This is a genomic window from Halomonas hibernica (assembly GCF_013183775.1).
Taxonomy (GTDB): Bacteria; Pseudomonadota; Gammaproteobacteria; order Pseudomonadales; family Halomonadaceae; genus Vreelandella; species Vreelandella citrativorans.
Genome location: NZ_VIFN01000004.1, coordinates 173015 through 230685 on the forward strand (window position 1 = coordinate 173015; position 57671 = coordinate 230685).

The 57671-nt window shown below is 54.5% G+C and carries 51 protein-coding genes and 1 pseudogene (2 of these 52 running past the window's edge); 32 read left to right on the forward strand and 20 right to left on the reverse strand.

Annotated elements, in window-relative coordinates:
• The 6 genes from FKN99_RS08475 to exaC all read left to right on the forward strand — a co-directional run.
• Positions 1-61: the 3' end of a TAXI family TRAP transporter solute-binding subunit gene (locus FKN99_RS08475; RefSeq protein WP_172117451.1), read on the forward strand. It extends 920 nt beyond the left edge of the window; the window shows 61 of its 981 coding nt (coding positions 921-981); its start codon lies beyond the left edge, outside the window; it ends in the stop codon at positions 59-61.
• 132 nt (positions 62-193) lie between these two features.
• Positions 194-2797, forward strand: coding sequence for a TRAP transporter permease (locus tag FKN99_RS08480; protein ID WP_172117452.1), 2604 nt, complete (start codon positions 194-196; stop codon positions 2795-2797).
• Between the two features lie 10 nt (positions 2798-2807).
• Positions 2808-3236, forward strand: a complete 429-nt coding sequence (locus tag FKN99_RS08485) for a universal stress protein (RefSeq protein ID WP_087111921.1) — start codon at positions 2808-2810, stop codon at positions 3234-3236.
• A gap of 248 nt (positions 3237-3484) precedes the next feature.
• The gene (locus FKN99_RS08490) at positions 3485-3997 is read left to right on the forward strand and encodes a molybdopterin-dependent oxidoreductase (RefSeq protein ID WP_172117453.1); all 513 of its coding nucleotides are present in this window, start codon (positions 3485-3487) and stop codon (positions 3995-3997) included.
• The gene (locus tag FKN99_RS08495; protein ID WP_172117454.1) at positions 3987-6236 is read left to right on the forward strand and encodes an ATP-binding protein; all 2250 of its coding nucleotides are present in this window, start codon (positions 3987-3989) and stop codon (positions 6234-6236) included. The genes FKN99_RS08490 and FKN99_RS08495 overlap by 11 nt, the downstream gene beginning before the upstream one ends.
• A 94-nt stretch (positions 6237-6330) precedes the next feature.
• Positions 6331-7851, forward strand: a complete 1521-nt coding sequence (gene exaC / locus FKN99_RS08500) for an acetaldehyde dehydrogenase ExaC (protein WP_172117455.1) — start codon at positions 6331-6333, stop codon at positions 7849-7851.
• A gap of 206 nt (positions 7852-8057) precedes the next feature.
• Here the strand turns inward: exaC and betT are convergent, their stop codons facing one another.
• Positions 8058-10106 (reverse strand): choline BCCT transporter BetT, encoded by a 2049-nt coding sequence (gene betT / locus FKN99_RS08505; protein ID WP_172117456.1) that lies wholly within the window; start codon positions 10104-10106, stop codon positions 8058-8060.
• A 204-nt stretch (positions 10107-10310) separates the two neighbouring features.
• Positions 10311-10724, reverse strand: coding sequence for a hypothetical protein (locus tag FKN99_RS08510; RefSeq protein WP_172117457.1), 414 nt, complete (start codon positions 10722-10724; stop codon positions 10311-10313).
• A gap of 245 nt (positions 10725-10969) precedes the next feature.
• Here FKN99_RS08510 and FKN99_RS08515 point away from each other — a divergent pair, with 245 nt between their 5' ends.
• From FKN99_RS08515 to FKN99_RS08530, 4 genes are read left to right on the forward strand one after another with little or no spacing between them, the layout of a single operon-like run.
• Entirely contained in the window at positions 10970-11986 is a 1017-nt protein-coding gene (locus tag FKN99_RS08515; protein ID WP_172117458.1) for a Bug family tripartite tricarboxylate transporter substrate binding protein, read from the forward strand.
• Between the two features lie 51 nt (positions 11987-12037).
• Entirely contained in the window at positions 12038-12490 is a 453-nt protein-coding gene (locus tag FKN99_RS08520; RefSeq protein ID WP_172117459.1) for a tripartite tricarboxylate transporter TctB family protein, read from the forward strand.
• Positions 12491-12499: 9 nt separating this feature from the next.
• Entirely contained in the window at positions 12500-14008 is a 1509-nt protein-coding gene (locus FKN99_RS08525; RefSeq protein WP_172117460.1) for a tripartite tricarboxylate transporter permease, read from the forward strand.
• Between the two features lie 4 nt (positions 14009-14012).
• Positions 14013-15023, forward strand: a complete 1011-nt coding sequence (locus FKN99_RS08530; RefSeq protein ID WP_172117461.1) for an AbrB family transcriptional regulator — start codon at positions 14013-14015, stop codon at positions 15021-15023.
• Here the strand turns inward: FKN99_RS08530 and FKN99_RS08535 are convergent.
• Genes FKN99_RS08535 through FKN99_RS08560 form a run of 6 tightly spaced genes read right to left on the reverse strand, consistent with a single transcriptional unit; the run spans position 14992 to position 23506 of the window.
• Positions 14992-16395, reverse strand: a complete 1404-nt coding sequence (locus tag FKN99_RS08535) for a sensor histidine kinase (protein WP_172117462.1) — start codon at positions 16393-16395, stop codon at positions 14992-14994. The two genes, FKN99_RS08530 and FKN99_RS08535, sit on opposite strands and share 32 nt — an antisense overlap.
• A 1-nt stretch (position 16396) precedes the next feature.
• Complete coding sequence (locus FKN99_RS08540) at positions 16397-17080, reverse strand: response regulator transcription factor (protein WP_172117463.1); 684 nt, start codon at positions 17078-17080, stop codon at positions 16397-16399.
• 15 nt (positions 17081-17095) lie between these two features.
• Positions 17096-17800 carry a response regulator gene (locus FKN99_RS08545; protein ID WP_172117464.1) on the reverse strand — a complete coding sequence of 235 codons (705 nt, stop codon included), beginning with the start codon at positions 17798-17800 and terminating at the stop codon, positions 17096-17098.
• Between the two features lie 17 nt (positions 17801-17817).
• A complete protein-coding gene (locus FKN99_RS08550; RefSeq protein ID WP_172117465.1) occupies positions 17818-19236 on the reverse strand; it encodes an ATP-binding protein in 1419 nt (472 codons plus the stop codon).
• Positions 19236-22331, reverse strand: coding sequence for an efflux RND transporter permease subunit (locus FKN99_RS08555; RefSeq protein WP_172117466.1), 3096 nt, complete (start codon positions 22329-22331; stop codon positions 19236-19238). Before FKN99_RS08555 ends, FKN99_RS08550 begins: the two co-directional genes overlap by 1 nt.
• Entirely contained in the window at positions 22331-23506 is a 1176-nt protein-coding gene (locus FKN99_RS08560) for an efflux RND transporter periplasmic adaptor subunit (protein WP_172117569.1), read from the reverse strand. The genes FKN99_RS08555 and FKN99_RS08560 overlap by 1 nt, the downstream gene beginning before the upstream one ends.
• A 241-nt stretch (positions 23507-23747) precedes the next feature.
• Between FKN99_RS08560 and FKN99_RS08565 the strand changes: the two genes are divergently transcribed.
• Positions 23748-24344 (forward strand): TetR/AcrR family transcriptional regulator, encoded by a 597-nt coding sequence (locus tag FKN99_RS08565; RefSeq protein WP_172117467.1) that lies wholly within the window; start codon positions 23748-23750, stop codon positions 24342-24344.
• A 259-nt stretch (positions 24345-24603) separates the two neighbouring features.
• Positions 24604-26790 (forward strand): OsmC domain/YcaO domain-containing protein, encoded by a 2187-nt coding sequence (locus tag FKN99_RS08570; RefSeq protein ID WP_172117468.1) that lies wholly within the window; start codon positions 24604-24606, stop codon positions 26788-26790.
• Between the two features lie 194 nt (positions 26791-26984).
• Here FKN99_RS08570 and FKN99_RS08575 read toward each other — a convergent pair whose 3' ends face one another.
• The 3 genes from FKN99_RS08575 to FKN99_RS08585 all read right to left on the reverse strand — a co-directional run bounded on the left by FKN99_RS08575 (position 26985) and on the right by FKN99_RS08585 (position 29813).
• Positions 26985-27911: a lysine exporter LysO family protein gene (locus FKN99_RS08575; protein WP_172117469.1), complete on the reverse strand. Its 927-nt coding sequence runs from the start codon at positions 27909-27911 to the stop codon at positions 26985-26987.
• A 15-nt stretch (positions 27912-27926) separates the two neighbouring features.
• Positions 27927-28622: a hypothetical protein gene (locus FKN99_RS08580; RefSeq protein WP_172117470.1), complete on the reverse strand. Its 696-nt coding sequence runs from the start codon at positions 28620-28622 to the stop codon at positions 27927-27929.
• 255 nt (positions 28623-28877) lie between these two features.
• Complete coding sequence (locus FKN99_RS08585; protein ID WP_172117471.1) at positions 28878-29813, reverse strand: 2-hydroxyacid dehydrogenase; 936 nt, start codon at positions 29811-29813, stop codon at positions 28878-28880.
• A 435-nt stretch (positions 29814-30248) separates the two neighbouring features.
• Between FKN99_RS08585 and doeA the strand changes: the two genes are divergently transcribed.
• The 8 genes from doeA (at position 30249) to FKN99_RS08625 (ending at position 38105) form a co-directional block, all read left to right on the forward strand.
• On the forward strand, positions 30249-31448 hold the full coding sequence (gene doeA, locus FKN99_RS08590; protein WP_172117472.1) for an ectoine hydrolase DoeA: 1200 nt from the start codon (positions 30249-30251) through the stop codon (positions 31446-31448).
• A gap of 48 nt (positions 31449-31496) precedes the next feature.
• Positions 31497-32513, forward strand: a complete 1017-nt coding sequence (doeB, locus tag FKN99_RS08595) for a N(2)-acetyl-L-2,4-diaminobutanoate deacetylase DoeB (protein ID WP_172117473.1) — start codon at positions 31497-31499, stop codon at positions 32511-32513.
• A gap of 8 nt (positions 32514-32521) precedes the next feature.
• Positions 32522-32998: an Lrp/AsnC family transcriptional regulator gene (locus tag FKN99_RS08600; protein ID WP_172117474.1), complete on the forward strand. Its 477-nt coding sequence runs from the start codon at positions 32522-32524 to the stop codon at positions 32996-32998.
• A gap of 220 nt (positions 32999-33218) precedes the next feature.
• Positions 33219-34715, forward strand: coding sequence for an NAD-dependent succinate-semialdehyde dehydrogenase (locus FKN99_RS08605; protein ID WP_172117475.1), 1497 nt, complete (start codon positions 33219-33221; stop codon positions 34713-34715).
• Positions 34716-34950: 235 nt separating this feature from the next.
• Positions 34951-36384 carry an aspartate aminotransferase family protein gene (locus FKN99_RS08610; protein WP_172117476.1) on the forward strand — a complete coding sequence of 478 codons (1434 nt, stop codon included), beginning with the start codon at positions 34951-34953 and terminating at the stop codon, positions 36382-36384.
• A 118-nt stretch (positions 36385-36502) separates the two neighbouring features.
• Positions 36503-37195 (forward strand): haloacid dehalogenase type II, encoded by a 693-nt coding sequence (locus tag FKN99_RS08615; RefSeq protein WP_172117477.1) that lies wholly within the window; start codon positions 36503-36505, stop codon positions 37193-37195.
• A gap of 46 nt (positions 37196-37241) precedes the next feature.
• Positions 37242-37589, forward strand: coding sequence for a putative quinol monooxygenase (locus FKN99_RS08620; RefSeq protein ID WP_087111984.1), 348 nt, complete (start codon positions 37242-37244; stop codon positions 37587-37589).
• A gap of 48 nt (positions 37590-37637) precedes the next feature.
• The gene (locus FKN99_RS08625) at positions 37638-38105 is read left to right on the forward strand and encodes an S-ribosylhomocysteine lyase (RefSeq protein ID WP_087111986.1); all 468 of its coding nucleotides are present in this window, start codon (positions 37638-37640) and stop codon (positions 38103-38105) included.
• 99 nt (positions 38106-38204) lie between these two features.
• On the opposite strand, the gene FKN99_RS08630 is transcribed toward FKN99_RS08625, so the two are convergent.
• Positions 38205-38342, reverse strand: coding sequence for a hypothetical protein (locus FKN99_RS08630; RefSeq protein ID WP_172117478.1), 138 nt, complete (start codon positions 38340-38342; stop codon positions 38205-38207).
• A 476-nt stretch (positions 38343-38818) separates the two neighbouring features.
• Between FKN99_RS08630 and FKN99_RS08635 the strand changes: the two genes are divergently transcribed.
• Together FKN99_RS08635 and FKN99_RS08640 are read left to right on the forward strand one after the other, a co-directional pair.
• A complete protein-coding gene (locus tag FKN99_RS08635) occupies positions 38819-39850 on the forward strand; it encodes a CNNM domain-containing protein (RefSeq protein ID WP_172117479.1) in 1032 nt (343 codons plus the stop codon).
• A 165-nt stretch (positions 39851-40015) separates the two neighbouring features.
• Positions 40016-40666 (forward strand): peroxiredoxin, encoded by a 651-nt coding sequence (locus tag FKN99_RS08640; protein WP_087111990.1) that lies wholly within the window; start codon positions 40016-40018, stop codon positions 40664-40666.
• Between the two features lie 371 nt (positions 40667-41037).
• Here the strand turns inward: FKN99_RS08640 and FKN99_RS08645 are convergent, their stop codons facing one another.
• A complete protein-coding gene (locus FKN99_RS08645; RefSeq protein ID WP_172117480.1) occupies positions 41038-42051 on the reverse strand; it encodes an isocitrate dehydrogenase in 1014 nt (337 codons plus the stop codon).
• A 522-nt stretch (positions 42052-42573) separates the two neighbouring features.
• Here FKN99_RS08645 and FKN99_RS08650 point away from each other — a divergent pair.
• The 3 genes from FKN99_RS08650 to cfa all read left to right on the forward strand — a co-directional run bounded on the left by FKN99_RS08650 (position 42574) and on the right by cfa (position 46272).
• Positions 42574-44064: a SulP family inorganic anion transporter gene (locus FKN99_RS08650; RefSeq protein WP_172117481.1), complete on the forward strand. Its 1491-nt coding sequence runs from the start codon at positions 42574-42576 to the stop codon at positions 44062-44064.
• A 22-nt stretch (positions 44065-44086) separates the two neighbouring features.
• On the forward strand, positions 44087-44944 hold the full coding sequence (locus FKN99_RS08655) for a universal stress protein (protein WP_172117482.1): 858 nt from the start codon (positions 44087-44089) through the stop codon (positions 44942-44944).
• Between the two features lie 167 nt (positions 44945-45111).
• A complete protein-coding gene (gene cfa, locus FKN99_RS08660; protein WP_172117483.1) occupies positions 45112-46272 on the forward strand; it encodes a cyclopropane fatty acyl phospholipid synthase in 1161 nt (386 codons plus the stop codon).
• On the opposite strand, the gene FKN99_RS08665 is transcribed toward cfa, so the two are convergent.
• The 4 genes from FKN99_RS08665 to FKN99_RS08680 all read right to left on the reverse strand — a co-directional run bounded on the left by FKN99_RS08665 (position 46269) and on the right by FKN99_RS08680 (position 49862).
• The gene (locus FKN99_RS08665) at positions 46269-47237 is read right to left on the reverse strand and encodes an arsenic resistance protein (RefSeq protein WP_172117484.1); all 969 of its coding nucleotides are present in this window, start codon (positions 47235-47237) and stop codon (positions 46269-46271) included. The two genes, cfa and FKN99_RS08665, sit on opposite strands and share 4 nt — an antisense overlap.
• Before the next feature lie 31 nt (positions 47238-47268).
• Positions 47269-47658, reverse strand: coding sequence for a fluoride efflux transporter CrcB (gene crcB / locus FKN99_RS08670; protein WP_172117485.1), 390 nt, complete (start codon positions 47656-47658; stop codon positions 47269-47271).
• Positions 47655-48041: a fluoride efflux transporter CrcB gene (gene crcB, locus FKN99_RS08675; protein WP_172117486.1), complete on the reverse strand. Its 387-nt coding sequence runs from the start codon at positions 48039-48041 to the stop codon at positions 47655-47657. Before crcB (FKN99_RS08675) ends, crcB (FKN99_RS08670) begins: the two co-directional genes overlap by 4 nt.
• 126 nt (positions 48042-48167) lie before the next feature.
• Complete coding sequence (locus FKN99_RS08680; protein WP_172117487.1) at positions 48168-49862, reverse strand: 2-isopropylmalate synthase; 1695 nt, start codon at positions 49860-49862, stop codon at positions 48168-48170.
• A 233-nt stretch (positions 49863-50095) separates the two neighbouring features.
• Here FKN99_RS08680 and FKN99_RS08685 point away from each other — a divergent pair, with 233 nt between their 5' ends.
• On the forward strand, positions 50096-50578 hold the full coding sequence (locus tag FKN99_RS08685) for an Lrp/AsnC family transcriptional regulator (RefSeq protein ID WP_172117488.1): 483 nt from the start codon (positions 50096-50098) through the stop codon (positions 50576-50578).
• A gap of 71 nt (positions 50579-50649) precedes the next feature.
• Positions 50650-51003 (forward strand): RidA family protein, encoded by a 354-nt coding sequence (locus FKN99_RS08690; protein ID WP_172117489.1) that lies wholly within the window; start codon positions 50650-50652, stop codon positions 51001-51003.
• A 26-nt stretch (positions 51004-51029) separates the two neighbouring features.
• Here FKN99_RS08690 and FKN99_RS08695 read toward each other — a convergent pair whose 3' ends face one another.
• From FKN99_RS08695 to FKN99_RS08705, 3 genes and pseudogenes are all read right to left on the reverse strand, one after another.
• The gene (locus FKN99_RS08695; RefSeq protein ID WP_172117490.1) at positions 51030-51881 is read right to left on the reverse strand and encodes a MurR/RpiR family transcriptional regulator; all 852 of its coding nucleotides are present in this window, start codon (positions 51879-51881) and stop codon (positions 51030-51032) included.
• A 41-nt stretch (positions 51882-51922) separates the two neighbouring features.
• Positions 51923-52105 (reverse strand): annotated as a pseudogene (locus FKN99_RS08700) (EAL domain-containing protein); the annotation flags it as partial.
• Positions 52106-52281: 176 nt separating this feature from the next.
• The gene (locus tag FKN99_RS08705; RefSeq protein ID WP_172117491.1) at positions 52282-53637 is read right to left on the reverse strand and encodes an aldehyde dehydrogenase family protein; all 1356 of its coding nucleotides are present in this window, start codon (positions 53635-53637) and stop codon (positions 52282-52284) included.
• 205 nt (positions 53638-53842) lie between these two features.
• On the opposite strand from FKN99_RS08705, the gene FKN99_RS08710 reads away from it, so the two are divergent.
• The 5 genes in view from FKN99_RS08710 to truD are tightly spaced (at most 52 nt apart) and all read left to right on the forward strand, a layout consistent with a single transcriptional unit that may run on beyond the window.
• Entirely contained in the window at positions 53843-55006 is a 1164-nt protein-coding gene (locus tag FKN99_RS08710) for a GNAT family N-acetyltransferase (protein WP_172117492.1), read from the forward strand.
• 52 nt (positions 55007-55058) lie between these two features.
• Entirely contained in the window at positions 55059-55412 is a 354-nt protein-coding gene (gene ftsB / locus FKN99_RS08715) for a cell division protein FtsB (RefSeq protein WP_172117493.1), read from the forward strand.
• 34 nt (positions 55413-55446) lie between these two features.
• Positions 55447-56154, forward strand: coding sequence for a 2-C-methyl-D-erythritol 4-phosphate cytidylyltransferase (gene ispD / locus FKN99_RS08720; protein WP_172117494.1), 708 nt, complete (start codon positions 55447-55449; stop codon positions 56152-56154).
• On the forward strand, positions 56154-56642 hold the full coding sequence (gene ispF, locus FKN99_RS08725) for a 2-C-methyl-D-erythritol 2,4-cyclodiphosphate synthase (RefSeq protein WP_172117495.1): 489 nt from the start codon (positions 56154-56156) through the stop codon (positions 56640-56642). Before ispD ends, ispF begins: the two co-directional genes overlap by 1 nt.
• On the forward strand, positions 56635-57671 hold the 5' portion of the coding sequence (gene truD / locus FKN99_RS08730) for a tRNA pseudouridine(13) synthase TruD (protein WP_172117496.1). Its footprint extends 4 nt past the window's final position; 1037 of the gene's 1041 nt are visible here — the first part of the coding sequence; it begins with the start codon at positions 56635-56637; its stop codon lies off the right edge, out of view. The genes ispF and truD overlap by 8 nt, the downstream gene beginning before the upstream one ends.

Sequence of the window (57671 nt, forward strand, 5' to 3'; positions counted from 1 at the left end):
AACTGCACCGCTGCACGATGGCGCTGCACGTTACTACCGCGAGCGTGGCTGGATCGAATAAGACCCTAGTGTGACGCTATTAGCCAGGATCAATAGTGATTGCTTTTGAAGTTTAAGCGCGGGCACCTCGGGTGTCCGCGCTTCTTGTTGAAAGCGCTGATTGTCAGCGCTGACCATTAGGCAGGGCAAGCGTATGCGTGATGACAAACAACCCTCTAACGCCACTGAGAGCGACCTGGAGGATATGGTCGCCGCCAGTGACACAGGGGCAAGGAAGCCTCACGGCGTACCCGGTAAGTTGCTGGTAAGTATTGCAGCAGCGTGGTCGCTGTTCCAGCTATGGATTGCATCTCCACTCCCTTATATGGTCGGCTTCGGTGTTTTTAGTGCCACTGAAGCACGCTCTATTCACTTGGCGTTTGCGCTGTTTTTGGCCTATATGGCCTATCCCGCGTTAAAGCGCTCACCGCGCGACCGTATTCCGCTACAAGACTGGATGTTTGCAGCGGTGGCGGCCTTTTGCGGTGGGTATCTGTTTCTTTTCTATTCAGAGTTGGCGCAGCGCCCCGGGCGTCCTATCACGCAGGACATCGTGGTGGGCATCGTCGGCATTATCATGCTGCTGGAAGCTACTCGGCGTGCGCTTGGCCCACCCCTGATGGTGGTTGCCGCGATATTTATTGGCTACTCCCTGTTTGGCCCGTACATGCCGGGCATTCTTGCTCACCGTGGCGTCAGCCTGGGAGGGTTGATCAACCACCAGTGGCTGGGTACCCAAGGCGTCTTTGGTATCGCGCTAGGTGTATCTACCAGCTTTGTCTTTCTGTTTGTGTTGTTTGGTGCGTTGCTCGATAAGGCCGGTGCCGGTAACTATTTTATAAAAGTCGCATTCTCGATGTTAGGCCATCTGAAAGGCGGCCCTGCAAAAGCGGCCGTTGTGGCATCAGGCATGACCGGGCTAATTTCCGGCTCCTCGATTGCCAATACGGTAACAACGGGCACCTTTACTATCCCGATGATGAAACGGGTGGGATTTAGCGCCGAAAAAGCCGGTGCCATTGAAGTCTCCTCATCGGTGAATGGGCAAATCATGCCGCCGGTAATGGGCGCGGCTGCGTTTTTGATGGTTGAGTATGTCGGCATCCCGTACGTGGACGTGATTAAACATGCCTTCTTGCCGGCGATTATTTCCTATATTGCATTGATTTATATCGTTCACCTGGAAGCCCTTAAAGCCAATATGCAAGGGCTGCCCTCCAACAACCCAGCCCGTCCATTACTCAACAAGATCATTGGTTTTTTAACCGGCCTGCTGCTGTTAATGGGGCTGTCGGTGGTGGTCTATTACGGCCTTGGATGGCTCAAGCCCGTGCTGGGTGAGGCAACGCCGTGGGTCATTTCAATCGGCCTGGCGATTATTTATGTCGGACTTTTGAAAATCGGGTCTCACTATCCTGAATTGGAAATGGATGACCCTAACGCCAAGGTTATTAAACTGCCGCAGACACGACCCACCGTAATGGTCGGTTTGCACTATATCTTGCCGGTTGTTGTGCTGGTTTGGTGTTTGATGGTCGAGCGGCTCTCGCCAGGGCTTTCCGCTTTTTGGGCCACGGTGTTCATGATCTTTATCATGGTGACGCAGCGTCCCATTATTGCCGTCTTCCGTGGGCGCAGCAAAATGGCCGCCGATATCAAAGAGGGTTTTTTAGACCTGTGGGACGGCCTGGTAACCGGCGCGCGTAACATGATCGGTATCGGTATCGCGACGGCCACAGCGGGTATCGTGGTGGGTGCGGTGTCGCAAACCGGTGTGGGCCTGGTGCTTGCAGATGTGGTTGAAATCCTGTCAGGCGGTAACCTGATGATGATTTTGTTTTTAACCGCCTTGCTGAGCTTGATTCTAGGCATGGGCTTGCCCACGACCGCTAACTATATTGTGGTTTCGGCCTTGATGGCGCCGGTGATTGTGATGCTGGGTCAGCAAAATGGCCTGATTGTGCCACTGATCGCTGTTCACCTGTTCGTGTTCTATTTCGGCATTATGGCGGACGTTACGCCGCCCGTGGGACTGGCCTCTTTTGCGGCTGCTGCTGTGTCCGGAGGGGACCCGATTCGGACAGGCTTCCAGGCGTTCTACTACAGCCTGCGTACGGCAGCGCTTCCGTTTCTGTTTATCTTTAATACGGACCTGCTGCTCATTGATGTTACCCCGATGCAGGGCGTGGTGGTGTTTATTGTGGCCACCGTGGCGATGCTGATTTTCGCCGCGGGCACGCAAGGTTACATGCTGACGCGCAATCGCTGGTATGAATCGCTGCTGCTGCTGTTGGTCGCTTTCACGCTCTTCCGCCCAGGCTTCTGGATGGACAAGATACATGACCCGTATGCGTCAGTGCCGCCTGCCCAGTTTGCTGATGCCCTTGAGCGTGTCGAGGATGGCAGTAACCTGCGGGTACAAATCGCTGGTGAAGATGCTTTTGGCTCGCCAATGACGACCTACGTACTGGTCCCGGTGCCCCGCGGTGATACGGGCCAGGAGCGCCTGGAAAACCTCGGTATGGAGCTGTATGTAGACGGTGATCAAACGCTAGTCGATTTCGTCGCCTTCGGCAGCCAGGCCGCCGACCTGGGGTTTGACTTCGACCAGGAGATTATCGAAGTACTGGCCCCTGTAGACCGCTGGACGAAAGAGTGGATGTGGCTACCGGCGTTGGCAATATTTGGTTTTGTTGTGCTCATGCAGCGTCGCCGGCGTAGTAAAAAGTCTGATCATGATGGCGCGGCAGTGGCCTAGGGAGGTTGTCATGTACCAAAAAATATTACTGCCCGTGGACTTGAATGAAGAGGGTTCCTGGAAGAAAGCGTTGCCCACGGCGGTAACGCTTTGCCAGACCTTCGGTGCGTCGTTGCACATTGTCACTGTGCTGCCAGAACTCAAAATGCCGATGGTAGGGGCTTACTTCCCCAAGAATTTTTCTGCAAAAGCGCATGAAGCCATGAAAGAGGCGCAGCATACGTTTATTCAGGACAATATTCCGCAGGATGTTAAAACCCAAAGCATTATTGTCGATGGCTCCCCCTGGGAGGCCATCATTAAGGTGGGTAAAAAGCTGGACGTGGACCTGATCGTGATGGCTTCTCATACTCGGCATAAGTTTGTCGACTATGTACTGGGCCCGAATGCTGAGCATGTTGTTCATCACTCAAAGGTGTCCGTCATGATCGTTCGCTAGGCGCTTTTTAAAAGGTATCAGGCACTATGAAAACTCCAGCTCATATGAGCTGGAGTTTTTTTATAACCCCACGGTAATGTTTAGTAAAATAGTAGTCTTTAAGTAGCTGTGTAGGTGTATCTAATTGTAATTAATATAGAAAGTCGCTTTTTTTCCTGACCTGGGTAAGCCGATCGCGATACTCTACGGGTGTTTGTATCGAAGGTTGAATAGAAAACTATAGAGCAAAGTTATATGAGGATGTCATCGTGAGAACATTATTACTGGGGTGGGTTCTGCTGGTGCTAGGGTCTCCCTTGGCTGGATTTGCCGATGTGTCCACCCCCTTGGAAGCACCAGATGGTAACGTTTTGCTGGAAGTAAGAGGCAATATTGTAAATGTGAATACCGAAGCGGGTGCCGACTTTGATATTGACATGTTAGAGGGGCTGCCACAGCACGCGTTTGAAACGAGTACGCCCTGGACAAGTGGCGTCAGTCAATATTCAGGCCCGTTGTTACGTGATGTGCTTGAGCACGTAGGTGCCAAGGGTGATGCGATAGAGGTATCGGCCCTTAACGGCTATGTGGCTGACATACCGATCAAGGATTTTTATGATTACGACGTCATTCTGGCACTTAAACGAAATAACCAGCACATCCCTATTCGCGAGTTTGGGCCTCTTTGGGTGCTTTATCCGTTTGATCAGGACGAGACGCTGCTAAGTGAAAAAGTGCGCTTTAGAGCTGTTTGGCAGGTTAGGCGTATAGATGTTCTTTAACCGAGCCAAAGTGCGCTCGCCCCGCCTGCTGCGTTATCCTCGCCGCCTTAAACTGGTGGCCATTATTACCGTGCTGCTGTTTGCATCGGCGCTGGTAGTCGCTGCTCTGGCCTCTTGGCGGCAGGACAACCTCACACAAAGTTTGCGCGAAGATACCTCATGGGTAGCCTATAAACTCGATCGTGATGCAGTACAGCTGCTTAACCACTTGCTTTCAGCATCCCGTGCAGAGATGCCCCCGGTGGTACAAAACGAGCTGAATATGCGTTTTGAACTTTTGTATAGCCGTCTTATGTTGCTTCAAGAAGGGGAAGTCAACTCACTGATTACTGACATTGAAGGGGCGAGGCAGTTGCTAACGCAAATAGGCCAGCAGATGGAACCGCTGGACCTCTTGTTTGCACCTCATGAGGTGCTGGATCAACTGCCCATTGTGTTAATTGAAGCAGAGCTTGAAGCACTCACCCAGCTAACCGAGCGGTTTGTCATCACCATCAATGGTTACCTGGCGGAGTCTGCCACTGAAGAGCGCCGTGTGTTAAGCGCGCTCTATAAATTATTAATGACGCTGCTGGTCGGTATGAGCCTGGCTGTGTTGTTGGTCATTGCGTTCCTGATCCGAGAAATGCGTGAAAGTGCGACAGCCCGGCGTCGACAGGAGCAACTAAGCCAACAATTGGAAGTGACCGCCGAGCAGGCGCAGGCTGCTAATCATGCCAAGTCCGACTTCCTGGCCATGGTCAGTCATGAGATTCGTACCCCGCTTAATGGCGTGATCGGCATGAGCGAGCTGCTCAGTGAGCCAGCAAGCTCGGCCCAGGTAGAAGATTACGCGCGCACGATTCATGAGAGCGCCAACCAGCTGTTGGCCATGATCAACGAGATTCTCGATTTCTCCAAAATCGAAGCAGGCCATTTAACACTTGAAGCGTCACCTACTGAATTAAGGCCCTTGGTTGATAGCGTGGTAGCGCTATTTGAACCGCGTTCGAGGGCCAAAGGGGTGGCGTTAAGCATGCATATCGACCCGCTGGTGCCGCGTTGGGTGATGGCTGATGCGGGTCGTCTGAGGCAGATTTTGCTTAACCTTGTGGCGAACGCGACCAAGTTTACCGATCACGGAGCGATCACTGTTCGGGTCTCTTCAACGGTGGAGCACCTGCTACTGGAAGTTAGCGACACCGGGTGCGGGATTAGTGAAGAGCAGCAAACGGCGTTATTTGAACCTTTTCAGCAAGCGGGGGCATCGGTCGCTCGCCGCTACGGCGGGACGGGTCTTGGGCTTGCTATCTGTAAGCGCTTAAGTGAAGCCATGAACGGGCAGTTGGGTGTGCAGAGTAGGCTGGGGCAGGGAAGTACATTTTGGTGCAAGCTGCCGCTGATTAAAGCGATGCCCGTCGAGGCAGTGCTTCCTAATGAGCAGACGAGAAACTTTGCGGGTACATCACTGCTGTTAGTGGAGGATAACGCCATTAATCGCAAAGTCGCGACCGGGCTTTTGTCACGCTTGGGGTGCGAGGTCGTGTGTGCCGAGAATGGGCAGGATGCGCTAGACATGGCGGCGTCCTTGCCGGTGCACTTAATCTTTATGGATATACAGCTGCCCGATATGGATGGCTTGATGGTGACGCGGCACCTGCGCGAGCAAGGAGGCTGGTTGGCAGACGTGCCCATTATTGCCATGACCGCGGGAGGCAATGACCGCCAGCGCTGCCTGGCTGCCGGAATGAACGACTACATTACCAAGCCGCTTTCGCTTCTGGCGCTTGGTGACGTGCTTGCTCTGCATTTATCACCGTCGCTAGCCCGTAAGACAACGCTGCCGACACAGGTGCAGGGCGATACGTTTGAGCACAATGTACTGAATGCTGACACGCTTACCATGCTTCAGGAGAGTCTGGGCGATGAGCACTTGATAAACCTGGTTGCTTTGTATCATCAGCAGATCAGCGACTACGTGTCCCAACTGAGCGCATACCTTGCCACGCCGGAAGCGTCTTTTAGCGAACAGGCTCGGCAGCAGATAGCCAGGTTGGCACATCAGCTTCGTGGGGAGTCGCTGAGTATGGGCGCAGAGGCGCTGGCGGAGAAGGCCAAAAGCCTTGAAGTGTTAGCTCGTGAGGAGGGAAATACAAAAAGCCAGCTTGATGAATCACTTGGTGTAGTGCGCCACACCGCTGCACGAACCCACAGCGCACTCAAACGTTGGCGGCAGAAGCAATCTTCTACCAAGGGATAAGGGCTAATTCCGGCATCAAGCTATATCGTCATTGGCAATAATAAACAATACTGTTAGGGCACGTTTAATAATCATAATCCTCAGGAGCCTTCTCATGATTTATGCCAATCCGGGTGATAATGGGTCCGTCGTCTCGTTTGAAAAACGCTATGGTAATTACATCGGTGGTGAGTTTGTTCCGCCCGTTAATGGGCAGTATTTCGATAACATTAGCCCTGTGAATGGTCAGGTCTTCTGCGAAATTCCGCGCTCTACTGCTGACGATATCGATAAAGCCCTGGATGCCGCCCATAAGGCTGCACCTGCTTGGGGGAAAACCTCTGCCGCTGAGCGTAGCAATACCCTGCTAAAAATTGCTGATCGCATTGAACAGAACATTGAAAAGCTGGCCGTGGCAGAAACCTGGGATAACGGCAAGGCCGTGCGTGAAACCCTGAATGCTGATATTCCTTTGGCGGTTGATCACTTCCGTTACTTTGCGGGCTGCATTCGGGCGCAGGAAGGCTCTGCTGCCGATATTGACGCCAACACCGTGTCTTATCATTTTCATGAGCCGCTGGGCGTGGTGGGGCAGATCATCCCCTGGAACTTCCCGATTTTAATGGCTGTTTGGAAGTTGGCCCCCGCGCTTGCCGCCGGTAATTGCGTAGTACTTAAACCCGCCGAACAAACGCCCGCGTCTGTGCTGGTGCTGATGGGGTTGATTGGTGACTTGCTGCCGCCGGGTGTGGTTAACATCGTCAATGGCTTCGGTGCAGAAGCCGGCCAGGCACTGGCCAGTAGCAAACGTATCGCCAAAATCGCCTTTACCGGTTCCACGCCGGTAGGGTCACATATTCTTAAGTGCGCCGCTGAAAACATTATTCCTTCCACCGTGGAGCTGGGCGGTAAATCACCCAATATCTATTTTGCCGATATCATGAACGCCGAGCCGACGTTTATCGATAAAGCGGTAGAGGGCCTGGTGCTGGCCTTCTTTAACCAGGGCGAAGTGTGCACCTGCCCCTCACGTGCACTGATTCAAGAGAGCATGTACGAAGAATTTATGGTCAAGGTGCTTGAGCGCACCAAGACTATTAAGCGCGGCAACCCCTTGGATACCGACGTGCAAGTAGGCGCTCAAGCCTCTCAAGAGCAGTACGACAAGATCATGTCGTACATGGATATCGCCCGTGAGGAAGGCGCTGAATTTCTGACCGGTGGAGATAAAGAAAGCTTCGACCCCAGCTACGACAAGGGTTACTACATCCAGCCGACGCTACTGAAAGGCGACAACAAGATGCGCGTCTTCCAGGAGGAGATCTTTGGCCCGGTGGTGGCGGTCACCACCTTTAAGGATGAAGAAGAAGCGCTGGCGATCGCCAACGACACCGAGTTTGGCTTGGGGGCAGGTGTATGGAGCCGGGATATTAACGTCGCCTTTCGCATGGGGCGGGGCATTCAGGCTGGTCGCGTATGGACCAACTGCTATCACCAATATCCCGCCCATGCGGCATTTGGTGGCTACAAGAAGTCCGGCGTTGGCCGTGAAACCCACAAGGTGGCGCTTGAGCACTATCAGCAAACCAAGAACCTGCTGGTCAGTTACGACATCAATCCGCTCGGTTTTTTCTAATCCGCGCCCGCTCCCCCGCTCGGCATGGTGCCGAGCGGTATTATCTGCCCCTCTGATGCTCTAATTAACAACCCGCTTGCGACGACTCATGGGTTACACCCTCTCTGCCGTTGATTCTCAGCCTTGAGGCGCGAGGTTCGAACGATTAGGCACAAAAATCCCGGCACATAGGCCGGGATTCGTCTTTTGGGTAAATGCGATCACGGTTACAGCTGAGCATTCTCCGGCGGTTCGCCGATGCTGCCAGGCATGGGTTGTACGGTGCCACGTTCCTGGCCTGCCAGGGTTAAAAAGTGCAGGTGGCGCTCGTACTCGCCTACCAGGTCGCCAATCGCTTGGCCACGGGTATAACCGTTCAGGTCTTTATCCAGCCCGCCTTCAGCCAGATAGACATCCAGACGCACATAGAAGTCATCGTCGGCTTCAATAAAGCTCGGTGTGCGCATCCGGTGTGGACACACCTGATAGACAAAGCTGGTGGCATCACCAAAATCCACCTGCAGCGTTAGCCTGGGGAGCGGCTCACCTTCCAACTGCTCTTCACTCACATTGGCGGGCTGGCCACGGCTTTCAAGCTCTTGGGCAAACTGGGTCATGGCTGGGCGAATCGAGTGCTTGATGGTTGCAGCAGCGCCAGCTCGGTTGGACGTGTCCAGGGCGCGATCCAAGCGCTCCTTCCAATCGCCGCCTGGGGCGCTGCCGGTAATGGCGCGGCGTGCATCGGCCTTGTTGCCTTCAAGTTTTAGCGCCTTGTACATCCCCACCATGACCGCAAAAATTACCACCGAGAAGGGGAGCGCGGTAATCACTACTGCGCTTTGCAGAGCGTTAAGCCCACCAGCCATCAGTAGAGCAATGGTGATCAAGCCAATCACGGCCGACCAGAAAATGCGCAGCTTGATGGGCGCATCGTGGTTAACGTCACTTAAGATAGACGTAAAGTTAGCCAGCACCAGCGCGCCGGAGTCAGCGGAGGTAATAAAGAACACAACGCCCAGGATTGTGACAACCGCTGCCGTGATGGCTGCGTAAGGATAGTACTCAAGTAGGGTGTAAATCGTGGTTTGCGGTGTATTAAGCGCCTGCTCGCCGAGTGCTGCCACGCCCTGGTTGGCGACCAGCTCAATACCGCTATTACCCAATACCGACATCCATACCATAATGAAGGCAAGCGGTATAAACAGCGCACCGGCGACAAACTGGCGAATGGTGCGACCACGAGAAATACGTGCCAAGAAAAGACCCACAAACGGTGTCCAGGCGATCCACCAACCCCAGAAGAAAATCGTCCAGCCCATCTTCCACTCCTGGGCGCCATCATCGGTAAAGGCGTGCGTGTCAAAGCTTGCCGCCACAAAGCCCGAAAGATAGTCACCGGCGTTGTTAACTACCTTATCGAGTAGTGTCAGCGTGTCGCCTGAAAACAGTATGAACAGCATCAGGCAGAGTGCCAGCAGCATATTGAACTCGGATAAGCGGCGGATACCCTTTTCGACCCCGGTAACTACGGAAATGGTTGCCAGTATGACCACCAGTACAATCAAAAGAATTTGTACCGTAATCGTTTCCGGTACATCGAACATGTAGGCCAGCCCGTAGTTAAGCTGAATGACCCCAATGCCGAGGCTGGTGGCAATACCAAATACGGTAGAAACCACCGCCGTGATATCCACCGCGTTACCGATAGGCCCATAAATACGCTTGCCCAGAAGCGGGTAGAGCGCGCTGCGAATGGCTAGCGGCAAACGGTGGCGATAGCTGAAGTAGGCCAGCGCCATACCCATCAACACGTACAGCCCCCAGCCGGAGAGCCCCCAGTGCAGATAGGTTTGAACGACGGCGTTACGCATCGCGGCCTGGCTTTCGGGTGTCAGGTCGGGCGGTGCCAGGTAGTGAGAAATCGGTTCAGCCACGCTGAAAAACAGCAAATCAATGCCGATACCTGCAGCGAACAACATCGCCGACCAGGAAAGCAATGAAAACTCAGGCCGCGAATGATCGGGGCCCAAGCGAATGCTGCCAAACCGCGACATACCAATCACCACGACAAAGACCAGATAGGCCACAATCGCCAGCATGTAGTACCAGCCAAAAGTGGCACTTACCCAGGCAAGCGCTGCATTAAAAAATTCACCAGCCTGTTCCGTGAACAGCAGAGTGAGCACAAGAAATATCAATATACCGGCCATACTGCCGTGGAAAACCACAGGATTGAGACGGTCGCGAGAGGGGAGGGCGAAGTTGTCTTTTGCCATGCAGGTGTACTCCTGTGGTCGAGACTAAAGGTGGCTAAAATTTATTTTGAATGAACGTTCAATATAAAATACGCTGTTTAAGCGCTTACTACAAATCAGTTTTATAGGGATAGGGAATGGTCGGTGAGGTTTTGGCAAGGCGCGCATACAAAAACGCCCGGCAAAAGCCGGGCGTCTTGAGAAGACTTAACAGTAAAAAAGCGCTTACTCGCTAGCGGTTTCCGCAGCGTCTTCATGCTGATCGCGCGGGCCGTGTCTACCGTGGCCTCTACCATCCCTGTGGTGCTCGTCACGCATTTCTTTCATGGCGTTCTTTAAAGACTCGCGCTCCTCTTCGGAAAGAATATCCGCAACTTTATCCTGGTGCTCTTTACGCAACGCCTGCATGGCTTGGAAGTGCTCTGCGTTTAGCTCGTTGAGGGCCGTTTGCTGTTCCTCGTTCAAACCGGCGCGGTCGTACACTTCATGGCGGCGCTCTTCCATGCGCTGCGAGAAGGTTTCGCGGTCAGCGCCTGAATGACGACCTTCATGCTGGTCTGCCTGTGCAACCACAGCAAGTGGGGTTAGCGCGATAGCCAGCAGAGCCGGGGCAAACACTTGGCGTAATGACATTTTCATAACGTACCTCTTGGTAAGTTGACAATGTCAGTATCGAGCGGGGGAGTGCAAACCGTATGCACGGAGTGTGCAATAACGGTGATGATGCGGCGGGGGGATATCTGACGTATAGCAGTTATATGGTTAGACTTTAGTTGGCTTTTTGCGTCATGCAAGGTTGGTGAAAGGTTTGTGGGATAGCTTTGTCCTCCGCAGGCAGTAGCCTGTTTGAAGACTTTATAATTCTATAAAAAAGAGAACTCGCTATGCCCAAGAAAATCTGTGCTCCGTTTAGCTTCAATATGAAATCACTACTCGCTGGTGCCACGGTTGTTGCCGCGTCACTCGCGTTAATCATGCCTACCGCTGCGGCAGATGATTATCCTGAGCGCCCGGTCAATATGGTCGTCGGCTTTGGTACCGGCGGTAGTGCTGACCGTTTGGCGCGTATTATGTCAGGCTATATCGCTGAAGAGATTGGCGTGCCAGTGCAAGTGACTAACCGTCCAGGCGCAGGAACTCAGGTCGCATCCAACTACGTGCTGAACATGCCGGACGATGGATACACCACCTATGCCTCAACCTTTGCTCCTTACCTGGCCAACTCGATTCTGACCGGTGGTGCCAACTTTAGTGTTGATGATTTTTCGTATATCAACTTTCAGTGGTTCGACCTGGATCTGATCGCCGCCAATAAAGATAGCGGATACGAAGATCTTCCTTCGTTGCTGGAAGCGATTCGCGAAGAGCGCGGCCAGGTGCGTGGCGCGGTGGTTCAAGGCTCAGCCGGTCACCTGATGATCCGTCTGCTGCTGGAAGAAGCAGGTATTCCTCAAGAAAACCTTAACCTCGTGACGTACAACAGCGGTGGTGAAGCCCGCTCAGCGGTGGCTGGTGGTCAGGTGGATTTCGTTTCTATCAGTGCACAGGGTAGTGAGGGAATTCGTGAGTTCTTGACGCCGCTTGCCATCGTGAGTGACGAGCGCATCGACCAGTGGGATGCCCCCACGATCAACGAAGCGCTGGCACCGATGGACGTAGAAGTTCCGGTACTGCAGGGCTCGATGCGTGGTTTTGCGGTCACTAGCGAAGTTGAGCGTCAGCATCCTGAGCGCTTTGAAGCATTCGCTTCAGCTATCCAGAGCGCGCTGGCCCGTAAGGATGTTCAAGAACACCTTGAGCGTAATGAAATGGGCGGTGTCTGGATTGGACCTGAGCGTGCCAACGAGCTGATGCGCGAAAACTACGCTGTATTTGAAAAATACGCCCACCTGCTTAACTGATCTTCCTGTCATGGCTGGTCAACTTTCATGTGGCCAGCCTGGAGTTGAACCATGTCTGCACAGAAACGTGACTATGGGGACTTTTTAGTTCTCATCGGTCTGGCTTCCTTTACGTTGTGGTATTTGCTGGATGCGATCAGCGTCTCGGCACAACCCCAGAATTTGCTCCTGATACTGCCGCTTTCAGTCATTGTCCTGTCGATTATTGCCATTGAGCTGGTGCTACGCCTAAAGCAAGGGACGCTATTCAGCATCGCTGCCGACGAGGAACCGTTACATCAAACGCTGCCCGTCGTAGTTCTGTTTGGTGCCTATGTGTTATCGCTTGAAACGCTCGGTTTTGATGTGGCGACCGTGCTGTTCATCGCGCTCTTTTTGATCCTCAAAGGTGAGCGTAACTGGTTAGCGGTGGTGGGCTTTAGCGCAGCGTTCGGGTTCGCCGTGGCGTTCTTCTTCTCCCAGATGCTGCCCTATCCCATGACGCTGCTACTGCTACCCAGTTAAGGAGGCAATATGATTGATTTTGGCGCAGTACAGCAGGGTCTTGACCTGCTCTTTTCTAATTTTGGCCCCTGGCTCGTGGTAATACCCGGTATTGTGTTGGGGCTAATCTTTGGCGCAACGCCGGGGCTGCAGATTTCCATGGCCATGGCGATCTTCCTGCCCATGACCATGTACATGGATTTCATTCAGGCCATGCTGTTCTTAACCGCTATTTTTACCGGCGGTTCGTTCGGCGCGGGTATTCCTGCCATTTTAATGAATATCCCGGGCACTTCATCGGCCATTGCCACCGCCTTTGATGGCTACCCGATGTCGCGCAAGGGGCAGCATAACCAGGCGCTGGGCGTGGCGTTGGCCGCCTCCGTGGTGGGCGCGCTGATGGGTTATCTCGTGCTGTTTTTCATGATTCAGCCGCTCTCCTATCTGGTGCTGAGGCTCGGCCCTTCCGAAATGTTTGTGGTCATCCTGTGGGGCATGACGCTGATTGCCAGCCTGAAGGGCGAGCAGGTACTTAAAGGCTTGGTGGCGGGCTTTGTCGGCCTCTTGGTGGGAACCATTGGGTTTAGTGAAATTGGTCTGGCGCGTGGCACCATGGGGCAAACGTATCTGCTTGATGGTATTCCGGTTATTCCTGCCATGATGGGCATGTTTGCGGCCTCAGAGCTTTTCAAGCTTGCCAACAAAGGCTTCATCGTTGAATCCGCCGATTCGCGTAAGGTGAAAATCAGCGAGATATTTGAAGGCTGTAAGATGGCAATGCGCTATCCGGTTGTGATGATTCGTGGTGGTTTGATAGGTGTGTTAGTAGGGGCCGTGCCTGGCGTTGGCTCCTCGGTTTCCAACTTGCTTTCCTATATTGAAACCAAGCGCCGTGATAAAGATCCTGGTTCGTTTGGCAAGGGTAACCCGAAGGGCGTGGTGGCATCAGAAGCTGCTAACAGCAGCTCTGAAGGCGGCTCAATGGCTACTCTGCTGGCGCTTGGCATTCCCGGCGGTGGTGCAACGGCGGTAATGTTGGCTGCGTTTGCCATGCATAACATCACCGGCGGGCCGCAGTTTATTCGTCAGCAAACCGATGTGGTCTACGCGATTATTTTTGCCAACTTCGCCCAGGTATTTCTTCTGGTGGTCGTGGGTCTGCTGTTTATCCCGCTGTTGGCCAACATCGTCAAAGTACCCATGCGCTACCTGATTCCCTCGGTACTGGTACTCGCGGTTATGGGATCATTTGGCTTGACCGGCAATATGACCGGCCCCGTCACTGTGCTGGTATTTGCAGTGATTGGTTGGATCTTTCGCCATTATGGCTACTCGGTGCCTGCCGCCGTTATCGGTATGCTGCTGGGCTCGCTGGCGGAGAAATCACTGCTCCATTCGTATCAAATCAGCGGCGGGGATATCACCTATGTCTTCGAGCGCCCGGTGACCTTGGGGATTCTAGGACTTCTATTGATTTCACTGTTTAGCCAGCCGTTAATGGCGCGCTTTAGTGCCTGGCGTGCGGCCAAACAGGCGTAACATAATGGCAAAAAAAACGCTGAAAACGTTAGTCTTGGGTTGCTTGGGTGGCGTTATTGCCACCCTTTTTTCATTGCCCCTGGCCTGGATGCTGGGCGCACTTTTTATGGTAATGGCGGTATCGCTTGGCGGTGTTAAAACCGGCGTTGATAAGCGCTTGCACCGTGTGGCTATTGCCCTGCTGGGACTCTTTATCGGGAGCCGCATTCAGGCCAGTGAACTGGTCAGTCTGGTGCAGTGGTACCCAAGTGTATTGGCAATGCTGGTCTATATGGGGCTTATGCTGGTGGGCGGGTACTTTATCTTTACCCGCGCCAACGTAGGGCCCATGGATGCGATGTTCTGCGCCTACCCAGGGAGCATGAATTCAGCCCTAGTGCTTGCTGAGCGCGCCAATGGCGATGTGCGCTGGATCGCTATCGCGCACTCGCTGCGTCTGGTCACCGTGGTATCCGGGGCGGCACTATTGGCAAGCTTCTTTGTGGATGATGTCACGCTGCAAAGCTCGCCCGTATCGCTCTCGCTGATGGATGCGCTGCCGCTGTTATTGGTCCCGCTTTGCTGGTGGCTTGCCCGCTTGCTGCGCATTCCCATTCCGGAGTTTTTAGGCCCGATGGCCGCAGGCGCCATCATCGCGAACCTGGGGATGGATTACTCGCTGCCCACCTGGACGGTGTTCACGGCCTTTTTGGTGCTCGGCTCTTCGGTCGGCGCGCGTTTCTCAGGAACCCACTGGTCTCAGGTAGTCAGCGTGGGGCGGTTTGGGATGGTGTATGCACTGTTTGCCCTGATTGTTGCAGCACTCATGGCTTGGCTGGTCGCCAGCATGACCCAGCTTTCCTTTGTGGCGGTGTTGCTGGCGCTGATTCCCGGCGGCGTCGGGGAGATGGCCGTCATCGCCATGGTGATGGATATCGACCCGGTGTATGTAGTGTCGCACCATGTCTTGCGCCTGTTACTGCTGATCTTTATGACCCCGCTGGTCATTCGTATTGCAAAGCAGGCGGCTGCATAGCGGGAAACGCCACTGTCACGGCGAAACCGCCTTGTGGTCGGTTATTAAAAGAGAGGAGAGCGGCGTGGGCGGTGGCGATCTGCTCCACAATAGCCAAGCCTAAACCGCTACCGGGCGCGTGCGGATTGTGGCGGGAAAAGCGCTCGGTCAGCTTGCCAAGTTGCGCCTCTTCCACGCCGACTCCCTGGTCGCTCACCGTCAATATTACCTGTTGCTGCTGCGTTGTTAGGGCGATATCGATTGGACCCTGATAGGCTTCAGCGCCTCCCGCGTGCAGGCTGGCATTCTCAATCAGGTTAATCACCAGCCAGAGCAGCATGATCGGATCGCCCAGCACTTTGGAAATGGTATGAGGCTGATCGAACGACAGCTCCTGGCCTTTCTGATAGATGCTGGTTGCTGTTTGCGCGCAGCCATCCTGGCATATTGCCACCAGATCGACGGCTTCAAGATGGGCCTCATCCATCAGCTCGCTGCGGGTCTTGGCATATTTCAAAAGCTGTTGGACCGTATGGCTGGCATGTTCCGAGATACGCTGTATTTCAATAAGGTTGGCTCGAACGGCCGATTCCTGGGTCGTTTTTAGCGAGATTTCGGTTAGCGCACGTATTTCAGAAATGGGCGTTCGCAACTGATGGGACACATCGGCATTTAATTGCTGTGTACTCTCAATGCTGCGACGGATACGTAGCATCAGCTGGTTAATGCTGAGAATCAGTGGGCGAATCTCTTTTGGAGCGTCGTCTTCAAGCGGCTGAAGGTCATGAGGAGAGCGGCGGCGAAGCGCTTGGCTTACGGTATTAAGCGGGGCTAATCCACGATAGATCGCCAGTAGAGCGATGGTGATAGCAAGAATTCCGGCAACAATCGTCAACCCGGTGAGTGTCACCATAAAGTCATTGGTAAGCGTGTAGCGCGCCTCTTTGGACTCCGCAACGATCACTTCAATATTGATGTTCTCGCGGCCCCGGCTAAAAGGAAACGTCAGGGCGACGGCGCGTAGCTCGTTGCCCGCGTACGTCACGTCGTAAAAAACCGGCTCAGAGAGGTCAGTAGGCGGGTCGCCCAAGCCTTGAAAGCCAGCAATCATATCGCCGTCTACTTCCTGCATCCGATAGAATATTTTGCCTTCACCACGACTACCTAGGGTGCTAATACTAAAATAGTGCATATTAATGCGTAGCGCGCCGTCTACCGTGTAGATGCGTCTTTCCAAGCGCTCGGCGGCATTGAGTAGCATATCGTCGAAGGTTTCGTTAATCTGGCGTGTCAGCAATAGATAGCTTGAAAGAAGCGCCAGAAATGCCAGGGCAGTAAACGGTAAACCAATCCACAGCAGCAGGCGGCTTTTTATCGATTTGATAGCAAGCATATCAAGCGTCGGATTCCTGGTTGGGGGCTTCTTTGGGGGCCAGGTAATAGCCTAAACCGCGGACCGTTTTCAAGCCGAAGTCGTAGCCAATTTTCTTGCGGATGCGTGAAATATAAGTCTCCACCGCTGCATAACTGACCGGCTCGCCCATAGTGGAAAGCCGATCAATAATCTGGTCCTTACTGACGAGTCGATTTTGATTAATCATCAGATATTCCATTACTTCCAGCTCTCGACGGTGCAGCGTTACAGGCTGGCCATCAATTCTTAGCTCCATTGCGTCGGGTAAAAATGCCAGACGGCCACAGCTAAGTGTTTCACCACCAAAATGCTTGGCACGCCGGACCAGTGCCCGGGCTACTACTTCATCAAGTGAGAAGGGCTTGCAAAGGTAGTCATCTGCGCCCTCTTCAAGCCCTAAAATGCGTTGGTCCAGCGTGTCTCTGGCGGAAATAATCAGCACGGGGATAGTGTTCTGCTGATGGCGCAGTTTGCGTAGAAGGCTAATGCCATCCAATTCAGGCAGGCCCAAATCCAATACCATCAGATCGAAACCACCCTGCACGAGCATTGGGAGTGCGTGTGCGCCGTCGTTAGCGACGGTGATGTTGAATCCTGCCTCGCTAAGTGCTGTGGCCATCGAGCGCGCTAAATTGTCGTTATCTTCTACTATAAGCGCCTTCATGTTTAATCCTGCGGGTTAGCCCTCGGGCTGATATTTATACCCTACCCCATACACCGAACGAATGATCTCCTGCTCGGGGAGGGCTTCGGTGATTTTTTTGCGCAGCTTTTTAATATGGCTGTCGACGGTGCGTTCAGAAACAATCCGGTTGTCTCGGTACATATGGTCCATTAGCTGCTCACGGCTAAAGATTCGTCCAGGTGACTGCATCATTACCCGCAGCAGCTGAAATTCAACCGCGGTGAGGCCCAGGTCATGGCCGTTGGCTAGCGCCTGCCAGCCATCGTCATTGAGGGTCACCGGGGTTGAAACCGCTGCCTCAGGGGTGTGGGCCTGTTCGGCAAGTGCTTGGCTGCGGCGTAGTACCGCTTTCACGCGGGCGACTACTTCGCGGGGGCTAAAAGGTTTGCAGATATAGTCATCGGCGCCCAACTCCAACCCTAGCAGTCGGTCTACTTCCTCCACCTTGGCGGTCACCATAATAATTGCGATAGCAGGCCACGCCTGACGTATTTCCCGGCAGAGCGTCAAACCATCCTTGCCGGGCAGCATGACATCCAAAAGCACCAACGTGGTGGGGTGCTGCTGCAACCAGGGGATCACATCGTCGCCATGACCCAGCGTTGCAACATTAAAACCGTGAGAGCTTAAATAATCATCCATGAGGCGGGCAATTTTTGGCTCGTCCTCAACAATCAATAGCGGGGCGTCTTGGAACATGGCGGACTCGCTTGTCATTAATGGGAAGTCAGTAACGGAAAACGTAAGGTCCAGCAAAGCCCGCTTAGCGGCGCATTGGATGCCTCAAGCGTTGCACCGTGCGCAATCACCAAGGCGCTTGCAATGGATAGCCCAAGGCCACTACCGCCGCTTGCCCGATTGCGTGACCCTTCAACACGGTAAAGGCGCTCGGTAAGCCGGGAAAGCTCACTTTCCGGAACGCCCGGTGCGCTATCCTGCCAAACAATCACCGCGTGGGCACGCTCAATGTTGAGCGTTACTTGAAGTTTGCCCGGTGCATCGGTGTAGGCGCAGCTGTTATCCAACAGATTATTCCACAGCTGATGCAGTCGCTGGGCATCACCTCGAATCATTACATCGGGGGCAATGTGCGTCGTCAGTGTAAGGCCGCTGCCATTGAGCCAGCGGTCCGCATCTTCAAGGCGGCTGGCCAGGCTGTCGCTAAGGTTCATGGGGGCCAGATGAATATCAAGCGCGCCAGCATCGCTTTGCGAAAGCAGGCGTAAATCGGCGACCAGGTGCTCAAGCTGGGCAACTTCCTGCGCCAGCGAGCTGAGGTTTTCCTGATTCAGCGGGCGAATGCCGTCCTGCATGGCTTCAATTTCACCACGCAGCACGGCCAAGGGCGTACGCAGTTCGTGGGCGGTGTCGGAGACCCAGCGTGCACGGGCGTCACGGTTGGCTTCTAACGTGGCGGCCAGTACGTTGAAGTCTCGCGCCAAACGGGCAAGCTCATCCCGACCACGTTCAGGTAGGCGAGTATGGTAGTTGCCTTCGGTAAGCCGCCGCGTGGCGATAGCCAGTGCCCGAGTACGTCGACTTAACCACCACGAGAGCCCGGCGGCCAGCAGCAGCGATGCTAGCCCAATCGAGATAACAATAATGACCAGATTGCGCTGTTGCAGCTCTAAAAAGCGATTTTCCATGCGCTCCATCATCTGCTGAGGAGGGCGAAACCCTAACGAGCCAATGGCCTCGCTGTCGCTGTCGCTGTCGCTGTCGCTGTGAAGCGTGAGCCAGCGCCAATCGCCGGGGCCCATGCGGCCATTCATGGGCGGAATCACAAACTCACCGTTTGGCGCACGCAGCGCAAAATCCTGCGCTTCGCCCAAGGGTGAGGGGCGTTCACGATGCTCCTGACCCAGTTCAAAGCGCACGATATGCGGCCAGCGTTCCGGGTTGTGTTCAAGCCAGCGCCAGTCCTGTTGGGTCTCCCAGCGGGTAATCAAACCATCGGCCAGCAGCATGGCACGGCGTTCCTGGGCCTGGTTTAAATAATCGATAAAACCACGGTCGATACTGTAGGAAACGGCTAGAAACATGGTGGCGGAAATGGCCACGTTAACGCTGAGTATGGCCGAGAACAGCTTTAGTCCTAGCCGCGAAGGGCGCCAGGTGGGCAAGGTAACGGCCATTAGGAGGCGCCCTCCTGAAGAGGTTGCCGAGGCATGCTAAGTCGCTCGCGCCAGTTCTCCAGGCCCAGGTAAAGGCAGGGCACCAGTATCAGCAAAATGGCCGTCGCGAAAATCATGCCAAAGCCCAGCGAGATCGCCATGGGGATCATAAAGCGCGCCTGTCGCGAGGTTTCCAGAATCATGGGCGCCAGGCCCAGAAAGGTGGTAAGTGTGGTCATCATGATAGGCCGCAGGCGCCGGGTAGCAGCCGCCACAATGGCAGCGCGTGGCGCCATCCCTTCGCGCCGCTTGCGGTTGGCGTAATCAATCAGTACCAGTGCATCGTTAATCACCACGCCGGAAAGCGCCAGCATGCCCAGCAAGCTGATAATCGAAAGCCCAAACCCCATAATCATGTGGCCCACCACGGCACCAACAACGCCAAACGGAATGGCCGCAAGTACCAGCAAGGGCTGCAAATAGCTTCTGAAGGGAATCGCCAACAGCGCGTAAAGGGCGGCCAGCATCAGCCACATGGCGGTGCGAAGGGCGGCCAGGTTGTCGGCGGTATCCTGCTGGCGACCGCCCAGGCTGACCTCAAGCCCCGGCCAGGAGTTTGTAAGCGTTGGGAACACGTCTTCTTGAAGGGTGGCCAGTACCTGGTTAATGGTTTGGTCGCCCTCTGAATCCGCCGTCACGGTGATAATGCGCCTGCCATCTATGCGCTGCAGACTGCTTGAGGCTTGGCTTAAGGTAATGTCTGCCACGCGAGAAAGCGGCACGCTAAGCCCGTCGGGCGTGCGTACGGGCATGCGGTAAAGTTCGTTTAAGCTCGCGCGGTCGGTTTCGGGCAGGCGCACCTCTACGCTGATCTCGCTACGCCCCACAAACTGCTCAACCGCCGTGGCGCCCTGTAAAGGTCCGCGCAGTGCCTGGGCCAGGTCGCTGCCGGTCAGGCCCAGCGCTCGGCCTTCTGCGGAAAGGCGCATTTCAAGCTGGGGTTTGCCATCGCCAATCCCGCTGTCAATATCGGTCAGCCCATACTCACCAAGCACTTCGGCCAACCGGGCAGCGGCGGCTTCCAGCACTTGGGTGTCGGGGTGAGATAAGCGCAGGCTGAGCGCAGCGCCGCTGCCGGGGCCACCAAAATCTGACTCAAAACGTACCGACTGAGCGCCAATTAAATCCCCTGCCAGCTCACGCCATTCACCTGCAATACGTGAAGGCGGCCAGACGTCCAGGCTGCTACTTGCGATATCGAGCCGTACCTGCAGTTCTTCGCCATCCAAGCGGCTGCGCGTGCTGCTAAAGGCTAGCGTCTCTTCGCGCTCGCTCAGCTGCTGGGCGGCGTCCAGTAGCTGTTGGCTAAGCTCTCGGCTAACGCTGATGTTGGTGCCAATCGGCAGCGTTACCGTTGCCTGAACCTGATCGGATTCGGCACGCGGCATGAGTGAAAAGCCCAACCGTCCACTCATGGACCATGCCAGCACTACCACCAGCACCGCAACACCGATGGAGATGCTCAGTAAGCGTTGATTAAGTGCGCGTTGTAGAAACGGCTCAAACTGATGGTATGTGAAGTGATGCAGCCCGCCCTGCAGGCGCTGGCGCAACGCTTCCAGCGGCCGTTGCCAGGCCGGTGTTTCACGCGGTTTACGGCTATGTGCCAAGTGGGAGGGGAGGATAAACAGCGCTTCGGCCCAGGAGATCAAAAACACCGTGACGACCACCACGGGCAGAGTGGCAAACAGCATGCCCAAAAAGCCGGGTAAAAACAGCAGGGGCAGAAACGCCACGATATTCGACAAAATGGCAAAGGTGAGCGGAACGGCAATTTCACCTGCCCCTTTGACCGCCGCATCGCGCAGCGAGTAGCCTTCCTCGCGATAGCTGTAGATGTTTTCGCCCACCATGATCGCATCATCCACCACGATCCCCAGCGCGATAATGAAGGCAAACATCGACATCATGTTCAGCGAGACGCCGATCCAGGGCAGGAACAGCATGGCGCCCAAAAAGGCTGTAGGAATACCCAGCGTGACCCAAAATGCTAGCCGCGCTTCAAGAAACAGCGCCATGAGCACCATCACCAGCGCTAGGCCCATCCAGGCATTCTTTAGCAGCAGGCTTAAGCGGTCTTCGTATATTTCCGAGCTGTCGCGTGCAACGTCCAGGCTAACGCCCGGCGGTAGCCCCGCTCGCAAGCGCTCCAGTTCGCCGTAGACCGCCTCGGAAATGCTGGTCGGGGTTTGGTGGCCAATTTGATAAATGTTGACCGACAGGCCCGGCTCGCCATTATAAAACTCTTCACGATCCGTTTCGGCAAAGCCGTTGCTTACACGGGCGATATCACCCAGCAAAATGGGCGTGCCCTGGGCAGTGGTAAGGATTGGCAGGTCGGCAAACTCGGCGGCGCTGTTGCGTCGGCCTTGGTAGCGCACCAGCCATTCGCCTTCAGCCGTGGTGAGTTGGCCGCTTGCCAGGTCCAGCGCTTCAGCTCCAATGCGGCTGGCAAGCTGCTGATGATCAAGCCCGTAGCGCTCAATAGCTTCTTCATCCAAGTGAATCTGGATCTCGCGCTCGCGATTACCCGAAAGCTCGGCGCGTGAAATACCCTCAGCGGCCTGCAGTTCAGCGCGCACATCCTCGGCGGCGTCGTGAAGGGCGGCAAGCCCAACCGAGCCGTAAACCTGAAGGCTGACCACACTGCGCGATCTGCCCGCTAGTGTGAAGCGGGGCGGGTCGGCGGCACTGGGTAGGGTAGTGATGGCGTTGACCGCCTGCTGAATATCCTGATAAACGCGCATCACATCGACGCCGTCAATCAGCGTCGCGCTGACCATACCGCTGCCTTCACCAGCGCTGGAGGTCAGCTCATCAATACCTTCTACATTCGATACCGCCGCTTCAACGGGGAGCAGTAGGCTCTGCTCGACATCTTCTGGCGTGGCGCCGGGGTAGCTGATGCTGACCTGAACAATTTCAATTTCAAACTCAGGAAAGACCTCTTTTTTAATCGCGAGCGATGCCATAAGGCCCCCCACGATAAACAGCAGCATCAGCAGGTTAGGCGCAACGCCATGGTCAATCATCCAGGCAAGCGGGCCGCGACGCATTAGCTGCTCTCCTCATCACGGGTGGGCGCATCGTTGCGCGAGCGAACGCGAACCTGTTGTCCTTCCTGGGGCTGGGCAAGTCCTGAAGTGACAACGCGCTGGCCAGCCTCCAGGCCGCTGCGCACCAGCGCTTCATTTTCACCCCGATAGGCAAGCGACACCGTTGTGCTGTGTAGGCGGTCTTCATCGTCCACCCACCAAACGCGCTCGCCCGGGCGTAGCGCCGCTGAGGGCAGGGCAATCAGGTCTTCCTGCGCCTGAGTTTGGAAGGCTATTCGCATTACATCGCCCAAGCGCAGCGCGGGGCCATCGGTATCCAGCGCCAATGGGTCATTCACCGCAATCAACAGCTGTGCCTGAAGTCCGCTCTCTTCCAGATTAGGTAAGATCGATATCAGTGCGCCTTCCCGCGAAGCGCCTTCTGGCCAGCCCCGGCTGGTAATCGTGACCTGACTACCCGGCGCCAGCCATTCAAGTGCATCGCCGGGCAATGAGGCGCGCACCCAGAATTGCTCAACACCGACCAGGTTAATCACCTCGGTTCCTTGGCTTAGCAGGCTGCCAGCGCCCACCAAGCGCTCTTGCACCATCGCCTTCCACGGGGCGGTCAACGTTGCGCGCTCAAGGTTGAGCGCTGCCTGGTCGCGTATTACACGTGCCTGAGTCAGTTGAGCCTGGGCCTGGCGAAGTTGAGGCTCGCGCAGGACCAGCGAGCGTCGCTCGGCGGAAAGCTGGCGCCCAAACGACTCGTACTCACTACGGGCGCGCTGCTGTTCGGCATTTTCAAGCGCCACCTGCGCTTGGGCGTTGCTTAGCTGGGCCTCGGCGTCCTCCAGGGCAAGGCGCAAATCGGCTTGGTCGATATATGCAACGGGCGCGCCTTCCTCAACGACCTGGCCTGGAAAAACGCCCTCTCCAAAGCGTTCCAACTGACCTGCCACGCGGCTGGCCAGCTGGGTTGTCTGCTCAGCTTCTACTCGCCCAAAGCCGCTCAGTAGAGGCGATAGGGCGCTCTGTTCGACCGTCATGACATTGACGACAGGCGGCGTGGGTGGCGGGGGAGCACGCCGCTCAATACGCGGTGGCTGGCTGATAATCCACCAGGCGCAGGCTAAGCCGATGGCAAACACCAACAGGGCCAGCACGGCGCCTAAACGGACACGGCCTTGTTGCATCGAGGAGAAAGAGTCATGAGGTTTTATTAACACGGAGTACCCGTTGCAAGAGCGAAAACGTAGTAAAAGCGAAAATTCCGGTATAAGAAGCGTATCATGCTAGCATCACGCACTGGCTCGCAGAGATTAGGTAAGCATTATGAAAATAGCGTGCAACTCTTCGCTAACCTAAACACCTGCGACTTATCACGACACCTATTTCTCATAAATACCGCCCGGCCGATGAGTCTTGTGCAAGCGTATGAAAAACACCGCCACCCGCGATAAGTTAATTGATACTGGTGCTGAGCTGATTACCCAACAAGGGTATAACGCAACGGGCATCAATGCCGTACTTAACGCCTGCGGCGTGCCCAAGGGGTCGTTTTACCATTACTTTTCCAGTAAGGAAGATTTTGGCCTGGCGGTGATTGAGCGGTTTGCCAACGACTATGATGCTAGTCTGGTCGCTCTGCTTGAAGATCCGATGACACCCCCTCTTGACCGCCTGAAGCGCTACTTTGCCACCAGCCGCGCTTACATGAGCGAGCGCGACCATGCGGCCGGTTGCTTGATTGGCAATTTAGGTCAGGAGATGGCGGGGCAGAGTGTTCGCTTTCGCGAGGCGCTTAATCACGCGTTCCTGCGTTGGGAAGCACGCTTTGCTCACTGCCTGCAGGCAGCCCAGGCCCAGGGGGCTCTCACTCAAGCACTGGACCCGCATCAGTTGGCAAGCTTTATTCTTTCAGGCTGGGAAGGGGCAATTTTGCGTGCCAAGACGCTGAAGTCAGACGCGCCTATGGAAGTGTTTGAAAAGCTGCTGTTCGAGCAGGTGCTGACGTCGCCAGTGACTGATTAACCCTTCAAACGCCCCTGCTTTGATGCACTAAGCGAGTGGCATGAGTGGAAGGCAAAGCGCTGCCTCGCGGCCACTATGTTGCTAAAGCCTTCCCTGAGGTGCTGCTATGCGAAGCATGGGCGTTTCTGCTCAGTGCTGAATAAGCGCTTAACGAGACTTACCAAGACGAAGCGGGTCAAAAACTGGATAATGGGTGGCAATTCGCCGAGGGCTCTGTTTTCAACCGCCCAGGCACACTCATTGCTCTGGATGCCCGCTCATGGAAATCAAAGTCAACTATCTCGATAACCTCCGCCTCGAGGCCAAGTTCGACGACTTCACCGTTATTTCAGACCAGCCGATTCGCTATAAGGGCGACGGCTCGGCGCCTGGCCCGTTTGACTACTTCCTGGCGTCATCCGCCATGTGTGCCGCCTACTTTGTGAAGGTGTACTGCAACGCGCGGGATATCCCTACCGAAAACATCCGCCTCTCGCAGAACAATATCGTCGACCCCGAAGACCGCTATAAGCAGATCTTCAAGATTCAGGTCGAGCTTCCCGAAGATATTTCCGAGAAAGATCGCCAGGGCATTCTGCGCTCGATTGATCGCTGCACGGTCAAGAAGGTCGTTCAAACCGGCCCCGAGTTTCAGGTCGAAACCGTCGAGAATATCGATGAGGATTCCCAGGCGCTGTTGATGGGTGCCCCGGAAGGCAGCGAGCGCACCTATATCGAGGGAAAGGATTTACCCCTTGAAGATACCATCGCCAATATAAGCGCGCTGCTGGCTGATCTTGGCATGAAGATCGAGATCGCCTCCTGGCGTAATATCGTGCCTCATGTCTGGTCGCTGCATATTCGCGATGCGGCCTCGCCCATGTGCTTTACCAACGGCAAAGGTGCCACCAAAGAGAGCGCACTGTGCTCGGCGCTGGGCGAGTTTATTGAGCGCTTGAGCTGCAATTTCTTCTACAACGACCAATTCTTCGGTGAAGAAATCGCCAATAGCGACTTCGTGCACTACCCCAATGAGAAGTGGTTTAAGCCCGGGCCCAACGATGAGCTGCCCACTGAAATTCTCGATGAGCACTGCCTGGCGATCTACAACCCGGAAGGCGAGCTGTGCGGCTCGAATCTGATTGACACCAACTCCGGCAATGAGGCGCGCGGCATTGTCTCGCTGCCCTTTGTGCGTCAGTCGGATGGCGAGACGATCTACTTCCCCTCCAACCTGATCGAAAACCTGTTCTTGAGCAACGGCATGAGCGCGGGCAACACGCTGGTGGAAGCTCAGGTGCAGTGCCTGTCAGAAATTTTCGAGCGAGCGGTCAAACGAGAAATTCTGGAGCAGGAAATGACCCTGCCAGATGTACCGCAAGATGTGCTGGCGAAGTACCCAAATATTGTTGAAGGCATTAAGGCGCTTGAGGCTCAGGGCTTCCCTGTGCTGGTAAAGGACGCCTCCATGGGCGGTCAGTTCCCGGTGATGTGCGTGACCTTGATGAATCCGCGCACCGGCGGCGTGTTCGCCTCCTTCGGCGCCCACCCAAGCTTTGAAGTGGCGATAGAGCGCAGCCTGACCGAGCTTTTACAGGGTCGCAGCTTTGAAGGCCTGAACGACCTGCCGCTGCCAACGTTCAACTCGCAGACCGTGTCCGAGCCCAACAACTTTGTTGAACACTTTATCGACTCCTTTGGTGTGGTTTCCTGGCGCTTCTTCAGTGCCAAGGCGGATTTTGAGTTCAGCGAGTGGGATTTCTCCGGCACCAATGAAGAAGAGGCCGAAACGCTATTTGGTATCTTCGAGGAGTTGGGGGCGGAGGTATACATGGCGGTCCATGAGGATCTCGGTGCGCCGGTGTGCCGTATTCTGGTGCCGGGCTACTCTGAGGTGTATCCGATTGAAGACTTGATCTGGGATAACACCAACAAGGCACTTGATTACCGTGAGGATATTCTCAATCTGCATCAATTAGAGGATGACCAGCTCACCGATTTGGTCGAGCGCCTCGAAGAGAGCCAGATGGATGATCACGTCGATATCACCACCCTGATCGGCATTGAGTTTGATGAAAACACGGTATGGGGCCAGCTCACCATTCTGGAGCTTAAGCTTCTGGTCTACTTGGCGCTTGGCCGTCATGAAGAAGCACTTGATTGCGTGCAGATGCTGCTGCAGTACAACGACAACACCGTTGAACGTGGTCTCTTCTACCAGGCGATGAACGCGGCGCTGGAAATTGCCCTGGACGACGAGCTTGAAATCGACGACTACCTGCCTAACTTCCAGCGCATGTTTGGCGAAGAGACCATGGCGGCGGTTGTCGGCTCGGTGGAAGGCAGCGCGCGCTTTTACGGTCTGACGCCCACCAACATGCAGCTTGATGGTTTGGAGCGTCATCAACGTTTGATTGAAAGCTACAAGAAACTTCACGCCGCGCGGGCGGCAAAAGCGGGCGCTTAATCGCCTCCCGTTTTCACTTGTTCAATGGAAATGCATGACACCGATGGCATTCAGCACTCCCTTGATGACCGCAGCGCTAACGTTCGTATGCACCTAAACAGCAAGCTGGAGAGCTACAGCACGTATTAAACGGGAGTAGTTTTAAAACGCTGTGGGGGGTAGCTCACAGCGTTTTTGTAGCGTGCAATGAAGCGTCAAAGCGAGAGAAAAAACAGAATCAAAGGGGGCGAGAGCAGCGAAAGAATAAACCCGCTAACCACCGCGATGGGCACGCAGGCGACGCCGCCGTGCTGTTGAATCACAGGTAGAGTAAAGTCCATTGACGTGGCACCGCCGTAGCCAATGGCAAGGGCGGTGTGGCGGTGGATCACTAGCGGAATCAAAATAAACGCCAGGAGTTCCCGGGAAAGGTCGTTAAAAAATGCCACGCCGCCCATTAGCGGCCCTAGCTGGTCACCAATTAAAATGGCTGAAAGCGAATACCAGCCGAAGCCAGACGCCATGGCGAGTCCTTCATTCCAGCTAAGCGAGAGCAAGGGGGCGGCAGCCAATCCCGCTAGTAGCGAGCTAACGGCCAGCGTTATCGCAATAGCAAGCCCCAACCGGTTGAGCAGAATTTGCTTAAGCGGCATGCCGGAGTTGCGTAGCTGACAGCCGATCAGTACTAGCAACGCGTAAAGCACCCATTCAGCTAACAGGTCTGAGGCGGTAAAAAGCGTATCACCTAGCCTTGGGCCCAGCAGCAGGCCTGTAATAACGCCGACCACCACCACGGCCAGCAAGAGTAACGAGCCTTGCATGGCGGCCAGCTTACTGGTCGGTGCGTTTTTAACGACAGGTGAATCCCCCGTTTGTAGGGCTACCTGGCGAGACAGCCACCATAAAGCGGCCAGGTTAAACGCCGTGGTAATACTAAACAGCAGCAATGCATTGCCCCCCAGCCGCGAAAGCTGGCTGGTTAGATTTTCAAGCCCGGCAAGACTTACCCCCATGAAGAGCAAAATAAGATAAACCGAGCCGCTAACGGCACGGTTGATCAATTGCTGGAGGTAAGGAGAGCGAATGCGTAATAAATAGCCCACTATCAGAGGCAGAAGAACAATCAATAATCCAGACAGCATGTAGGGTGTGGCGCCTTAAGGGTTAAATTGAGTAAGCCTAATGCGGGTTTGGCGGCGACCCTCTTTTTGATACTCCGCCGAGACAATCAGGCCGGGCCAGTCTGGGTGAAAGTTGATTTCCAGATGGCGGTCGGGCTTTTCGATATCCGTCAAAATGACCTGCTGTATCTCAAACTCACCAGCGGGCACGTTGACGATGTGCGTGCCTGGTATGGCGTAGTACTGGAGGTGCTCATCTCGGCCGCGGTGGTCAACAAAATCGAGATCACAGGGTGCGCTTTGTGTACATGTTTCATGGCCTGCACGCCGAGAGAGATCAACCAGCGCGGCTTGACGATCAAGCGCCGCAATATCGCTATCGGTTAACCGGTAGCTGTCGCCTACGCCAAGAAGCGAGTAGCTGCTGCTAAAAAGCAGTGAACGGACGGCGTCCTCACCCACTGAAAAGCGGCTGTACTCCTGGCCGCTGACTATGGCCAATGAAAAGCGCATATCGCTTAGCCAATGCTGGCCTTCCTGGCTGAGCGTATGGGTAATCGTTGCACTGGGCCAGTTGCGGGTTTCCAGCCGGTATTGCGCTTTAAATGGCACTATGTCTGCAAGATTGCTGGCGGCTTCTTCGCTTGCATTGACCGGTACAGCGCTGAGTAATAGCCAAGCGGTGCCCAGTAGTATACAAGCCGATACAACATTTAAACGGGCGAGTCGCATCCTGATTCTCCTTAATGAGCAAGCGGTCCCTGCTAGCTAGCGCTGTTTGCAAATAAACCCAATAAGCTGAGCCGTCTTGGGTTCAAAGGCCTGCTTGCATATCTGTCATGCATTTCCATGGCCTGGCATATATTTCGAGCGCCTTTAGTGGGTATCTTAACATTTGATGCGCACGTGATGCGGTCGGTGTATCACTATGAAAGAAGCGCCTCCCGCTGCGTGTAGGCAGAGGCGCCCATGCTGGTTTTAACGGACTTAGTATCCTTGTGTGGGGTTAACCGTAGGCAGGTCTTCACCCGCCTCAAAGGCATGCAGGTAGGCAATGACCTGGTCAATCGCATCGTTCACCGGGGTGGGCGCTGCCATGTGGGGGGTGACGATGACGCGGGGGTGCTGCCATAAGGGGCTTTTAGCGGGCAGCGGCTCTTCACAAAAAACATCCAATAACGCGCCGCGCAAGTGGCCTGGAGTAGCGTTATCACCCAGTGCCTCAAGAAGCGCCTGTTCATCAATCAAGCTGCCTCGGCCTGGGTTGATCACGCTGGCGCCCTTGGGCAGTTTGGCGAGCCGTTCGGCGTTAAGAATACTCCGTGTGGCGGGAGTGTCGGGCAGGATAGTAACCACGCTTTGCACTTGGCCAAGAAGCTCGTCCAGTCCTTCATCACCATGTAGGCACTGTACACCTGTGATGGCTTTGGGTGAACGACTCCAGCCCAGCACCGGAAATCCCGCTTGCTGCAAGGCGCTGGCAACCTGCGACCCGATAGCGCCCAGGCCGAGTATACCTACTGGCCAATCAGCTTTATCTACCAAGCGTTGCGGCTGCCATTCAGCGTTGGCTTGCTGAGCGGTGTAACGGTCCATACTGCGGTAAAAATGTAAGACGCCATAAAGTACGTAGTCGGCCATTGGCTCGCTCATGCCCGCATCGCGCAGCTTCACGATGGGAATATTGGCGGGCAGCCCTGGCGTGCCGAGTAAGTAATCTACTCCTGCGCCCAGGTTGATGATGCCTTTAAGCCGAGTCTGCTCTTTCAAGAGATACGCAGGGGCTTTCCATACCGCAAGATAGTCAGCATCTTGTCGTGCCTCTTCGGGAGCGTCGCTGGTCACGACCGTTGCGTTAGGAAGCGCTTCGGAAAGGGCGTCGCGCCATTGAGTGGCATCATCGGTGTGCACAACAATTTTCATTTCGGCTCCTGCGTGGTGAATGGGTGTCTCTCACTCTATTTATTTATCATGGGGAGGTTGTCTGCACGCTGCAAGTCATAACGCGTCACGATAGAACGAAGCGTTAGGCCTACATTGATCTCCGTGTGGTGGAGAGCTACCGGGGTGGCCGTACGTTGGCGCATTTTCGGCAGTTGGTTGAAAACAAACTTGAAAATGAGCCGCTGATTGGCCCCGGTGAGCGCGCGGTGCTGAGGCTTTTGCGTAGCCGGTTAAGAGAGCCGGCAACATGAGTTAAATAAAGGCTTTGACCCGCAACCACGGGGTGGTGCTAGTATCGGGCTAAGACGACATTGGCAAGCCTTCCATGGCGGTAGCCTGGTCGCCCTTGTGCCCCGTTGCTTGGCGTAAAAAACGCGCACCGGTTCTTGGTGATCTTTGATGGTGAGTTGCCCGATGACTCAGGTTTCCCTGCCCTTCACGCGTGAAGAGTATGCACAGCGCTTGTGGAAGGTGCGTGCTGAAATGGCCGGCCGCGGCATTGATGTATTGATCGTCAGTGATCCGTCGAATATGGCATGGCTGACCGGCTACGACGGCTGGTCATTCTACGTCCACCAATGTGTACTGGTTGGCCTGGAAGGCGAGCCGGTATGGTTTGGGCGTCGTATGGACGCTAACGGCGCGCTGCGCACCTGTTGGATTGACCCAGTTAATATTACTTATTATCCGGATTACTACGTTCAAAATCCGGATATGCACCCGATGGATTATCTGGCGCAGTCGATCTTGCCTGATCGCGGCTGGCATACCGGCGTAGTGGGTATGGAGATGGATAACTACTATTTCACCGCCAAAGCCTACCAGAGTCTGCTACGCGAGCTGCCCCACGCGCGCTTTATCGACGCCAATGCGCTGGTGAACTGGTGCCGGGCAATCAAGTCGCCTCAGGAAATTGCCTATATGCGCATTGCCGGCAAGATTGTTGAAGGCATGCACTCGCGTATTCTGGAAGTCATCGAGCCAGGGCTTCCCAAGAGTAAGCTGGTCTCGGAAATTTACCGGGTGGGGATAGAAGGCTTTTTCGATGAAAATGGGAAAGTGTATGGCGGCGATTACCCTGCCATTGTCCCCATGCTGCCAACCGGTAAAGATGCCGCTGCTCCACATTTGACCTGGGACGATACGCCGTTTCGTGAAGGCGAGGGCACGTTCTTTGAGATTGCCGGAGTATTCAAGCGCTATCACGCGCCCATGTCGCGCACCGTATTTCTGGGACGACCGCCGACCGACTTTATTCGCGCTGAATCAGCCCTTCTGGAAGGTATCGAAAACGGCCTGGACGTTGCTAAGCCGGGAAATAGAACGGCGGATATCGCCATGGCGCTGGGTGCGGCGATGGATAAATACGGTTTTGACCGCGGTGGTGCACGCTGCGGTTACCCTATCGGTATTTCGTATCCACCGGACTGGGGCGAGCGCACCATGAGTTTGCGTCCTTCGGATGAGACCATCCTGCAGCCCGGTATGACCTTTCATTTTATGCCTGGGCTTTGGGTGGAGGATTGGGGGCTGGAAATTACCGAAAGCATCCTGATTACTGAAACAGGCTGCGAGACGCTGGCCAACTTTCCACGGCAGTTATTTGTTAAATGATGATAAGTCGTTAAAGAATAAGCCGTTATAACTGATTAAGGAGTCGTTATGACCCTGCGACCAAGCCCGATTTCCGCAACTGTCGACTTTGATGCTGACGGCGTGCAGCACGGTTTTTTAAAGCTGCCCATCTCCACCGATATCTCGGCCTGGGGGGCGGTAATGATCCCGGTTACCGTGGTGAAAAATGGCGAAGGCCCCACAGCGCTATTAACCGGTGGCAACCATGGCGATGAATACGAGGGGATTACTTCGCTGCTCAAGCTTGCCAATGCGCTCACTGCAGAGGACGTCAGTGGGCGGGTGATTATTGTGCCGTGCATGAATACGCCCGCCGTTATGGCCGGTAAGCGGACATCACCGATGGATAAGGGCAATCTTAACCGCAGTTTCCCCGGTGACCCCAACGGCAGCGTAACGCTGCAAATTGCCGACTACTTTACCCGCGTTTTGGTGCCCATGAGCGATGTGGTACTGGATCTACACTCCGGTGGCCGCACGCTGGATATTCTGCCGTTTGGTGCTTCTCATGTGCTGGATGATAAAGCTCAGCAACAGGCCGCGCTGGAAGGCGCCAAAGCGTTTGGTGCGCCTTACGCCATGGTGATGTTTGAGCTGGATGCCGAAAAACTCTTCGATACTGCCTGTGAGCGCCAGGGCAAGGTGTTTGTGGCCACAGAGCTTGGCGGTGGTGGCACCTCCACGCCACAAAGTATGGCGATTACCGAGCGCGGCGTACGTAACTTTCTGATCCATTACGGCCTGCTAGAGGGCGAGGTGGATATGCCGCAAGGCGGCCAGGTCTATCTCGATATGCCAGACGCCAGCTGCTACGTACAGAGTCAGCACTCCGGCATACTTGAGCTTTGCGTGGCGCTGGGCGATGCCGTGACCAAAGGGCAGGTGTTGGCTTACGTATACGATATGACCCGTACCGGTAGCGAGCCGGTTGCCTACCGCGCCGAACGCGATGGCATTTTGATGGCCCGGCGCGCCCCGGCCCTGGTCAATATGGGGGACACCATTGCGGTGATTGCCGATGTCGTCGACCGCCTGGAGGCATAGCCCAAGGCATGATAAAACTCGACCGTTTTGATCTTAAAATTCTCGATATCCTTTCCCGTGATGGGCGGATCACCAAGTCCAAACTGGCCGAGGCGATTAACCTCTCGGTCAGCCCCTGCTGGGAGCGGGTTAAACGCCTGGAAAAAGCCGGGATCATTCAGGGCTATACCGCACGCATCAATGCCGATGTACTGGTGCCGCGCAACCCTGTGTGGGTGCAAATTGAGCTTACAGCCCACAACGCCGCAAGCTTTGCGCGCTTTGAAGCTTTGGTCATGGATACGCCAGAGGTCACCGAATGTGTCGCCGTCGGCGGTGGGGTTGATTATCTGGTGAAGTTTGAAGCTCGCACGATTGATAGCTACCAGCGGCTCATGGATAAATGGCTGGTTTCTGAGGCGGGCATTGAGCGTTACTTCACCTATATCGTGACCAAAACGGTTAAGCGTCAGCCGATTGGTATTGATGTTGACAACGTTCTTTAACGGCGTTTCTTGGCCCTCACGCGTTCCCTCCAAAAAAACACGCTGCTAAACGTCCATAGACAAAAAAAGTCGCACGATAAGCCCTGGTTTTCAAAAACACTTCGTGCGTCTTCTCCCTTACGCTAGGCACATCGAAAGGATCGACCAAAAGCCGGTCTTTTCAATCGTCAACGTGCAACGGTTTGTCGCCGGTTAATGGCTTCAACCAGGGGAGGGGCCCATGACCACACTATCGACCACGCTGGTTAAACGGCTAGAAGATCCGCGCCTGTTTCGCCAGTACGCTTATGTGAATGGCAAGTGGACGCATGGGGAAGGTGGCCGTGAAGAAGCGGTGTATGACCCAGCAACCAACGAAGCGATCGGGCATATCCCTCTGCTTGAAGCCGAGCAGATTACCGCGGCGGTGGATGCCGCTGAGGCAGCCTTTGTTCACTGGCGCGCACTGCGTGTCGATGAACGCTGCGAGCGCTTGCTGGCCTGGTACGATTTGATTCAGGCCAACCGCGAAGACCTGGCGACCATCATGACCCTGGAGCAGGGAAAACCGCTGCCCGATGCGCGGGGCGAAGTAGAGTACGGAGCAAGTTTCGTGCGCTGGTTTGCGGAAGAGGGTAAGCGCACTTACGGGGAAACGATCCCCAGCCATATTCCTAATGCCTCGCTGGGCACTATTAAAGAGCCTGTTGGTATTGCCGCGATGATTACGCCGTGGAATTTTCCGCTGGCAATGATTACCCGTAAAGCGGCGGCCGCGCTGGCTGCTGGCTGCCCGGTGATTGTGAAACCGGCCAATGAAACGCCTTTTTCAGCGCTGGCGCTGGCAGAATTAGCCGAGCGGGCAGGCATACCGGACGGTATCTTTAACGTTGTCTTGGGTGAGCCTGCCGAGGTTTCTAAAATACTGTGCAGCGAGCCACGCATCCGGGCGCTATCGTTTACCGGCTCCACCCGCGTTGGCCGCCTGTTAATGGAGCAAAGTGCGGGAACCGTTAAGCGCCTTTCACTGGAGTTGGGCGGTAATGCGCCGTTTATCGTTGGGCCGGATATGGACCCCAAAGAGGCGGCTTACGCGGCGGTAGACGCCAAGTTTCAAACGGCGGGGCAGGACTGTTTGGCGGCCAACCGGATTCTGGTGCACGAATCCATTCATGACGCCTTTGTTGAACAGTTTACCGAGCGCATGGCGGCATTAACCGTCGGCAATGGTTTGCAGGGCGAGATCGATCTTGGCCCGCTGATTCACCGCCAGGCCGTAGAGAAGGCCGCCTCGATTGTCGATGACGCGATTTCTCGGGGCGCCACGCTGGTGATGGGAGACCAGAACCAAGCGCCGGGCGAAAACTTCTTTATGCCGGTGCTATTAACAGGCGTAACGCCACAAATGAAAGTCTGGCGGGAAGAGAACTTTGCCCCCGTGGCCGGGATTACCGCTTATTCGAGCGACGAAGAAGTTATTGAGCTTGCCAATGATACTGAGTATGGCTTGGCGGCCTATGTGTATACCCATGATATTCGCCGGATCTGGAAGCTGATGCGTGCGCTGGAGTACGGCATGGTCAGTGTAAATTCCGTCAAGATGACCGGCCCACCGGTACCCTTTGGCGGCGTGAAGCAGTCTGGCCTTGGCCGTGAGGGCGGCGCCACCGGTATCGACGAGTATCTCGAAACCAAGTATTACTGCTTAGGCGCGCTGGGTTCTGTATCAGGGAGCTAGAGTAGATAGTTTCGCAGTAGAGGCTAGTTAGGCACTAAGCGAACCGTCTTTTTCAGGGCCGAAACATGCTCCATTCAGTTTCGGCATTCCCGCCATCCATGGCGGTCAGTGAAAAAGCCGAGCGCCCAGGGATGGGTTTACAGCGTGTTCGCGTGTGACTAACCAGCCGTGAAGCCCGCAATATTTCAAATTCCTTCCCGCTGATCGGGGAGGTTTATCGTACAGAGAGAACGTTATGAGCCAACATCAGGATCTGATCGAACGCGACCGCAAAGTCACTTTTCACGCCTCTACCCATCTGCGTGACTTCGCCCATGGCGATGCGCCGGGCCGTGTGATTACCGGTGGTAAAGGCATTAATATCGTGGATAAGGATGGCCGCGAATTTATCGACGGCTTTGCCGGACTTTACTGCGTTAATATCGGTTATGGTCGCACGGAAATTGCTGAAGCCATTTACAAGCAGGCGATGGAGCTCTCTTACTACCACACCTATGTCGGCCACTCGAACGAGCCGCAGATCACGCTTTCCGAGCGTATTCTGAAAATCGCTGGCATGAACATGTCCAAGGTCTACTACGGCATGTCGGGCAGTGACGCTAATGAAACCCAGCTGAAAATTGTGCGTTACTACAACAACGTACTCGGCCGCCCGCAGAAGAAAAAAGTCATCTCGCGTATGCGCGGCTACCATGGTTCGGGCATTGCTTCTGGTTCCTTGACCGGTCTTAAGGCGTTTCATGACCACTTTGACCTGCCGATTGATACCATTCGGCATACTGAAGCGCCGCACTACTACCTGCGTGCCGCCGAGCAGCATGGCATGACGGAGCTTGAGTTTTCCTCCTTCTGTGCCGACAAGCTGGAAGCGATGATCCTCGAAGAAGGCCCGGATACGGTGGCGGCGTTTATCGGCGAGCCGGTATTGGGCACAGGCGGTATCGTACCGCCGCCCGAAGGTTACTGGGACGCGATTCAGGCGGTATTGGCCAAGTACGATGTACTGTTGATTGCCGATGAAGTGGTATGTGGCTTTGGACGTACCGGGTCTGATTTTGGTAGCCACCACTACAACATGAAGCCGGACCTGGTCACGATTGCCAAAGGCCTGACCAGCGCCTATCAGCCGCTTTCTGGCGTGATTGTGGGTGAAAAAGTATGGCAAGTGCTTGAGCAGGGCACGGGTGAGTTTGGCCCAATCGGTCACGGTTGGACCTACTCTGGCCACGCGCTGGGCTGTGCCGCCGGTATTGCCAACCTGGATATCATCGAGCGTGAAAACCTGGTGGGCAACGCGGCTGAAACCGGTGCCTACTTCCAGGCGCAGCTTAAGGCCACGTTTGAAGGCCATCCGCTCTTGGGGGATGTACGCGGTGTTGGCTTAATGGCCGCGCTTGAGTTCTCACCGGATGCCAAGCAGCGCCTGCACTTTGACCCCGCCCTCAAAGTGGGACCGCGAGTGGCCGCCGCCGCCATGGAAGAGAACCTGATTGCTCGCGCCATGCCCCAAGGCGACATTTTAGGTTTTGCGCCTCCGCTGACCATTAACCGCGCAGAAGTTGATGACGTGATTGGCCGTGCCAAGCGCGCCATTGACCGGGTAACCGATGAACTTACCCGCTCAGGCGATTTAAAAGCGGGCCATCAGGAAGCTGCGTTGACGATTTAATGAAAAGACGCTGATCTGGTAACGCCGCTGCTTACTTATGCAGCGGCGTTTTTGTTTTTGGGGTGGGAAGCTATGCTACTAAATACAGTGACGGTGAACGGATACATTAGGAGTGGCTATGCAACCGGTATTGGCTTTCGATGTATATGGCACGCTGATTGATACCCAAGGCGTTACGGCGGAACTCGAACGGCGACTTAACGATGCCTCCAGCGCTGAAGAATTTGCCAAGCGCTGGCGGGAAAAGCAGCTTGAGTACAGCTTTCGTCATGCCTTAATGGGCGCTTATGTGCCTTTTTCAGAATGCACGAGAGAAGCTCTGGTGTTTACCAGCCGCGCGCTGCAAGCAGGTCTTTCTGACAATGACCACGACCACCTCATGGATGTATATGCAGAGCTTCCAGCCTTCCCGGATGTGGTGGATGCGCTTGATCAGTTGCGTGATGCGGGCATTCGTTGTGTGGCGTTTTCCAATGGCACGACGGAGGCGGTAACTCAGTTACTGGTACGTGCCGGTGTAGAAAACCACATGGATGCGGTGATCAGCGTGGATGATATCAAGCGCTTTAAGCCAGACCCGGCGGTATATAGCTATCTTCGCTCACAGCTGGAAGCGCGCCCTGAGCATACCTGGTTAATTTCAAGCAACGCCTTTGATGTGATTGGTGCAACCCATGCCGGGCTGCGAAGTGCCTGGGTGCGGCGTCATTCCGATGCGCCCTTTGATCCCTGGGGCATTGAACCTGATATGACGGTGCCTGACCTGGAGGCCTTGGCCGAGCGTATTATTCGCCAGGTTGTTAACCGATAAGAACAAGCCGCATAATGACGTACGATTCATATATCAGGACGCGATCATGTCAGAGAAAATTTACTGTATTGCTGGCTTCAAACCCAAACCAGGCAAAGAAGAAGCGGTGTTCAAAGCGCTTCAGTCGCTGGAGCCAAACACACACCGGGAAGATGCCTGCATTCACTACACGGTGACCCGCCAGATCGATAATCCCTTCGCTCAAGGCACCAGCTATCCGATTGTATTCCATGAAATCTGGGCGAGCCGTGAAGAGTTTGAAGCACATTGTCAGCGTAAAGAGATCCAGGACTTCTTTGCCAAGCACGTTGAATCACCGGATGGCGATATCGAAGATGCCAACGTATGCGTGTATACCGATGAACCGTGGAATTTTGATGCCCCCAAGGTATAACCCCAGCGTGTAGAATGGGTCCACGACACCGATAAGCACGGAGCAAACATGACCGAAAAGAAAATGAACGTTGAAAGCTTTAACCTGGACCATACCAAGGTTAAAGCGCCTTATGTACGTCTTGCTGATATCAAGCAGGGCCAGAACGGCGACCAGATTCATAAATATGATCTGCGTATCTGCCAGCCGAACAAAGAGCACATGGAGATGCCTGCGCTGCATTCTCTTGAGCACTTGATGGCTGAACTATCGCGTAATCATACCGATAAAGTGGTCGATATCAGCCCGATGGGCTGCCAAACCGGCTTTTATATCGCGATGATCAATCACGATAACTACGACGACGTGTTAACCATCATTGAGCAAACGCTGAACGACGTTCTGGTGGCCACTGAAGTGCCTGCCTGTAACGAAATGCAGTGCGGCTGGGCCGCGAGCCACAGCCTGGAAGGCGCCCAGAAGCTCGCCCGTGACCTGCTTGCCAAGCGTGGCGAATGGACGGAAGTGTTTGCATAAAACGGCCTTTTCAAACCGTTTTTAAGACCGTTCGTTTGACGCCGCTGCAGAGAAAACAAGAACGCCTTCTTCACGGAGGCGTTTTTGTTTGGGCGTTTCTTATAACCGCGTATCAGCGGCCAATTGCTCGATAGAGCGGGCGACGTCCTGAGCGTCGTGGAGAATCTTGTTCACAATCGCATCAATTTCGCTAACCCTGGATTGCCCGGCTTTGCTTTGTTGAATGACCTGTTGCATGGCTTTGAGTATTTCCCCTTGAAGGGTATGACGGCCATTGAGTCATTGAGCGCCTTTAGCCACGGCCTTTTGCCGTTGAGATTCTTGATGATGCTGGGTGGCATCATTCGCTACTTTCAGGATTTACGTCACATGGCTTCGAAAATTTCGTATAGGCACATACGTCGCCTCTAACCAGACTTCTTCGTTCGCACGTACGCGACAAAAATGTCCCTGACGGCTATCCCCTTGCCGCTAATGAGTGCCAAAGCTGTTGATGTTCGGCGCTGCTGACTTCCAGTTCATCACAAAACATGCGGTGATGCTTACCCTTTATACCGTCTAACTGCGTAACGAAGATGACAAGTACCAGCTATAGAGAGGAGGAAATTGAGCCAGCAGGGAGCGCTATCCATGCCTAAAAAGGCGTACAGAGGTCTATTGACAGACATCTAGATTGCTCCTATAAACACTTATACTCACCACCTCAGGTTCTCATGTTCCTTCTCATCACGATTGCCACGCTTTCCATCGCACTGTCTTTTTTGTGTTCTATTCTTGAAGCGGCTTTACTCTCTATTACGCCCAGCTATATTGCCAGGCTAAAAGAAGAGAAACCCAAGCTGCATGCCTCGCTTAATCAGCTTAAGACCAGCATTGACCGGCCCTTGGCGGCGATACTGACGCTTAATACAATTGCGCATACCGTTGGTGCAACGGCAGTGGGCGCGCAAGCGGCAGTGGTATTCGGCGAAGCCTCCATCGCCATTGTGTCTGCTGTCATGACAATGCTGATTCTGGTGCTGTCTGAAATTATCCCCAAGACGATTGGCGCCACTTATTGGCGCGGGCTGGCACCACTTTTGCCGCGTTTACTAAAGCCGATGATAGTGGGGTTACTGCCCTTTATCTGGATGTCGGAGCAGATTACGCGTCGGCTGGGTACGTCAGAGCATGATGTTGATCTACGTGATGAGATCAAAGTGCTGGCGCGCGTAGGGCTTGAGGAAAAGGTGTTGGATGCCGACGAGTCGCGCACCATCATCAATATGCTTAACTTGCATGACATTGCCGTAAGCCAGGCTATGACGCCAAGAACGGTATGCGTGACAGTGCCCCCTAATATGGACGTCAAAACATTTGATCAGCAGTACGGGAAGACATCCTTTACGCGCTTTCCCGTTATGGATAACGGTGAAATGGCCTTTGGCTATGTGCATAAATCCGATATGTATCACGCCGATGACGCCAAGACCATGCGCGAGCTTATGCACCCCATTGGCAGTGTCGATATTGCGCACAATGTAGAGCAGGTTTTTGCTTCAATGCTCAAGGACCATCTGCACATGCGCGTTGTGTATGACGAGCATGGCACCTTTGTAGGCCTGATTACGCTTGAAGATATTATTGAAACCATCCTGGGTCAGGACATCATTGATGAGACTGACAGCGTGGCTAATTTAAGGCATCACGCCAAGCAGCGCTGGCTGACACGTGTAAAGCATAAAGACCCCAAGGCTAGCGCTTAGGCTAGCCGTGCGAAAGGGTACTTCAAAAGTGACGGGAGCTGACCTTTGAACGTCAGCCAATAGCACGGGTGAATATTCGCTTTCTTAGCACTAAATGTTCTATAGTGGATTGCTTAAAGGTGGTTTAAGGTATTAAAAGCAGTAATCACCCGCGAAGGAGGCACAATGTCATTACGTATTAATGCGGTCGTTCCCGATTTTGAAGCACAAACTAGCCAAGGGCCTATCCAGTTCCACGAGTGGATTGGTGATAGCTGGGCTATTTTATTTTCACACCCCAAGGACTTTACGCCGGTTTGCACCACGGAGTTTGGTGCTGTAGCCACGCTAAGCGCCGAGTGGAAAAAGCGCGGTACTAAAGTGATTGGTGTGTCGGTTGATGGCGTTGAGGATCACAAACGCTGGGCCGACGATATCACCCGGTATAGCGGCAGCGACGTTGATTTTCCGATCATCGCCGATGAAGGCCTTAAGGTTTCCAAACTGTTTGATATGCTGCCCGAAGATGCCTATCTGCCGGATGGCCGTACGCCAGCCGACAGCGCCACGGTACGCTCGGTGTTTATCATTGGGCCGGATAAGCAGCTAAAGCTATCCATGACCTATCCCATGACGGTAGGGCGTAATTTCGCTGAAATTCTACGTGCTCTGGATGCCCTGCAGGCAACCGTTAAGCACGGTGTGGCGACTCCCGCTGATTGGACAGTTGGCCAGGATGTTATTATTCCGCCAAGCGTTTCAGATGACGATGCCAAGCAAAAATTTGGTGAGTTTGACGCGGTGCTGCCTTACCTGCGTAAAACATCGCTAAAATAAGCGCGCAGTCATAGCGTTCTTACTAAAGCCCCAGGGTTATTAACGCCTTGGGGCTTTTTTAATGGCGCCTGATAACCCATGACGATGTTGCTAACACACGTTGTTTAAGCGTCGTTGTTACGCTTGGTCTGTTAGTTTAAGGCTTTGGTTAGCCGCTGAGCTTTCGCGATGGTTTGGGCGGCCTGGTCTGTATCACGCATAACGCATAACGCATAACGCATAACGCGGTGTAAGTGGTTTAGGTCGTTTCGCCCTCTTCAATACGCTGTGCGATTGCTGGTTTGCTGGCAGTGAGCAAGCAGGGCTCGTAACCAAAAGCGCCCTTGATGAAAGGGCGCAGATAGCTAACGAAACGTATTCAAGCCGAATATTTAGGCGTGGATGTACTCAACCAGCGCTTGTGCAAAGGTATCGGTGTTGCCTGTGCCGCCCATATCGGGCGTGACCATGTCACGGCGGGTTTCTAACACCGAGCGAATGCCGTGACGGATAGTTTCGCCTTTGACTGCCATGCCCAAATGATCAAGCAGCTGTGCGGCAGCCAACAATAGAGCGCAGGGATTGGCGAGCTTTTTACCCGCAATGTCAGGGGCTGAGCCGTGTACCGCTTCAAAAATCGCCGCTCTTTCACCAATATTAGCGCCAGGTGCCAAGCCCAGCCCGCCCACCAGGCCTGCACACAGGTCTGAGAGAATATCGCCAAACAGGTTCGTGGTAACCACTACATCAAACTGATGCGGGTTCATCACCAGCTGCATGCAGGCGTTATCGACAATCATCTCTTGAAACTCAATGTCGGGATATTCGCTTGCGATCTCACGCGCCACATCCAAAAACAGCCCAGAGCTGGTCTTGATAATATTGGCTTTATGCACTGCAGTGACCTTTTTCCGGCCACTGCTTTTGGCCAGCTCAAACGCATAACGCACAATACGCTCGGAGCCTTTACGGGTTACCTTGATCACCGAAATGCCGGTGTTACCGTCGTCGATCATCTCCTGGCCGTCAGACAAATACGCACCTTCGGTATTTTCGCGTACGGTGATCATGTCGATATCTTCAAAGCGCGAACGAGTGCCAGGAAAGCTGATCGCCGGGCGTACGTTGGCATAAAGATCAAAGTGACGGCGTAGCTGTACGTTAATGGAGGAGAAGCCCTTGCCAATGGGCGTGGTCAGCGGGCCTTTTAAGGCAATGCCGTGTTTCTCTATAGCATCAAGCGATGCTTGCGGGATCAACGTTCCATGATTTTCCAGCGCTGACAGGCCTGCATCCACAAACTCGTATTCAAAGCCGCACTCAAGCGCATCGAGCACGCGCAGGGTGGCATCCATAATTTCAGGCCCAATGCCATCGCCTTTAATCACCGCAATTGAATGGCTCATGTGCTACTCCTCTGGAAGATGGGAACGCGTTGGTCGAAATGTTGACCAGGTTCAATGATGGCGCCTTATGCGCTTGATGCCCATGGTAGCGATGGTGACGCCGAAGCACATCCTGCGCTGACTATTTAAGTATACAGCCAGGCCTCAAGTGCGCCGGGGTGCAGAAGAGGTAGGTTGCTGGTAAACTCGGCGCCGGTTCTGCCGCTTAACCTTCAGTGGCAGGGTAACTTCGTAAAATATCTCGGCAAGGCATCTGCGCAATGAAACGTTCATTGGCAACATCTGTAGTACTTACCACTAGGTTGATGACTCCACCCTAGGTATTCCCTCTTTAGAAAACGCCATGGCGCGAAAGCGCTTCCACGGCGTTACGGCATTCTATTGCCGTTATTTGGCTACTGACGCTCCTGGCGTCTTCATCCTGCAGCCTGACTCATACAATCTGGTTCTTAATGACGTGACATCTGCCCTGTGCGGCGGAGTTAGCGCGTCTTGTTTAATCAATAACGATGGACTCCCTGAATGGCACTTTTCAGCAAGCATGAGTGGTTTTCCAATATTAAAGGCGACACCCTTTCGGGCCTGGTCGTCGCGCTGGCGCTGATTCCCGAAGCGATCGCGTTCTCGATTATCGCAGGCGTCGACCCGAAAGTAGGTCTTTATGCCTCGTTCTGTATTGCGGTGATTATCGCCTTTACCGGTGGGCGGCCGGGGATGATCTCTGCGGCCACTGGCGCCATGGCGCTATTGATGGTCACGCTGGTGCGCGAGCATGGCCTTGAGTACTTGCTGGCGGCAACATTTTTAACCGGGGTGTTTCAGATCATTGCAGGGTATTTAAAACTCGCTGAGCTAATGCGCTTTGTGTCGCGTTCGGTCGTTACTGGCTTTGTGAATGCGTTGGCCATTTTGATCTTTATGGCCCAGTTACCTGAGTTAACCGATGTCACTTGGCATGTGTATGTCATGACCCTGGCCGGTTTAGGCATTATCTATTTATTCCCTTATCTGCCGGTGATCGGTAAAACGCTACCCTCGCCACTGGTGTGCATCGTGGTGTTAACCATTGTGTATATGGTGAGCGGTATGGATATTCGTACGGTGGGTGATATGGGTGAACTGCCCGATACGCTGCCGATTTTCCTGTGGCCGAATGTCCCGCTTAACCTTGAAACCTTGATGATTATTCTGCCTTACGCCTTGATGCTGTGTGTGGTGGGTCTGCTGGAATCGATGATGACAGCGACCATTGTGGACGATTTGACCGACACATCGAGTGATAAAAACCGCGAGTGCAAAGGCCAGGGCATTGCCAATATTGGCGCCGGATTACTGGGTGGTATGGCAGGTTGTGCCATGATTGGTCAGTCGGTGATCAATATTAAATCCGGTGGCCGTACGCGGCTATCCACATTGATTGCGGGCGTTGTACTGCTGTTGTTGGTCGTTTTTCTAGCCGATTGGGTCTCACAAATTCCCATGGCCGCTCTGGTAGCCGTCATGATCATGGTGTCGATAGGCACCTTTAGCTGGGCGTCGATTCGGGATCTTAAAAAGCATCCTCTCAGTACCAATATTGTCATGTTGGCGACGGTCGCTGTGACCGTAAGTACCCATAACCTGGCGATCGGGGTCTTTGTTGGCGTGCTGCTGGCAGCGCTGTTTTTTGCCAATAAAGTTGGCAATATCATGTACATCGGCTCTACTGAGATAGAGACGGGTCGAGAGCGCGAGTATCAGGTCGTTGGGCAGGTCTTCTTCGCCTCTTCCGAGCGCTTTATGGCGGCGTTTGATTTCAAGGAGAGCCTGGACAAGGTAACGATCAATGTATCCAACGCGCACTTCTGGGATGTTACCGCTGTACAGGCACTTGATCGGGTCGTTATCAAGTTCCGCCGTGAAGGCACTGACGTCGTGTTGGTTGGGATGAGCGAAGCCAGCGCCACGGTGGTTGACCGCTACGCGATGCACAATGATCAAAAGGCGGTCGAAAAACTGATGGATGGCCACTAAGCATCTAATAAAGGAGAGCAGCATGCCGGAACATGTAGTTGCCGCAATTGATGGTTCCCGGTTTTCGCAAGGCGTTTGCGATTACGCTTCTTGGGCAAGCCTTGCGCTGGGCGCGCCGCTAACCTTTGTGCATGTGGCCGATAACCATTCAGAAGTGCCAGGCGAGCCGGATCTTTCGGGCCAGCTGTTTTTTGGCGCCCGCGAGCGCTTGCTGGAGGAGTTGATGGGCCTTGATGAGAAGCGTGCCAAGGTCAACCGCGAACAGGGCAGGTTGATGCTGGAAGCAGCCCAAGCGCGCGCCGTTGAAGAGGGCGTTAGCAACGCCGTTACTCGCCAACTGAACGGTACTTTGGTGGAAACACTGGTCGGGCTTGAAAATGAAATGCGCCTGCTGGTGATGGGTAAGCGCGGCGAGACGGCTCATCAAGCCAGCGAGCATCTTGGCTCCAACCTTGAGCGGGTGGTGCGTGAAATGCATCGCCCTATTTTGATGGTGCCCGCCACGTTCAAGCAGCCTGAAAAAGTATTGATTGCGTATGATGGCAGCAAAACGGCTCGCAAAGGTGTGGAAATGCTAGCCCGTTCGCCACTGTTTTCAGGCAGCGAGTGCCATGTACTACTGGTGGATACGGACAATGCAGAGAATCGCCTGGAGCTTGGTTGGGCGCTAGGCACCCTACGTGAAGCAGGCCACAAGGCAGAAGGCGCTATCCGCAACGGCAATGTAGATGATGTGCTGCAAACCTACGAACAAGAGCACGCCATTGACCTCTTGGTCATGGGCGCTTATGGGCACTCGCGCATCCGCCACTTGTTGGTTGGCAGCACGACGACAGCGATGCTGCGTAGCAGCCGTATCCCCGTTCTTATTTTGCGCTAAGTCTCTTTTGTGTTCCTACGGTAAGTCGCTTTGCTACGGGTTAGTAGAGCGACTTTTTAACAATGAAAAAGGGAAAAATTAAAATCTGCAAATGCTGAAATGAGCTTCTATGTTTATTTAAGAGTGTCTTGAACTATTCATCTCTTGAGTAGCGTAAGGAGCCTGACGTGAATCTACCCACGCTTGAACGAACATCACAGCCGTTTAATCCCACCTCTTCCTCTCATCGCTTTGCAGCCAGCCTAATGGCCCAGGCTGATATACAGTTCAACGGCGATCGCCCTTGGGATATGCAGCTTAAAGCGCCTGGTGTGATCGAAAATGCACTAGCGCGTGGCAATCTGGGCTTAGGTGAAAGCTATATGCAGGGGGACTGGGACTGCGATCGGTTGGACGTATTTTTTACCCGCTTGCTGCGCGCGCAATTGCATCAACGTATTAAGCCCACGCAATTGATTTATCACGCGTTGCGTACTCGGTTGTTAAACCGACAAAGCGTTAAGCGGGCTTGGGAAGTGGGCGAGAAGCACTACGATCTTGGCAATGAGTTTTATGCGGCCATGCTTGACCAGCGTATGACGTATACCTGCGGTTATTGGAAAGACGCGTGCACGCTAGATGAAGCACAAGAGGCGAAGCTGGACTTAATTTGCCGAAAGCTGCAGTTAGCACCGGGTATGCGCGTACTTGATATCGGCTGTGGGTGGGGGAGCTTTATGGCTTATGCGGCCGAGCATTATGGCGTTGAGTGTGTCGGCCTGACCATCTCCAAAGAGCAGGCGGATTTTGGTAAACGATTGATCAAAAAAGGCTTGCCGGTAGAGTTCCGTTTACAGGATTACCGCGATGAAACTGAAAGATTTGATCGTATTGTTAGTATTGGCATGTTCGAACATGTGGGCCGTAAAAACTATCGCGCCTATATGGAAGTGGTCAGTCGCTGCCTAAAGGATGAAGGCCTTTTCTTGCTTCATACGATTGGCAAAAACCTTGGTACGACGATGTCCGACCCCTGGATCGATAAATACATTTTTCCGAATGGCGAGTTGCCTACCTTAAGCCATATTACCGATGCGGCTGAAACGCTTTTTGTGGTGGAAGATATACATAACTTTGGAGCTGACTACGATAAAACGCTGATGGCCTGGTATCACAATAGCGAAGCCAATTGGCCCCAGTTTAAAGGTCAGTTTAATCCAACGTTTTATCGTATGTGGCGCTACTACCTGTTGAGTTGTGCGGGAGCCTTTAGAGCACGTGAGATTCAGCTGTGGCAACTGGTGTTCAGCAAACAGGGTGTAGCGGGAGGATACGCGCGGGTTAGCTAGCTGCCTCGCTCACGGTCAGGCAGCAATTTACCGGGTACCCAGCGTAGATAGAAGATCATTCCAAAAAGCTCTACCAGTGACTGAAAAATAATCACTACGACTGCGGGTTGCCATGCGCCAGGCAGCGCCAAGGCGATGGGCAGCATGACAAACGAGTTGCGTGTGCCAAAGCTAAAAGCCAGCGTGCGGGCACTGGCGGTTGGCAAACGGAACAGCCTGCCCAGCGCACGACCCAGCCAGCCCGCAAACACTAAAAAAACCATGAAGATCAACATGACCTGAGTCATCACATGATACAGCCCGCCCAGATGGTTGACCTGTGACGCTGCAATAATAAAGACCACAAAGGCAAGCAGTGGCACGGGCAGTATGCCCAGGTGATAGATGGCGCGCTTGGTGCGCCTATGCCGAGTAGCAGCAAATTCCGTTAGCCCGGCAAGCGCCAAGGGAAACAGGATAAGGCCCGCAAAGGCAACGATTAGTGAGGTGGAGAGTGCCAGATGAAACCACTCCGATCCCAGAAAGAGCCAGAGATAAATAGGTAGAGCGACCATCTGCACCAGTAGCAGCAGCGGAGCGGCCGCGACAGCGCGGGGCGCATCTCCCTTGCCCAAGTGAGTAAAACTGATAAACCAGTCGGTGCAGGGCACCAGCAGTACCAGCAAGACGCCGGCCAATACCGCAGGTGAGAGCGGCAGCCAAGCGACCACCAGCCCCAGAAAGGCCGGAATGGCGATAAAGTTGCCCACTAGCAGCGCCGTCATAAAGCGGCCGTCGGTAAGGCCGCGCGCCACGCTAAGCAAAGGAATCTGGCTAAAGGTGGTGTACATCAAAAGGCCTAACAGCGGCCACAGTAACTGCTCCAGCACATCGGCCAGCGCCGGTGACACAACGCCCAAGGCCAGCCCTAGGCCAATGCAGACCAGGTAAATCCAGCACTGGTGTTTTTCCATCTGCTCGCGCATTGGTTTTCCCTGAGTGATTTTTCTTGAGTATTTATTGGCGGCGAAGTGCCAAGCGCTCGCCTGCCATGGCGGCCAATAGCCATAGCGGCAGGCTCACCAGCACGTACGAAAGCCCCCACCAGCCTTGGCCATGGTTAAGGAAATGCAGCGTTTCCAGGCTAAACAGTGAAAAGGTCGTAAAGCCGCCGCAAAAACCTGCCACGAGCAGCGGGTGCCAGTAGGTCAGTTTGCTATGGGGTGCACGTAGCGCGGTGGCGGCTATCCAGCCGATCAAACCCGACCCCAGTACGTTGACGATCAGCGTGCCCCACGGGAAATAGCTACCCAAGGCCGCTTGGGAGACAAGCGATACGGCGTAGCGCAGTGCGCTGCCCAGGCCGCTACCAATCCCGACGGCAAGGTAGCATTTCCAAGTCCTCATACGCGGTACCCTGCCAGCGCCCAGCCCAACGCTGCCATACCAATGCCCAGCACCAGTGTGCCGCCCACGTTGAGTGCCGCGTGACCCGATTGACCGCCTTGCCAAAGTTCAAGAGTTTGCAGGCTAAACGATGAGACCGTGGTATAGCCGCCGAGTAGGCCAGTTACGCTAAACAGCCAGAACGCCGTTGGTGTGTCAGGCAGGCCTTGGCGGCCCAATAGCCAGCCTGCGGCCAGCGCGCCGGTCGCGTTAACAACGAGCGTGCCCCAGGGAAACGCCTTGCCCAGCCAGCGCGCTAACAGGTTGGAAAGAGCAAACCTGGCCATTCCCCCGAGGGCGCCGCCCAGCGCGATAAGCAGTACGCTTGCGATGCCTGGACCCATGTTTTCTCCACTGACTAGCAAAAGGGGTCTTCGATAAGCGGCCAATTCTAACATGTGTTTTCAAGGCGCAGAAAAATGCCTTGCGTGGGTAACCACGCAAGGCATTGGTATATTACCTATAGATCGTTAGGCTGGCAGGACGCTGCCCTGCTGGCTTGGTGCTGTCTCCGCGTTTGCAGTAGAGACGCGGTTAATGCCCGAGATCAGGGCTTTCAAAGAAGCGCTCACCGTGTCGCTATCTTCGGCAACGGCGCAAATGCGCTGGCCATCAATGCTCAACTGTACAAAGGCAATGGCGTTGGCTTCGCTACCACCGCCCAGCGAGTGCTCACTGTAGTCGATAATCGTCACGTTAACGCCGGAGTGCTTCTGCCAGGCATCGGTAAAGGCCGACATGGCACCGTTGCCGGAACCGGACAGGCGCAGGGTTTCGCTACCTTGCCACAAGGTCACGTCAAGCCCTTCGTGCTGGCCCTTGGAAAGCTGGTAGTCCGCCAGCGACAGTGGCGCTTCCTGGGTGAAGTTATCGAACATCACTTGGCGAATCATCTCGCTTGAGAGTTCGCTGGCGCGCTCTTCGCTCTCTTTTTGTACATAGGGGGCCAAGGCCAGCATCATCCAGCGTGGCAGATTGATGCCGTAGTCGCGCTCAAGCAAAAAGGCCATGCCGCCCTTGCCGGACTGGCTGTTGACTCGAATCACGGCCTGGTAGTCGCGGCCAATGTCGTGGGGATCAATCGGCAGGTAAGCCACTTGCCACGGTTCGTCGGGCTTCTGGTGCTTGAGGGATTTACGAATCGCATCCTGATGGCTACCAGAGAAGGCGGTATACACCATTTCACCTACCCAAGGGTGGCGTGGGTGCATGGTAATGCCGGTGCACTCGTGAACGACCTGAATGATCTCATCCGGGTTGGAAAGATCAAGTTTAGGATCAATCCCTTGGCTGTAAAGGTTCATGGCCAGCGTGATGATGTCCATGTTGCCGGTACGCTCGCCATTACCCAGCAGCGTGCCTTCCACACGGTCGGCACCGGCAAGCAAGGCAAGTTCGGCTGAGGCTACTGCACCGCCTCGGTCGTTGTGGGTATGCACCGAGATAATCACGCTATCGCGACGACTGATGTGCTGGCAGAAGTATTCGATCTGGTCGGCATGGTGGTGAGGGCCAGCCACTTCGACGGTCGTCGGCAGGTTGAGGATGCACTTGTTCTCAGGCGTTGGCTGCCAAACGTCCATCACCGCTTCACAAATCGCCAGCGAGAAGTCGATTTCGGTGCTGGAGAAGCTCTCCGGTGAATACTGAAAACGCCAGGCAACGTCTGGATAGCGCTCGGCATACTGTTTAACCCAGGTAGCACCCTGAACGGCAATATCGGTAATACCGTCGCGGTCCATCTCAAACACGCGCTCGCGCTGAATGGTCGAGGTCGAGTTATACAGGTGGATAATAGCGCGCTTGGCACCCACTAAAGCTTCAAAGGTTTTTTCAATCAAATGCTCGCGGCACTGCACCAGCACCGCGATAGTGACATCCTCAGGAATCTGATCTTCTTCAATTAACCAGCGCACAAAATCAAAGTCGGGTTGGCTGGCGGAAGGGAACCCCACCATGACTTCTTTAATGCCCACCTTGACGATCTGGTGCCAGAAGCGCTTTTTCTGCTCAACGGTCATCGGCTCTAGCAGCGCCTGGTTACCATCACGTAGGTCTTCACTTACCCAGATCGGCGCACGATCAAGGTCACGGTCAGGCCATTGACGGTTAAACGCAGGAACGCGCGGTGCTGGGCGATATTTACGATGATCGAAAGCAGACATGATGAGATTCCTAAGGGGTTAATGACTTGGAAAACTGGCCGCTTGTAGGTAGGCCTTTGTTCATCGGTGCAGACTCATGATGCAGAGTATGGCACACAACCGTTAACTGCTTTTGGCAGTGTGAATAGTGTAACGGGTTTATAGCGCTAGGTTGTTGCTAAAAATGAATAAAAATGGCATTAATTGGCAGTATGTTTTAATAATTTATAATTTCTTAGCAGAGGCTGCTGTTTATGTCGGTGACGCCATTGACGCTTGACCGTTTTGACCGCCAAATTTTAACGATTCTGCAGCAAGAAGGGCGGATCAGTAACCAGGAATTGGCTGATCGAATTGGCCTTTCGGCATCGCCCTGTTTGCGCCGGGTGCGTGCGCTGGAAGAGCACGGCTTGATTATGCAGTATCGCGCCGAGGTAGATGCTCGCCAGTTGGGCTACCAACTGATGGTACTGCTGCATATTGCCATGGACCAGCATACCTCCGAGCGGTTTGAGAACTTTGAACGCCACATCCGAAAAATTCCCAACGTGATCGAATGTCTGATCATTACCGGGCAGGCTGCCGACTTTCAGCTAAAGATTTTAGTCCAGGATATGGATGATTATCAGCATTTACTGCTGCACGTTATTAACCGTATTGAAGGTGTCACAGGGGCGCATACCAGCTTTGTGTTACGCCGGGTTTTTGAACATCGGCCGGTACCCACACAGCGCTGAACAGGAAAGCGTGGTCAGTCACTGAGTCGCCGTTTACACTGTTTTTTTCCCATTTTTTAGGAGAGTGCTCTATGACGATCGAACGTCACGATACCAAGGCCCGCATGAGTCGCGCCGTTATCCACAAAGGGGTTGCTTATTTATGTGGCCAGGTCGCGGGGCCTGAGGCGCGTCATGGCGATATTAAGGCGCAGACAGAAAGCATGCTGGCGCGTGTCGATGCGCTGTTAAAAGAGATCGGCTCAAGCCGTGAGCAGCTATTAAGCGCCACGATTTATCTCAAGGACGGCAGCGATGTCGTCGCCATGAATGAGGTGTGGGATGCCTGGGTACCCGAAGGCTACGCGCCAGCGCGCACCTGCGTATGTGCCCCGATGCCTGCCGACGAGTTAAAAGTAGAAATAACCGTGACCACCGCTGTATAGAACGGAAGCCTTTCTAGCTGGCTGGGCTATTCCAGCGGAAAGCGGGTGTCGCGCAGGCTGTCCTTGATTTTTTTCAAGTGCGGTAAGAAGTCTTCGCCACGCCGTAGTGTGACGCCGGTGGCCAGAGCGTCAATCAAGGTAAGCTGAATCACCCTTGACGTCATGGGCATGTAGTGGTCGGTGTCTTCAGGGGTTGCCACGTTAAGCGTGGCGCTGCACTCGTTGGCAAGCGGTGACGCGGGGGCTGTAATACCCAGCACAACAGCGCCAGATTCGCGCGCTACACGGGCGATATCTACCAGCTCACGGGTGCGTCCGGTGTAGGAAATAATCACCACCACATCGCCCGTATGGCAGGACGCCGCCACCATGCGCTGCATCAATACATCGGCGTAGGCCATGACCGGTAGATTGAACCGAAAAAACTTATGCTGGGCATCCTGAGCGACGGCACCTGATGCGCCTAACCCAAAAAAGTGAATCTGCTTTGCCTGGGTTAGGTAGTCGACCATTCGTTCAATGGCCGCCATATCAATATCACGCTGGGCTTCATCCAGCGCGGCAATGGTGGCGCCAAAAATTTTCTGCGTGTATTGGGCCGCCGTATCGCCGGGCTCAACGGCGCGGGTCACGTAGGGTGTCCCACCCGCCAGGCTTTGCGCGAGCTTGATTTTAAAGTCGGGATATCCCTTGGCGCCAAAATTGCGGCAAAACCGGTTAACGGTCGGCTCGCTGACACTGGCGGCTTGGGCCAGGCTTGCGATGCTTAAGCTGGTAGCGGCTGTCGGATCGTCCAGGATCACGTTAGCAACTTTACGCTCGGAGCGGTTTAATTCTTCTAAGCGTTCGCGTAAGCGGTCAAGCAAGTCATGCGCCATTAAGCAGGCTCCAAAGCAGTGTGGGGCGGAAGTTGTGATGTCTAATCTTTACACCAGGCAACAAACACATTGGCTGGCAGTGGTCGAGCATAATAGTCCCCTTGCGCTGCTTCGCAACCGATAGAGTGTAAATCGGCGGCGTGTTCGGCGGTTCCAATCCCTTCTGCCACAATATCACAACCCACCGCGTAGGCTAATTGGGTAATCATAACGGCAAGTTGGCGATCAACTGCGTTTTTATTAGGGGCGGCATAGCACCACTGTTATAGCCTTTATCAGCCACTAGCGCCGCGCCAGAAGGTAACTCGGCAATCAGTGCCGGAACCTCTACTCTGCGGGTTTGCTCTTATCCTGCCAATATCTCTGCAATGAAACGCCAACAGCTCCTAATGAATAAGCTTTAACGTAAACGAAGCAGTTTCATAAGCCAGCGCCGGTAGGGCGGCTGCAAAATTCTGCTGGTAGCGTGTTTTGTTTGATAAAACACACCACGTAAATGGCTAAAGCGCTCAAAACCGTGGCGCCCATGATAAGCCCCCATGCCACTTTCACCGATACCGCCAAACGGTAAGGTGGGGACCGCGTGATGGAGCAGTGTTTCATTAAAAACAAGCGCACCGGAACGAGTCTGTTGCAGTAACCGCGTTTGAAGCGTTTTATCATTAGTAAACGTATATACCACTAGAGCGTGCGGACGTGCATTCACAAACCCAATCGCCGCCTCCATATTTTTAACACCGATAACGGGGAGCGCGCGGCCAAAAATCTCTTCGTGCATCACAGAAAGTGTTTGGGTGGGGTCGATAACCAGCGCAGGGGCATGGTTGCCGTGATCGATGACTCGGCAGCCGTGGTTACGGGCTTCTGTCAGCAGGCCCTCTACGCGTGCGCGATGGGCATCATTGATCGGGCTGGTTGCTTCTCTGCTATCAGGGCGCTGCTGGACAATAGCACGGCTTAGTGCGCTAACCAGGGACTCAAGATGGCGGCTTTCTACAAGAACGTAGTCGGGTGCCAAACACGTTTGCCCACCGTTAAGCCCCTTGCCGAATATAATGGCCGTGGCCGCTTTATCCATGTCGGCATCACCTGCCACCAGCGCGGGGGATTTACCGCCTAGCTCCAGGGTCACTGGCGTAAGGTTGGCTGCCGCAGCACTAGCCACGTGACGTCCAATGCTGGTCGAACCGGTAAACACCAGGTGATCAAAGGGCAGCTTGCTAAATGCCTGAGCCGTTGATGCACCTCCTTGAATGACGACGAATTCATCCTGAGTAAAATATTGGCAAACCAGACGGGCGAGTAAAGCGCTGGTGTGGGGTGTTAGCTCACTGGGTTTTAGCATAACGACATTGCCAGCAGCAAAGGCGTCAATAATAGGCAGAAGCGCCAGGCTCCATGGATAGTTCCAGGGGGAAATAACCCCAATGATACCTAATGGCTGCGGGGCTATGCGTGCCCGTGCTGGAAACAGGCGCCAAGGCATACCGACGCGCCAAGGCCGCATCCAGTGCCAGAGGTGGCGGCGCGCATAGCGTACGGCCTGTAGCACGGCACTAATTTCCGCCAAGCGGATTTCTGTGTCGCTACGCTGGCCAAAGTCCGTTTGAATAGCCCGCACAATCTCATGCTGATGGCGCTTGGTCATTTGCGCTAAACGTGCCAATCGTGCGCGACGAACACTTAGCGTTGGAAAAGGCGTTTGATCAACAGCGTGTCGTTGGGCATTAAAGATACCTGTTAAATCGTGCTGCATAACCGCTCCTTATCTTCCGTACCTGGATGTCTTGGGGCGCAATAGTGGCTTGTAAGCGCTACGTTAATGCTCGTGTCGTAAGGCTAAGACGGTAGTTAAGTCGATAGTTAAGGTGATAGCTAAGTTGATAGTAAGGGTAACGCTGCGTTAATGATAAAGTAAGACGGGATAACAGGGCGCCAACGCTTTGCTCTTGGGAGATATCATGTCTGCGTGCTCGTTAGAACTCTCTACTCTATCCGCCATGGAAAACATTGAGGCAAGCCAGTGGGATGCCTTGGTCGGCCACGATCAGCCTTTTCTGCGCCATGCATTTTTGTATGCGCTGGAGGCGAGTGGCTCGGTGAGTCGTGAGACAGGATGGGAGCCCTGCCATGCCTGCGTTTGGCGTGCAGGCCAATTGGTAGGCGCACTGCCCATGTACCGTAAACATCACTCTTACGGTGAGTATGTATTTGATTGGGGATGGGCGGAAGCGTTCGAGAGAGCCGGTGGCACCTATTACCCTAAAGCGCTCAGCGCTATCCCGTTTACTCCCGTCCCGGGGGTGCGCACGCTACTTGCTAGCCATCTAAATGCTGAGGCTATCCGTGCTCTGTTAGCGTCAGCCTGGCAAACGCTTTGTCACCAGGAGGCGCTCTCCAGCTGGCATTTATTGTTTGCCGATGAGCATGACGTGACGGCCTGGCAGGCGCAGTTTCCCCAATTAACGGTCCGCGAAGGGCTTCAATTCCAGTGGCAAGACGCAGGTTTTGGCGACTTTGATGGTTTCCTGGCAAGCCTGACATCCAAACGGCGAAAAATGATCAAGCGTGAACGGCGCTTGGTGGCCGAACAGGGGCTAAATGTGGTGCGCCTGGAGGGCCAGGAGATCACCCAGGAAACAATGACGCACTTCTATCGCTGTTATTCAATGACGTATCTGGAGCGCGGTCGTTCGCCCTATTTAAATCATGCCTTTTTTGAACGGTTACGCCAGACCATGCCCGAAACATTGATGCTGGTGCAGGCGCAGTTGAATGGCCAACCGGTTGCGTCGGCGCTCTATTTTCGTGGTGAGCACACGCTGTATGGCCGCTACTGGGGGAGTGAAGTGGAGGCCGATTGTCTGCATTTTGAAGCCTGCTATTACCAAGGCATTGAGTACTGTTTGCAGAATGGGCTGACGCGCTTTGACCCAGGTACCCAGGGGGAACATAAGTTAGTACGCGGTTTCGCCCCTCAACGTGTTCGTTCCCTGCACTATATGAACCATCCTGGCTTGGCGGCGGGTGTTGCCCAATTTTGCCAAGCGGAGGGCGCCCAAGTGAGCGCGTATCGTGAGGCGGCTTTTCAAGCGCTGCCTTTTAAAGTGCCTGCGGCTCGCTGATGGTTCTGCATAGTGGCATAATGCGCGCCGTTACTGCCTTGGGAGATCGGTGATGCACAAATGGGTTGTGGTAGCGTTACTTGTCGTACTGGGTTTGCTCCAGTACACGCTTTGGTTAGGTAATGGCGGCTGGCGTGACCTGCAAATAGTCGAGCAGCGCGTTACTGCACAGGAGGAGGCCAACTTGCCCATGCGCGAGCGAAACGCACGCTTAGCGGCCGAGGTCACCTATCTTAAAACCGGGCTGGACGCTATTGAAGAGCGGGCCCGAAGTGATATGGGCATGGTGCGTAGCGATGAACAGTTTTTCTGGGTGCCGGGTGTCGCCATAACGACCGAGTTGATAGGTATTAACGCAGGCCTGGTGGTCCAACCACGACTCGACCGTGAGCAATCGGCACAGTGAGTAAGCAAACAGTGAATATGTCAGGTAAGCGGCTTTGAAAAAAACGCTTTGGCTGATCGTGCCTGCCGCCGGGCAAGGGCGTCGCATGGGAGCTGATAAACCCAAACAGTACCTGATGTTAGGTGAGCGCCCGATACTGGTGCACACTCTGGCGCGACTTTACGAGGCGTTTCCCAAGGCGTCGTTAGTGCTCTGCCTGGACAGCGATGATCAGTGGTTTCAGGCTGAATGGGTTCCTTTTGCGGCCTGGCAGCGCGTAACGGGCGGCATCGAGCGCATGGATAGCGTACTCAATGCGCTACATGCCATACCCGCACAGGATGACGATATTGTGATGGTGCACGATGTGGCTCGCCCGTGTATTACCACGGACGACCTGCATGCCCTGTATCAGGCGGTGACTCATCATACCGGCGGGGCGCTATTAGCGATGCCGGTGGCAGATACCATGAAACGGGCCAATGCCGAACAGCAAAGTACCTGTACAGAACCCCGGGAAGGGCTTTGGCATGCGCTGACACCTCAGGGGTTTCATTACGGGCTATTGCGCCAGGCACTTGAGAGTGCCCGGCATCAAAAACGCATGGTGACCGATGAGGCGTCAGCGGTCGAGGCGCTGGGTAGGCAGCCACAACTGGTTAGCGGGCGGCGCGATAATTTAAAAGTGACGCATCCGGATGACCTTGCCCTCGCCGCCGCCATTTTGTCAGCACAATCAGATACGTTTACTCAGGAGGCTTAATGCGAATTGGTCATGGCTTTGATGTTCATCGGTTCGGCCCCGGCGACCACTTAATGATTGGTGGCGTTAAGTTGCCGTTTTCACAGGGCTTTGTCGCACACTCCGATGGCGATGTGCTGCTTCATGCGGTCAGCGATGCGCTGTTAGGCGCCTGCGCGCTCGGTGATATTGGTCATCACTTTCCCGATACCGACCCCGAATGGAAAGGCGCTGATAGCCGTATGCTGCTGCGCCATGTGATGAGCCTGGTTCGGGCGGAAGGTTATGAAGTTGTAAACCTGGACGCGACCCTGATGGCTCAAGCGCCCAAAATGGCGCCGCATATTGCGACAATGCGTCAAACCATTGCTGACACCTTGAATGTCTCCTTGGGCCAGGTAAACGTTAAGGCCACCACGACGGAACGGCTAGGGTTTACCGGGCGCGGTGAAGGCATTGCTGCTGAAACGGTGGTTTTACTCGGCCGGCCTGAGGCGTTGAATGAGTAAGCTGCCTCAGTGGGCACGCTCTTTGGATGCTGCGTTTGGGCCGCCCAAGCCGGGGCATTATCGGGTTCAACCTGAGGATTTTTTGGTTGACGAGCAGTTGGACTTCACGCCCGAATCGCATGGTGAGCATCTTTGGCTGCGGATTGAAAAACGCAATCAGACCACGCTGGATGTGGTGAAGAGTGTCAGCCGATTATGCGGTGTGACCCCGCGAGATATTGGCTATTCCGGCATGAAGGACCGAATAGCCGTGACGCGCCAATGGTTAAGCATTCACTTGCCAGGGCGTGACGCGCCTGCTGACTTGATATCAGCACTGGGTGGATTAGGCATCACGGTGCTTGAAAGCGTGCGTCATCCACGCAAACTAAAACGTGGCGTTCATCGCACCAACGCGTTTACGTTACGATTGAGTGGCGACGCGATCACAGCGGATGATTTCGTTCATCGCTGGCAGGCGCTTTGCCAGTTCGGGGCGCCCAACTATTTTGGCCCCCAGCGGTTCGGCCCTGAGGCGCGTAATTTACAGCGTGCCGAGGCACTACTTGCACGGGGGTGGCGCAAACGTGACGACCGTCAAGGAATGCTGCTCTCTACTGCGCGAAGCTTTCTATTTAATGAGCTGCTAAGCGCTCGCTTGGCGGACGGCAACTGGCATCAGCCTATCCCAGGCGATACCGTGATGCTTGACGGCACCCAAAGCGTATTCGGCGTCGACGCGGTGGACGAGTCGTTGATAACGCGTGCCGCTGAGTTGGACGTGCATCCAACCGCGGCGCTTTGGGGCATTGGTGAAAACGCCGTTGATGACGCAGGGCGCTACGAGGCGCAGCTGGCCCGTCAGCATCCTGAGCTGTGTAAAGGTTTGGAAGCCAGCGGTGTGAAACGCTCCCATAGAGCACTGCGTATGCGATTAACGGCGCCCCAGCTCACTTGGGAATCTGATGCCGTGCTACTCTCGTTTGCGCTACCCCGAGGCAGTTTTGCTACCGCCGTTATCGGTGAGCTCATTTATCACCCGGATATGGC

Excerpts from the sequence above, each read along its gene's own strand:
- FKN99_RS08480 (WP_172117452.1), top strand. The coding sequence starts at position 194 with ATGCGTGATGACAAACAACCCTCTAACGCCACTGAGAGCGACCTGGAG.
- FKN99_RS08485 (WP_087111921.1), top strand. The coding sequence starts at position 2,808 with ATGTACCAAAAAATATTACTGCCCGTGGACTTGAATGAAGAGGGTTCC.
- FKN99_RS08495 (WP_172117454.1), top strand. The coding sequence starts at position 3,987 with ATGTTCTTTAACCGAGCCAAAGTGCGCTCGCCCCGCCTGCTGCGTTAT.
- exaC (WP_172117455.1), top strand. The coding sequence starts at position 6,331 with ATGATTTATGCCAATCCGGGTGATAATGGGTCCGTCGTCTCGTTTGAA.
- betT (WP_172117456.1), bottom strand. The coding sequence starts at position 10,106 with ATGGCAAAAGACAACTTCGCCCTCCCCTCTCGCGACCGTCTCAATCCT.
- FKN99_RS08510 (WP_172117457.1), bottom strand. The coding sequence starts at position 10,724 with ATGAAAATGTCATTACGCCAAGTGTTTGCCCCGGCTCTGCTGGCTATC.
- FKN99_RS08515 (WP_172117458.1), top strand. The coding sequence starts at position 10,970 with ATGCCCAAGAAAATCTGTGCTCCGTTTAGCTTCAATATGAAATCACTA.
- FKN99_RS08520 (WP_172117459.1), top strand. The coding sequence starts at position 12,038 with ATGTCTGCACAGAAACGTGACTATGGGGACTTTTTAGTTCTCATCGGT.
- FKN99_RS08525 (WP_172117460.1), top strand. The coding sequence starts at position 12,500 with ATGATTGATTTTGGCGCAGTACAGCAGGGTCTTGACCTGCTCTTTTCT.
- FKN99_RS08530 (WP_172117461.1), top strand. The coding sequence starts at position 14,013 with ATGGCAAAAAAAACGCTGAAAACGTTAGTCTTGGGTTGCTTGGGTGGC.
- FKN99_RS08535 (WP_172117462.1), bottom strand. The coding sequence starts at position 16,395 with ATGCTTGCTATCAAATCGATAAAAAGCCGCCTGCTGCTGTGGATTGGT.
- FKN99_RS08540 (WP_172117463.1), bottom strand. The coding sequence starts at position 17,080 with ATGAAGGCGCTTATAGTAGAAGATAACGACAATTTAGCGCGCTCGATG.
- FKN99_RS08545 (WP_172117464.1), bottom strand. The coding sequence starts at position 17,800 with ATGTTCCAAGACGCCCCGCTATTGATTGTTGAGGACGAGCCAAAAATT.
- FKN99_RS08550 (WP_172117465.1), bottom strand. The coding sequence starts at position 19,236 with ATGGCCGTTACCTTGCCCACCTGGCGCCCTTCGCGGCTAGGACTAAAG.
- FKN99_RS08555 (WP_172117466.1), bottom strand. The coding sequence starts at position 22,331 with ATGCGTCGCGGCCCGCTTGCCTGGATGATTGACCATGGCGTTGCGCCT.
- FKN99_RS08560 (WP_172117569.1), bottom strand. The coding sequence starts at position 23,506 with ATGCAACAAGGCCGTGTCCGTTTAGGCGCCGTGCTGGCCCTGTTGGTG.
- FKN99_RS08565 (WP_172117467.1), top strand. The coding sequence starts at position 23,748 with ATGAAAAACACCGCCACCCGCGATAAGTTAATTGATACTGGTGCTGAG.
- FKN99_RS08570 (WP_172117468.1), top strand. The coding sequence starts at position 24,604 with ATGGAAATCAAAGTCAACTATCTCGATAACCTCCGCCTCGAGGCCAAG.
- FKN99_RS08575 (WP_172117469.1), bottom strand. The coding sequence starts at position 27,911 with ATGCTGTCTGGATTATTGATTGTTCTTCTGCCTCTGATAGTGGGCTAT.
- FKN99_RS08580 (WP_172117470.1), bottom strand. The coding sequence starts at position 28,622 with ATGCGACTCGCCCGTTTAAATGTTGTATCGGCTTGTATACTACTGGGC.
- FKN99_RS08585 (WP_172117471.1), bottom strand. The coding sequence starts at position 29,813 with ATGAAAATTGTTGTGCACACCGATGATGCCACTCAATGGCGCGACGCC.
- doeA (WP_172117472.1), top strand. The coding sequence starts at position 30,249 with ATGACTCAGGTTTCCCTGCCCTTCACGCGTGAAGAGTATGCACAGCGC.
- doeB (WP_172117473.1), top strand. The coding sequence starts at position 31,497 with ATGACCCTGCGACCAAGCCCGATTTCCGCAACTGTCGACTTTGATGCT.
- FKN99_RS08600 (WP_172117474.1), top strand. The coding sequence starts at position 32,522 with ATGATAAAACTCGACCGTTTTGATCTTAAAATTCTCGATATCCTTTCC.
- FKN99_RS08605 (WP_172117475.1), top strand. The coding sequence starts at position 33,219 with ATGACCACACTATCGACCACGCTGGTTAAACGGCTAGAAGATCCGCGC.
- FKN99_RS08610 (WP_172117476.1), top strand. The coding sequence starts at position 34,951 with ATGAGCCAACATCAGGATCTGATCGAACGCGACCGCAAAGTCACTTTT.
- FKN99_RS08615 (WP_172117477.1), top strand. The coding sequence starts at position 36,503 with ATGCAACCGGTATTGGCTTTCGATGTATATGGCACGCTGATTGATACC.
- FKN99_RS08620 (WP_087111984.1), top strand. The coding sequence starts at position 37,242 with ATGTCAGAGAAAATTTACTGTATTGCTGGCTTCAAACCCAAACCAGGC.
- FKN99_RS08625 (WP_087111986.1), top strand. The coding sequence starts at position 37,638 with ATGACCGAAAAGAAAATGAACGTTGAAAGCTTTAACCTGGACCATACC.
- FKN99_RS08630 (WP_172117478.1), bottom strand. The coding sequence starts at position 38,342 with ATGCAACAGGTCATTCAACAAAGCAAAGCCGGGCAATCCAGGGTTAGC.
- FKN99_RS08635 (WP_172117479.1), top strand. The coding sequence starts at position 38,819 with ATGTTCCTTCTCATCACGATTGCCACGCTTTCCATCGCACTGTCTTTT.
- FKN99_RS08640 (WP_087111990.1), top strand. The coding sequence starts at position 40,016 with ATGTCATTACGTATTAATGCGGTCGTTCCCGATTTTGAAGCACAAACT.
- FKN99_RS08645 (WP_172117480.1), bottom strand. The coding sequence starts at position 42,051 with ATGAGCCATTCAATTGCGGTGATTAAAGGCGATGGCATTGGGCCTGAA.
- FKN99_RS08650 (WP_172117481.1), top strand. The coding sequence starts at position 42,574 with ATGGCACTTTTCAGCAAGCATGAGTGGTTTTCCAATATTAAAGGCGAC.
- FKN99_RS08655 (WP_172117482.1), top strand. The coding sequence starts at position 44,087 with ATGCCGGAACATGTAGTTGCCGCAATTGATGGTTCCCGGTTTTCGCAA.
- FKN99_RS08665 (WP_172117484.1), bottom strand. The coding sequence starts at position 47,237 with ATGCGCGAGCAGATGGAAAAACACCAGTGCTGGATTTACCTGGTCTGC.
- crcB (WP_172117485.1), bottom strand. The coding sequence starts at position 47,658 with ATGAGGACTTGGAAATGCTACCTTGCCGTCGGGATTGGTAGCGGCCTG.
- crcB (WP_172117486.1), bottom strand. The coding sequence starts at position 48,041 with ATGGGTCCAGGCATCGCAAGCGTACTGCTTATCGCGCTGGGCGGCGCC.
- FKN99_RS08680 (WP_172117487.1), bottom strand. The coding sequence starts at position 49,862 with ATGTCTGCTTTCGATCATCGTAAATATCGCCCAGCACCGCGCGTTCCT.
- FKN99_RS08685 (WP_172117488.1), top strand. The coding sequence starts at position 50,096 with ATGTCGGTGACGCCATTGACGCTTGACCGTTTTGACCGCCAAATTTTA.
- FKN99_RS08690 (WP_172117489.1), top strand. The coding sequence starts at position 50,650 with ATGACGATCGAACGTCACGATACCAAGGCCCGCATGAGTCGCGCCGTT.
- FKN99_RS08695 (WP_172117490.1), bottom strand. The coding sequence starts at position 51,881 with ATGGCGCATGACTTGCTTGACCGCTTACGCGAACGCTTAGAAGAATTA.
- FKN99_RS08705 (WP_172117491.1), bottom strand. The coding sequence starts at position 53,637 with ATGCAGCACGATTTAACAGGTATCTTTAATGCCCAACGACACGCTGTT.
- FKN99_RS08710 (WP_172117492.1), top strand. The coding sequence starts at position 53,843 with ATGTCTGCGTGCTCGTTAGAACTCTCTACTCTATCCGCCATGGAAAAC.
- ftsB (WP_172117493.1), top strand. The coding sequence starts at position 55,059 with ATGCACAAATGGGTTGTGGTAGCGTTACTTGTCGTACTGGGTTTGCTC.
- ispF (WP_172117495.1), top strand. The coding sequence starts at position 56,154 with ATGCGAATTGGTCATGGCTTTGATGTTCATCGGTTCGGCCCCGGCGAC.